This window comes from Pseudomonas sp. JZ134 (genome assembly GCF_051027695.1).
GTDB lineage: Bacteria > Pseudomonadota > Gammaproteobacteria > Pseudomonadales > Pseudomonadaceae > Chryseomonas > Chryseomonas luteola.
The window spans coordinates 2,699,741-2,757,411 of sequence record NZ_CP069250.1; the positions used below are offsets into that span (position 1 = coordinate 2,699,741).

The following is a 57,671-nucleotide window of genomic DNA, read 5'->3' on the forward strand; positions in this document are numbered from 1 at the left end:
AGCTCAGTATGGCTCAGCAGCCTCTTCTCTTCATCAAGCGTAACCGACTCAATCAGCGGCAGACCAGGATCAACCTTAGCTTGCTTGATAGGCTGCGGTGGTTTTTGCAATGCGGAGAACCCATCCAGCAATTGAGCCAGCCATGTTTGCTGATGACTTGCCAACTCAAACAATTCAGCCAACTCAGGACTTGGCGAATCTTTCAAAGCTTGTGGATTTAAAAACTGATCGATTGAGGCAGCCTGGGCGTTAGGCAGGCGGTAATAACCTGCCACTTCATGACACAACCCCAAAACAGCACCATACAAATGAAACAACGTCGCCTCTCGCTCGGCCTGAATCTGCCCCTGGGCATTCATGCTCTGCTCGTGCTCCGCCCTGCGCCACGATTCAAGGCTTAAACCGGCGAAGTACAACTTCTGGTTGGTACGAGTATAGATCTCATGAGACATGCCTGAATCCTCCCAAGGCAAAGCGGTGCCAACTGCCCCGCTACACAGACACCAATTGCCAGGCTTGCAGACCTGGCAACCAGATACAGCGCATCAACTACGCTTGTCTTCTACCTTCCACTTCCCATTATCGAAATAGGCTTTCCAACCGGTCGGCTTACCATTCTCTTCTGTCTGTACATATTGCTCCTTCGTCTTGCGACTGAAGCGAATAACAGCAGAACGGCCGTCCGGGTCTTTGGCCGGTGCACTTAATAGATAATGGTATTTCGGATCGATTTCATCCTTGTGCGGCAACAGCTCGCTGACCAACGGTGCGCGAGTTTCGCGATTCTTTGGAAACTGGCTGGCCGCCAGGAATAAACCTGAAGCTCCATCTCGCAATACATACGTATCGTTGACTTTCTCGCACTTGAGCTCAGGCATTGCAATGGCATCCATCTTGGGCGGAGCCGGCTCGCCGTTCTTCAGCAGCTTGCGCGTATTCTTGCACTCAGGATTGGTACATCCAAAGAATTTGCCGAAACGACCCGTCTTGAGCTGCATTTCACTGCCGCACTTGTCACACTCCAGTGAAGGCCCTTCATAGCCCTTGATGCGATAGTTACCGGTTTCAACTTCATAACCCGAGCAATCGGGGTTATTGCCACAGATGTGGAGCTTGCGATGCTCGTCAATCAGGTAAGCATCCATCGCAGTTCCGCAAATATCGCAGCGGTGCTTGCCACGCAGCACACGCGATTCCGACTCGCCTTCGTCGTCCTCAGCAATTTCATCACCCGGAACAAGGTTGATCGTTCCTTTGCAACGCTCTTTGGGCGGCAGGCTATAACCCGAGCATCCAAGGAATACACCCGTTGAAGCGGTACGGATCATCATCGGCCGGCTACATGTCGGACAAGGGATGTCCGTGAGAGTCGGCACATTCGCACGCATTCCTCCTTCAGCGCTCTCAGCGGCTTCTAGCTTTTTCTTGAAATCGCTATAGAACTCATCCAGCAGGTTTTTCCAGTCAAGCTCGCCCTGCGCTACGGTATCAAGATCACCTTCCATGCTGGCGGTAAAACCATAATCCATGAGGTCAGAGAAGCTCTCGCCCAGCCGGTCAGTAACAATGTCACCCATCTTTTCTGCGTAGAAACGGCGATTATGCACAGTGGCATAGCCGCGATCCTGAATCGTGGAAATAATGGCTGCATAGGTAGACGGACGACCAATACCGCGCTTTTCCAGCTCCTTGACCAAACTGGCCTCAGAGAAACGTGCCGGCGGCTTGGTGAAGTGCTGAGTGGGATCCAGCTTCAGCAGCTTCATGGCATCGCCCTGGTTCATTTCGGGCAGTACGTCGTCTTCGCCAGGCTTGCTCTGTTGCGACAGAACTCGGGTAAAGCCATCGAACTTGAGGATTCGCCCTTTGGCGCGCAACTCAAACTCACCGGCCTTTGCCGTAACGGTCGTAGAAAGATATTCCGCAGGAGGCATCTGACAGGCAATGAACTGACGCCAGATCAAATCGTACAAGCGTTCGGCGTCTCGCTCCATGCCAGACAGCTGGTCAGGACGCGTGTTTACGTCAGACGGACGAATTGCTTCGTGAGCCTCCTGCGCACCTTCCTTGCTGCTGTAGAAATTAGGCTTGGCCGGCAAGTATTTGTCGCCAAATTCATTTTCGATAAACGCCCGAGCCATGGTAATGGCATCGTTGGATAGGTTCGTCGAATCGGTACGCATGTAAGTGATATAACCCGCCTCGTAAAGACGCTGGGCCATCATCATGGTTTTCTTTACACCAAAGCCCAGCCGATTGCTGGCAGCCTGTTGTAAAGTCGATGTAATGAACGGAGCGGAAGGTCGGCTGCTGGTAGGCTTGTCTTCACGCTTGCTAATGCTGTAGCTGGAAGCCTTTAACTTCTCGACGGCAGCACTTGCCTGCGCCTCGTTCAACGGCTTGAATGCTTCGCCGTTTTGCCGGACGACCTCAAAACGCGCCTTGGCATTCTTGGGGTTCGCCAAATCGGCGTGAACTTCCCAGTACTCTTCAGGGACGAAGGCACGAATTTCCCGCTCACGCTCCACAAGCAGCTTGACCGCAACGGACTGAACACGTCCAGCCGAAAGCCCTCGGGCGATCTTCTGCCATAGCAGAGGCGAGACCATGTAGCCTACTACACGGTCCAGAAAGCGCCTGGCCTGCTGAGCATTGACTCGATTGATATCCAGCTCGCCCGGCTTGGAGAACGCATCCTGAATCGCTTTTTTAGTGATTTCGTTGAAGACGACCCGCTTGAATCGGCTTTCGTCTCCTCCGATGGCCTCACGAAGATGCCAGGCAATGGCTTCCCCTTCGCGGTCCAAGTCGGTTGCGAGATAAACAGTGTCAGCTTCCTTAGCCAGACGCTTGAGCTCTTCGATCACCTTTTCCTTTCCAGGCAGGATCTCGTAGTGCGCCTTCCAGCCATGCTCAGGGTCGACCCCCATGCGAGCGATAAGCTGGCGCTTGGCCTTTTCCTTTGGAGAAAGGGCTGGAGCTTCGGCAGCAGACTTGCGTCCTTTCGTGGCGGACTCTTTTGACGCGCCTGCCGACCCACTGGTAGGCAGGTCACGGATATGGCCGATACTCGACTTCACCACGTACTGGTTGCCCAAATACTTGTTGATGGTCTTGGCCTTGGCCGGGGATTCCACGATGACCAGCGATTTGCCCATGTATCGGTTGATTCCTGCGTTATTAAAAGATGTAAAGAGAAAGGCGAGACAGTCTGACAGACATTTGGCAGTGAGGCAGTGACTGACGAACCATGACAGCGTGGCTGTACGGCCCCGCTATATATAGTGGCTGTTGGAGCAAGGTCAAGGCTGCGCGTTATCGGCAAGCCCTAACGGATTCTCCTCAACCTTTACTAAAGCAAAGCGGGGAACACGCTCGCTGTCCACCTCGACGCTTTCCAGAAACATGCTGAGCGGACGCGCCCAAAGGCCGTATTCACCATACAACGCCTGGTAAAAAACAAGCTCCTCTTCCGTTTCAGAATGTTTGGCTACGCCCAGGACACGGTACTCCTGCCCCTTGTAATGCCGATAGAGCCCAGGTTGTAAGGACATGTTCCCTCCAGAAAGAAAAACCGGGGCCAGGCCCCGGTTTCGGTAGCATAAACGCCATTCTCAGACGCGTTCGAACACCGTCGTAATGCCTTGACCCAGGCCGATACACATGGTTGCTACGCCCAGTGCACCACCCTTTTGTTTCATGACATTTAATAGCGTGCCGGAAATACGGGCTCCAGAGCAACCAAAGGGATGACCTAACGCGATGGCCCCACCATGAAGATTGACCTTTTCGTCCATCTTGTCGAGGAGCTTGAGGTCTTTCAGCACCGGTAATGCTTGGGCTGCGAAAGCCTCATTGAGTTCGACATAGTCAACGTCGCCCATCGACAGCCCTGCACGCTTGAGGGCCTTCTGGGTAGCCGGAACAGGACCATAACCCATGATCGCAGGGTCTACACCAGCAACCGCCATGGCCCGAATACGCGCCAGTGGCTGCAGGCCAAGGTCCATTGCCCGCTGACCGGACATCACAATCATGCAGGAGGCGCCGTCGGTGATCTGGGATGACGTACCTGCAGTTACTGTACCATCCTTTGGATTAAACGCAGGTCTGAGTTCGGCCAGGCCGTCCACCGTTGTATCAGGACGGATGGTCTCGTCATAGTCAAACATCTTCAGGAAGCCATTTTCATCATGTCCTTCCATGGGGATGATTTCGTCCTTGAACGCACCCTCCTGAGTGGCCTTCCAAGCCAACTGGTGCGAACGGTAGCCGAATTTATCCTGTGCTTCCCGGGTAATGCCGTGCATCTTGCCCAGCAGCTCTGCTGTGAGCCCCATCATGCCAGAGGCCTTTGCAGCATAAAGCGACAGATGCGGGTTAGGGTCAACGCCATGCATCATGCTGACGTGTCCCATATGCTCGACGCCACCTACCACGAACACATCCCCGTTTCCAGTCATGATGGCCTGCGCCGCTGTATGCAGTGCGCTCATCGAAGACCCGCAGAGCCGGCTTACGGTCTGCCCGGCACTGGTATGAGGGATGGGCGTCATCAAGGACGCCATTCGCGCAATGTTCCAGCCTTGTTCGAGCGTCTGGTTTACGCACCCCCAGATCACATCTTCCACTTCTGCCGGATTGATTTGCGGATTACGTGCCAGAAGCTGGGTAATCAGATGGGCAGACATGTTTTCTGCCCGGGTATTACGGTGCATGCCACCCTTGGAGCGACCCATCGGTGTGCGGCCAAAGTCGACGATAACAACGTCTCTTGGATTCAGGCTCATAAGAATTCTCGCTCTGTACTGTCTGCGTTAACCAAAGAAGGACTGGCCGTTACGGGCCATTTCGCGCAGCTTTTCAGTCGGGTGATACAGCGGTCCCAGGTCAGCGTACTGGTCGGCCAGTGCCACGAACTCGGCAACGCCCAGGGAATCGATATAACGCAGCGCACCGCCTCGGAAGGGAGGGAAGCCAATGCCATAGATCAATCCCATGTCCGCTTCTGCAGCCGACTCGACAATGCCATCTTCCAGGCAACGAACCGTTTCCAGGCACAGCGGAATCATCATGCGCTGAACGATTTCATCATCCGTGAAATCGCGCTGCTCATACACGACAGGTTTGAGCAAGGTGTAGGTTTCTGCATCAGCGACTTTCTTTGGCTTGCCCTTTTTATCGGTCTCGTACACATAGAACCCTTTGCCGTTCTTCTGTCCAAGACGTTTAGCCTCGTACAGCGCATCAACAGCGGTCTTGCGGGACTCTTTCATCCGGTCAGGGAAGCCTTCCGCCATCACATCACGGGCGTGATGCGCCGTATCCATCCCTACAACATCCATCAAGTAAGCCGGCCCCATAGGCCAGCCAAACTTTTCCATGAGCTTGTCGATACGCTGGAAATCAGCGCCCTGCCCGATCAGGCCGGCAAAACCACCGAAATAAGGGAACAGCACGCGATTGACCAGAAAGCCCGGACAATCATTGACCACGATAGGGTTCTTACCCATTTTTTTGGCATAGGCCACAGTGGTCGCAATCGTTTTTTCGCTGGTCTTTTCGCCGCGGATTACTTCAACCAGAGGCATCATGTGCACCGGATTGAAGAAGTGCATACCGCAGAAATTTTCAGGACGCTTCAGGGCTTGTGCAAGCAAGCTGATCGAGATGGTCGAGGTATTGGACGCCAGAATGGCTTCTTCACCAACCTGATCTTCGACCTCTGCCAGCACAGCCTGCTTGATCTTGGGATTCTCAACGACAGCCTCAACCACGATATCCACCGACTTGAAGTCGCCATAGGACAAAGTGGGGCGAATACGATTGAGCGCTTCAGCCATTTTCACCGGCTCGAGACGGCCCTTCTCGACGCGCTTGTTGAGAAGCTTGCTCGCTTCATCAAGACCGAGCTGAATGGCTTCCTCACGGATATCCTTCATGAGAATCGGCGTGCCTTTGAGCGCAGACTGATAGGCGATACCACCGCCCATGATACCTGCCCCCAAGACGCTGGCCTGTTTGATCTCACCCGCCTGCTGATCGTAAACCTTAGCCTTTTTCTTGAGCAGCTGATCATTCAGGAACAGACCGATCAGGCTTTGCGAAACAGTTGTCTTAGCGAGCTTCACGAAGCCTTTGGCTTCGACTTCAAGCGCCTTCTCTCGTCCGAAATTAGCGGCCTTCTGGATGGTCTTGATCGCTTCTACTGGCGCGGGATAATTCGGACCCGCCTGACCTGCAACGTAGCCTTTGGCCGACTCGAATGCCATCATGGCTTCAATAGGGTTTAGCTTGAGCTTTTCAAGCTTGGGCTGACGACGGGCCTTGTGGTCAAGCTCGCCAGAAATGGCTCGACGTGCCAGATCCAACGCCGCGGCCTGCAACTTGTCGGGTGCAACAACTGCATCTACGACACCGACCTTGAGCGCCTCGGCAGCAGAGTTCTCCTTGCCCGAAGCAATCCACTCGATAGCATTGTCGCTACCGATCAGGCGAGGCAACCGAACAGTCCCGCCAAAACCGGGATAAATGCCCAGTTTTACTTCTGGCAGACCAACCTTTGCGGTCTCGCTCATGACCCGGAAGTCGGCGGCCATGGCGATTTCAAGGCCACCACCAAGCGCGATGCCGTTAATTGCCGCTACAGTAGGGACGTTGAGGTCTTCAAAGTCATTGAAGATCTGATTGATCTCGAGGTTTCCTGCCAGCAGATCCTCGTCTGGCATACGGAAACTTTCGACAAACTCGGTGATGTCTGCCCCTACGAGGAAAACATCCTTTCCGCTACTGAGAATGACGGCCTTGACCGAAGCGTCGGCCTTGAGGGCATCGACAGCCTGGCGCAGCTCGTTCAAGGTCAGGCGATTAAATTTATTGACCGACTCGCCAGTAAGATCAAGCTTTAACTCGGCGATACCGTTTTCTAGAGCCTTAACCGTGATGGCTTTACCTTCGTAAATCATCAACTGATCTCCATACGTGGAAGCGGAACACTCACATCCAAGCCTTGTTGCCCATTCAGGCAGGCAGCCAACTGCATGGCGTGATACTAGGATTCGTCAAGCCCGGGCGGAACGCGAAAGCTATACCTTGCGGCAACCTTCTCTTCTCTGCCCGAGCACTACAGGGCCCGCAAGACAAACATCTGATTCATACAAGTGTTTGACAGCCCCTACACGATCATTCAAAACCTGCGTTATGTCAATTCGACCCATGCGTTAACGTGGCATAACAACCCATTGAGCCCGGACGGCATGGGACTGAAAAATCGTCAATCTCTACAAAGGATAGGTGCAATTGGCGCAGCGATCTGTTAACAACAGCGAGGCGCAACACCCGCAGCAAGGAGCAAGTACCGCGAAATGCGGTCCAAACGGTATCTGGATAGCAGGTGCGAGCCGCACCAGACAGGCCATACTTGAAATGTTCGCCATCCTTAAGGAGGAGAAATAAAATGTCTTATAAACACATTCTGGTAGCCATCGACCTGACTGATGAATGCCATGCCGTAATCCGTCGTGCTGTCGATCTGGCTACCGGCCTCCAAAGCAAGGTTTCCCTGGTCCATGTGGTCGAACCAATGGCTATGGCGTTCGGCGGTGACGTGCCCATGGACCTTTCCTCCCTTCAACAACAGCAGATCGAACAGTCCCGTGAACGCCTGGACAGCTTTGTTGCGCAATACAGCCTTCTGAAGGGCCAGTGCCAGTTGGCCTATGGGCAGCCTCGCCAGGAAATCCACCGCTTTGCTCGCGAAAATGCCTGTGATCTGATCGTTGTAGGCAGCCACGGCCGCCATGGCCTTGCCCTTCTTCTGGGCTCGACCGCCAATGACCTGTTACATGGTGCCCCGTGTGACACCTTAGCGGTCTCCCTGACCCGGAAGTAATACTAAAAAGGGCTCCCTCAGGAGCCCTTTTTTCATTCTTCCAGTTCAGCCCATCGCTCTAGCAGCTGATCGAGCTCACGCTGTAAAGCCTCGAAGCGCTCAACAACGACACGCGTCGTTTCAAGCGGCTGCTGGTAGAACGCCGGATCGGAAATCTGGCTTTGCAGTCTCGCCAGCTCGTTTTCCGTCGCCTCGATTTGTGCCGGCAAGGCATCCAGCTCGCGTTGATCCTTATAACTGAGCTTTTTACGGGCCGGCGCCTGCTGCGCTGCTGCCTTGGATGCTTCTACGGGTGTCGCTTGAGTGGCCGCCGCATCCGACTTGGCCTCCATTTTCGACCCTGTCGCACCTAACAAGCGAGGCGATCCACCTTGACGTAGCCAATCCTGATAGCCTCCGACGTACTCGCGCACGAGGCCTTCGCCTTCAAATACCAGGGTGCTGGTCACGACGTTATCGAGAAACGCCCGATCGTGACTGACCATCAGCACGGTGCCCTCAAAGCTCAGAAGCACTTCTTCCAACAGTTCCAGCGTCTCCACATCCAGATCGTTGGTAGGTTCGTCGAGCACCAGCAGATTGGCCGGCTTGCTGAACAGCTTCGCCAGCAACAACCGGGCACGCTCGCCCCCCGACAGCGCTTTCACTGGCGTACGGGCACGCTGTGGACTAAACAGGAAGTCCCCCAGATAACTGAGGACATGACGATCCTGGCCGTTGATTGTGATGATTTCACGTCCTTCAGCCATATTATCGATGACGGTTTTTTCAGGCTCAAGCGCATGTCGCAACTGATCGAAATAGGCCACTTCGAGCTTGGTGCCATGCACGATTTTTCCTGCCGTCGGCTCAAGGTCACCCAGCAGCAGTTTAAGCAGGGTTGTCTTTCCAGAGCCGTTGGGGCCTAACAAGCCCATCCGGTCGCCTCGCTGCACCACCAGGGAAAAATCACGGATAATGGGTTCGCTGCCTGGATGGGCGTAATCCACGTGCTCGACAACAATGACCTGTTTTCCAGACTTGTCGGCGGTTTCCAGCTGCAGATTTGCCTTACCCTGGCGTTCGCGTCGTTCGCTGCGTTCAAAGCGCATGGCCTTCAATGCACGTACTCGCCCTTCGTTGCGGGTACGTCGAGCCTTGATGCCTTGACGAATCCAGACCTCTTCCTGAGCCAGGCGCTTGTCGAACAGTGCGTTGGCGGTCTCTTCCGCTGCAAGCTGCTGCTCTTTATGCACCAGAAAACTGGCGTAATCGCCCTGCCAATCGATCAGATGGCCTCGATCCAACTCAAGAATGCGTGTCGCCAGGGCTTGCAAGAAGGCTCGGTCGTGAGTGATGAACAGAATCGCACCCGGATATTGACTCAAGGCCTCTTCCAACCAGGCAATAGCCCCGATATCCAGATGGTTGGTTGGCTCATCGAGCAATAGTAAGTCAGGTTCGGCCACTAGGGCCTGCGCCAATAGCACACGTCGACGCCAGCCACCGGAAAGCTCTGCAAGGGTCTTTTCTGCAGGCAACTGAAGGCGACTCAGCGTGCTCTCGACCAGCTGCTGCAGTCGCCAGCCATCCTTGGCTTCCAAATCCTGCTGAACGCGCATCAGACGCGTCAGGTCTTCGTCAGTGTGAATGTTCTGGGACAGTCGATGATACTCCGCCAGCAACTCCCCTACGCCAGTCAATCCCTCGGCCACAACATCGAATACGGTACGATCATCTGCCCGAGGCAGCTCCTGGGGCAACTCTCCGATCTTCAGCGCCGGAGCACGCCAGATCTCGCCATCGTCTGGCATCTGCTCGCCCTTGACCAGGCGCAGCATGCTGGACTTGCCAGTACCGTTGCGCCCGATCACGCAGACTCTCTCACCCCGAGCGATCTGCCAGGACACTCCGTCCAGCAATGGCATGGCACCGAAAGCCAGGGATACGCCGGTGAATTTGAGCAAGGTCATAGGCATCTCCAAGAAAAAGGACGTGCATTCTAGTGCCCATCCGCACGAACTGCATGTTTTCCTACCGACGGCACTCAATGTTTTCGTACATATGACGACAAGATTATTAGCCTGACCGTTGGTAGCTCATACGCTTTCGTCGTAATGGCCGACAAGCTAAAGTAATCGCCTTTGTGCGGCCGAGCCGCATGTACCAGCAGTCTTCTCCGGGAATCTCATGCGCGGCCGTCTGTTCAAGCTGTTGACCTGTGTCTTTGCTTCTCTCATTGGATTGGAAACCGCTCACGCGGCCCCCATTGAGCAACAACGTCTCCTATACGACCAAGCCAAGGCAGCGCTGGCCAAGGGAGATGCCAGTCTCTATTTGCAGTCACGCAATGCGTTGCAAGGGTATCCCCTGGAGCCCTACTTGCAATATGACGAGCTGACCGCACGCCTCAAGAACGCCAGCAATACAGAAATAGAAGCCTTTCTTGCCGAGCATGGCGATCTCCCGCAGGCAAACTGGATGAAGCTGCGCTGGCTGCGCTGGCTCTCCGAGCGCGGCGATTGGAGTACCTTTGACCGCTACTATGACTCCAAGCTCAACTTTACCGAGCTGGATTGCCTAAATGCCCAGCACCAGATTCAGGAAGGCCAGACAACACAACCCTTCAAAACAGCGGAAAAGCTCTGGCTGGTAGGCAAGTCACAGCCAGCCGCCTGTGATGACCTTTTCAGTGCCTGGGCTGCTCGCGGCCAGATGCCTGAAAGCATGGTTTGGAAACGTGCCAAACTGGCGGCCGAAGCGCGTAATTACGGGCTGGTCACCCATTTGGGACAGCAGATGCCCACCCTGGGCTCACTTGCCAACCTGATGAGCGATATCGCTCAGAAACCCCAACAGCTAGCCGATGTGCAGCGCTTCACACCTGCCAGCGAGCCCATGGCCGATGTGGTTGGTCTGGGTTTGCGACGCCTTGCCAAACAGGATCCCGAGAAAGCATTGGGCCTACTCGATACCTATAGTCAGCGCCTGCCCTTTTCGCGCGACGAAAAAGTATCCATTGCGCGTGAGATCGGGCTGACCCTGGCCAAGAACTTTGACCCACGAGCCCTTCCGCTCATGGAGCGTTACGATCCAGAACTCCGTGATGACACGGTCAGCGAATGGCGTGCGCGCCTTCTACTGCGCCTGGCCCGCTGGAAAGAGGCTTACCAGTTAATCCAGCGGTTTCCCCCATCGCTTCTGGAAACCAACCGCTGGCAGTACTGGCGCGCCCGTACCCTGGAGCTGTCTCAGCCGCAAAGCTCAAGCGTACTGGCCGATTACCAGCCTGTCTCGCGTGAGCGCGATTTCTACGGCTTTCTAGCAGCCGACCGCATCAAGGCGCCTTATCAGCTTAACAATCGCCCCCTCGTACTGAGCAATAGCCTTCGCAACCGAGTACGCACCACGCCTGGTATTCAGCGCGCGCTCGAGTTCTATGCACGTGGTGAATTTGTAAATGCGCGGCGCGAGTGGTTTCATGTCAGCCGCAGCTTTAACCGGGACGAATTGGTTGCCCAGGCTCGCATGGCCTACGACATGCAATGGTATTTCCCGGCTATTCGCTCAATTAGCCAGGCCAAGTACTGGGACGATCTGGACATCCGCTTCCCTATCGCCTACCGCGACAGTTTCGTTCGTGAAGCGCGCCAGCGAGGCTTGCATAGCAGCTGGGTCTTCGCTATTACCCGGCAAGAGAGCGGCTTCATGGCCGATGCCCGTTCAGGCGTGGGAGCCATGGGCTTGATGCAGTTGATGCCTGCGACGGCAAAACATACTGCCAGCAAGTTTTCTATTCCATTGGCCAGCCCTCAATCAGCTCTGCAACCGGACACGAATATCCAGCTGGGCACCGCTTACCTGAGCATGGTTCATGCGCAATTCAACGGTAACCGTGTTCTAGCCTCAGCGGCTTATAACGCCGGTCCCGGACGTGTAAAAAGATGGCTGAAGGACGCCCGGCACTTGGCGTTCGATGTCTGGGTAGAAACCATTCCGTTTGACGAAACCCGCCAATATGTCCAAAACGTGCTGGCGTATGCTGTCATCTACGGCCAAAAACTTAATACGCCTCAGCCACTGGTAGAGTGGCACGAACGCTTCTTTGACGAAACTTGATGGCTTGAGCAGGAGCTGCAATAGCTTTGTAGCTCCTGCCTCGTTACATGTCACCACACCAGGGTGCCATTAACCGGCTGTGAAATTTCGTCAATCTCCGTATACTTCGCGGCTCTATTTTTTCCGCTATTGAACCGGAGAAACTCATGTTGAAGCGTTCCCTGGCCCTCGTGGCCGGTCTTACCCTGTGCGCCACTTCCCTTCTTACCCAGGCAGCAGATGCACTACGCGTCTCGGCTATCCCGGATGAAGCACCCACCGAATTGCTTCGCAAGTTCAAACCGCTGGGAGAGTACCTGGAAAAGCAGATTGGCATGCCTGTTACCTTCGTGCCGGTCTCCGATTATGCAGGCGTGGTCGAAGCGCTGGCTTCTGACAGACTGGACATGGCATGGTTGGGTGGCTTTACCTTTGTCCAGGCCCAACTCAAAGCGCCTATGAGTCCGCTGGTACAACGGGAAGAAGATCAGAAGTTCACCAGCAAATTCATTACAGCTGATCCAAACGTCAAATCGGTTCAAGATCTGAAAGGCAAAACGTTCGCCTTTGGCTCGATCTCTTCGACCTCCGGCAGCCTGATGCCCCGTTACTTCATGCAACAGGAAGGGGTAGTACCGGAGCAGTTTTTCTCACGTGTAGCCTATTCTGGAGCCCATGATGCAACTGCCGCCTGGGTACAGGCTGGAAAAGTGGATGGAGGCGTTTTGAACGCTTCGGTCTGGCAGAAGCTGGTTGATGCCAAGAAAGTAGACACAAGCAAGGTCAAGGTCTTCGCGACCACTCCGCCCTATTACGATTACAACTGGACCGTCAGAGGCAATCTGGATCCGCAACTGACGGCCAAAATCAAGGCGGCCTTTCTTGCACTGGATCCTTCGAAGCCTGAAGACAAAGCCATTCTGGATCTACAGGCAGCCAGTCGTTTTGTAGAAACTTCTCCTGAAAACTATAAGGGCATCGAAGGCTCTGCACGTGCGGCCGGTCTGTTGAAGTGAGCGTCCAGTTAGCTGGCGTGGAGCTTCTTCATGCCAATGGGCATCGCGCGCTTTCAAAGCTTGACCTGAAGATCACCAAAGGTGAACGCGTCGCACTGATTGGCCCTTCTGGAGCAGGCAAGACCAGCTTGCTCCGCCTGATGGCGACAAGCCACAAGCCAACGGCAGGACAACTCACCGTATTGCAGACCGATCCGTGGTCATTGAGCGTGTCCCGATTGAAGTCGCTTCGTGCACATATCGGTCTGATTCACCAGGCACCTCCCCTCCCGGCGCGGCAACGCGTCGTAACGGCGGTACTGGCTGGGCGCCTGGGCCAATGGCCTTTATGGAAGAGCCTGGTCAGCCTTGTCTATCCACTGGATCGTCCGGGCGCCCAACAGGCTCTGGCAAAGCTGGACCTGTCAGAAAAGCTGTATCAGCGTTGCGATCAGCTCTCGGGGGGCCAACTCCAGCGCGTCGGCATTGCCCGCGTGTTATACCAGGCGCCTGAGCTGATACTGGCGGATGAGCCTGTCTCCGCCATGGATCCGGTACTTGCCAGCCATACACTAACCATTCTCGCTCGTGAGGCCGAAACACGAAGCGCAACGCTGATCGCCAGCCTGCACAGCGTAGAGCTGGCGCTCAAACACTTTCCGCGAATCATTGGACTACGCCAAGGCGTTATTGTATTCGACAAAGCAACGCAAGCCGTTACCTCCGATGATCTGGAGCAGTTGTATGCCAATGAGCAATTGGCACCAGAGAACTCATCCAGTGTTTATTTCATGCCTGCCACACCACCGCGATGCTGACTGCCCCCTCGCATGATCCTGCCACCCTGCCTCGTCTAGGCATCAGCCTGCTGGCAATCATACTGCTCTGGCCTGGGCTTCACCTGTCTGAGCTGGATATTCCTGGTTTGCTCACCGGTGAGAACGCCAGAATCATGGGTAGCTTTCTGGCAGGATTCTGGCCGCTAGCCTACGATTCGGAGTTTCTCTCGATAGTTGGCAAAGCCACGCTGGAAACCCTAGCCATTGCCACGGCCGGCATGACACTCGCCTGGGTGATCGCCTTTCCAGCAGCCCTGCTGGCAACACGCTCGCTTTCCATCTCCGCGCTTCATCGGCAAGGACGCCCTTCGTGGCTGGGTCAGACGATTCGCAATACGGTACGTATCGTTCTTGTAATTCTGCGCAGCATTCCCGAAATTGTCTGGGCCTTGTTATTTGTACGAGCGGTAGGCCTGGGTCCAACCGCGGGCGTCCTGGCCATTGCCATCACGTATGGTGGCATGCTGGGTAAGGTGTACGCCGAGATTTTCGAATCCGTACCTGCTGACGCGACGCGAGCATTGCTCTTGGGTGGCAGCTCTCGACTTCAGGCATTCGCATATGGACTGCTACCGGCCGCCAGCGGCGAAATGATCTCCTATACGATCTACCGCTGGGAGTGTGCTATCCGTGCATCGGTCGTCATGGGATTTGTCGGCGCTGGCGGGCTGGGGCAACAGGTCGATCTGTCTCTGCGAATGTTTGCTGGCGGAGAAGTTGCCAGCCTGATGCTGACCTTTCTGATACTGGTCATGCTGGCCGACCTGATCAGCCGCTTGCTGCGAGAGCCGTAACGATGAAAATCAAGGGTCTTGCCGCCGTTATCGTAGTACTAGCCGCCATTGCCTCGTCCTTTGCTTACCTTGAGACGAATTTTATCGAGCTGTTTTCGCGGACCTCTCTTGCGCAAATGGCGAAGTTTGCCAACGGATTTCTTACCCCGGACTTCTCCCGCAGTCACCTATACGCCATCGCTTGGGCCTGCCTGGAAACACTGGCCATGTCAGCCATGGGAACCCTATTGGCAGCCCTGTTTGGCATAATACTGGCCCTGCCTGCGGCAGGCCGACTCGGTACTCTATTCAAAGCAGTTGCGCGGTTCTTGCTCAATGCCCTCCGCGCCGTCCCGGAACTGGTGTGGGCGGCACTGATGGTACTGGCTGCAGGGCTAGGGCCCAACGCCGGCACGCTTGCATTGGCACTGCATACGGCGGGTGTACTGGGTCGCCTGTTTGCCGAGGCGCTGGAAAACACTCCGTCCGCCCCCAGCGATGCGATCAGACTGGCTGGCGGCGGACGCCTTGCCGCCTTCGCCTATGGCATTCTGCCAAGCGTCTGGCCTCAGCTGCTTGCCTATATTCTCTATCGCTGGGAAAACAATATCCGCATGGCGACGATATTGGGATTCGTGGGCGCTGGCGGCCTAGGACAAATGCTTCAAATCAGCCTCAGCCTGTTTCAACTCGCTCAGGCTGCAACCATTATCCTGGCCATGCTGACCCTGGTACTGCTGGTGGACGCTTTTAGTGCCTGGATCCGTCAGCGGTGGATCAATCATTGATCCACCCTGGCGGTCTCATGCCTCGCCGCTGTTACCGTTTCTAGCCTGTATAAGCACCCAGGGCGCAACGACCACTGCCCAAAAGACTGGATCGCTTACCAAAAACCCCCGTGCCTCATCCTCGGTCACCTTGGCCATTTGCCCGGACGTCAGCCAGGCAGAAACCTTGCCTGTATTGTCCTGAACAATGGCTTCTGCCGCCTCTATCAAGTCTATCTCGGCATCCACCCGAAGCAACGAACCCTTGGCAAAGTGCGGCTGTAACTCTTGCCATGAGATTTCAGCGGTCTGGCCCAACAGCGTAGCGTACAGAGTGCTGGTTTCGGACATCACGTCACCCCTAAAAATAAAGCGACATGATAGCGGCTGTCGCTTATTGTCGACAGGATTGACATGTCTTCAGCCCAGTTTCGGCTCGTATCCGATACATGATGCGACAAAGTGTATCGATACAGTCGATGTGCCACTTTTCAATTCCGTGATCGGCACTCTACACTCCGCACGTTGCGATGCCGATTTATCGTCATAACAAGAAAGCCAGCAATAAGAATAAATACTGCAATAAACGTTTGTGATCTGCCAAAACCAATAAGCATTTCGAGTGGAGCACTATGAATAAGGCAACTCAGCGTCTTTCCCGACTATTCGCCGCTATGGCCCTGGCTGGACTCACCAGCTACAGCGTCGCTGCCGATACAATAAAAATCGCTCTGGCCGGCCCGGTTACCGGCCCTGTAGCGCAATATGGGGAAATGGAATTTGTCGGCGCCAAAATGGCTATCGAGCAAATCAATAAGGCTGGCGGCGTCAATGGCCAGCAGCTCGAAGGCGTAGTCTACGACGATGCGTGTGACCCAAAGCAAGCGGTTGCCGTTGCCAACAAGATCGTCAATGACGAAGTGAAATTCGTGGTTGGCCACCTGTGCTCCAGCTCCACCCAGCCGGCGTCCGATATCTACGAGGACGAAGGCATCCTGATGATCACCCCAGCATCAACCAGCCCTGATCTCACGGCACGCGGACATAAACTAATCTTCCGCACCATTGGTCTTGACAACATGCAAGGCCCTACTGCCGGCAAATATATAGCCGAGCATATCAAGCCCAAGACAGTCGCCATCATCCACGACAAGCAGCAGTACGGTGAAGGCATTGCCACGGCCGTCAAGCAGACACTTGAAGGCGCCAATGTCAAAGTTGCCGTATTCGAAGGTATCAATGCCGGCGACAAGGACTTTTCTTCTCTGATCTCCAAGCTGAAGCAGGCGGGTGTGGATTTCGTCTATTACGGCGGCTATCACCCGGAGCTCGGCCTTCTGATGCGCCAGTCACAGGAAAAAGGCTTGAAAGTTCGCTTCATGGGGCCGGAAGGTGTGGGTAACTCTGAAATTTCCGCCATTGCAGGCAAATCCTCAGAGGGCATGCTTGTAACCCTTCCCCGCTCTTTCGATCAGGATCCGAAAAACAAAGCCCTGGTTGAAGCATTCAAAGCCAAGAAGCAGGATCCGAGCGGCCCGTTCGTCTTCCCCTCCTACGCAGCCGTGCAAGTTATTGCTGATGGCATCAAGAAGGCAGGCAACACTGAAACCGATGCTGTAGCAGAGGCCCTGCGCAGCAATACGTTCAGCACACCTACAGGCGACCTGGCGTTTGACGAAAAAGGCGACCTGAAGAACTTCGAATTTGTCGTCTATGAGTGGCACGCCGACGGCACCAAGACCGAAGCCAAGTAACCGTTAAGCAGGAACTTGCCAGCACGTTGTCTGGCAAACGTCCTCAAAAGCCCACGGTATCCTCCGTGGGCTTTGTTCATTCCAAATGAGTAGGCGTGCCAAGACGCCAAAAGCACTGTGGCCGCTATTCAGGAGAAAGTAATGCCTGAGCTCTACCACTATCTTCAACAGCTGGTAAACGGTTTGACCGTTGGCAGCACCTACGCCTTGATAGCCATTGGTTACACCATGGTCTACGGCATTATTGGCATGATCAACTTCGCCCATGGCGAGGTATACATGATTGGCTCCTATGTAGCCTTCATTGTCATCGCCGGATTAGCACTCATGGGCATTCATAGTTTGCCGATCATCATGATTGCGGCCTTTGCTGCCAGCATTATTGTTGCCAGTGCCTATGGCTACAGTATTGAGCGTATTGCCTACCGTCCGCTACGTGGCAGTAATCGCCTGATTCCGCTGATCTCAGCCATCGGCATGTCCATCTTCCTGCAAAACGAAGTGCTATTGGCACAGGACTCCAAGGACAAGGCCATTCCCAGCCTGCTGCCTGGCAACATCATATTTGGCAATGATGCCATGAGTGGAGTCGTCATTTCGTACATGCAGATTCTGATCTTCGTGGTCACGTTTCTGGCCATGCTCGGATTGACACTGTTCATCTCACGTTCGCGTCTCGGCCGCGCCTGCCGAGCCTGCGCCGAAGACATCAAGATGGCCAACCTGCTTGGCATCAACACCAACAATATTATCGCCCTGACCTTTGTTATCGGCGCATCCCTGGCAGCCATCGCGGCTGTTTTGCTCGGCATGCAATACGGCGTCATTAATCCGAGTCTGGGCTTTCTGGCAGGTATCAAGGCGTTTACTGCCGCAGTACTGGGCGGGATCGGCAGTATTCCAGGCGCCATGCTGGGCGGACTGGTGCTAGGGGTAGCCGAAGCGTTCGGAGCCGATATTTTTGGTGATCAGTACAAGGATGTCGTGGCGTTCACACTTCTTGTCCTCGTTTTGTTGTTCCGGCCGACCGGCATTCTGGGCCGTCCGGAGGTAGAAAAAGTATGAGCAGTACCCCTTTCAACAAACAGCTTAAAACGGCTTTTTTCAGTGCGCTTCTCGTACTCGCAGTGGCCTACCCTGTTTTGGGGCTAAAACTGACCACAGTGGGTATCGGGCTCGAAGTCCATGGCGCCAGCCCAACCACCCTGACGATCATTTTTGGGGCGGCCGCCCTTATGTTCGTATGGCAGTTGGTACGTGATCGCATTCCCATGCCGCGCCGAACCAGGGGCACCCACACCTCACCACTGACCAAACTAGGCACCCAGCTCACCGAGCCATCTGTTCAACGCTGGGTCATCCTCGGGCTGGTTCTTGTCGCGCTAGTCTGGCCATTCTTCGGCTCACGGGGAGCCGTGGATATCGCTACGCTGATTCTCATCTATGTAATGCTGGGGCTTGGTCTGAATATTGTGGTCGGCCTGGCGGGTCTTCTTGATCTGGGCTACGTCGGCTTTTACGCCGTAGGGGCATACAGTTACGCCCTGCTCTCCCACTATTACGGCCTTGGATTCTGGATCTGCCTGCCCATTGCCGGTTTGATGGCTGCGCTATTCGGCTTTTTGCTGGGCTTTCCCGTGCTGCGCCTGCGAGGTGACTATCTCGCCATCGTAACGCTCGGCTTCGGCGAAATCATCCGCATTCTGCTACGCAACCTTACCAGTATCACCGGCGGCCCCAACGGCATTAGCGGAATCGACAAGCCTACGCTATTCAACCTGACGTTTGAGCGGCGTGCCCCTGAAGGCATGCAGACATTCCATGAGTTTTTTGGCATCGCCTACAACTCGAACTACAAGGTGATCTTTCTTTACCTGGTTGCGTTACTGCTCGTCCTGCTTACGCTTTTCGTGATCAATCGATTACTGCGCATGCCCATCGGTCGCGCTTGGGAAGCCTTACGTGAAGATGAGATCGCCTGCCGTGCATTAGGCTTGAATCCGACCCTTATCAAACTCTCCGCTTTTACGCTGGGTGCCTGCTTTGCAGGTTTCGCGGGCAGCTTCTTTGCGGCTCGCCAAGGGCTGGTGTCGCCGGAATCGTTCACCTTCATTGAGTCAGCCATCATCTTGGCGATCGTTGTTCTGGGTGGAATGGGCTCACAATTGGGCGTCATTCTGGCAGCCATTGTCATGATTCTGCTTCCAGAGCTGATGCGTGAGTTCAGTGAATATCGCATGTTGATGTTTGGCGCCATGATGGTCCTGATGATGATCTGGCGGCCGCAAGGCCTGCTCCCGATGCAGCGCCCCCATTTGGAGCTGCGCAAATGAGCCAACCTATTCTTCAAGCTAAAGACCTGACCATGCGTTTTGGCGGCCTCTTGGCAGTCAATGGCGTCAATATCAGCGTCGAGGAAAAGCAGGTCGTTTCCCTGATAGGACCGAACGGCGCCGGCAAGACGACCGTGTTCAACTGCCTGACCGGTTTCTATCAACCAACAGGAGGCGAAATTCTACTTAGAGGTACGCCCATTCATGGCTTGCCGGGTCACCAGATCGCTCGACGCGGCATCGTACGCACCTTCCAGAATGTTCGGTTGTTCAAGGAAATGACGGCGGTTGAAAACCTGCTGGTTGCTCAACACCGCCATCTGAATACGAATTTTCTAGCCGGCCTTTTCAAAACTCCCGACTTTCGCCGCGCAGAATCTGAAGCCATGGACTTTGCCCGCCACTGGCTTGAGCAGGTCAACCTCACCGAGGTTGCCAACCGACCTGCCGGCAATCTGGCCTATGGCCAACAGCGCCGTCTTGAGATTGCTCGCTGCATGATGACACGCCCTCAACTCCTCATGCTTGATGAACCTGCCGCCGGCCTTAATCCTCGCGAGACGGAAGACCTGAAAGCGCTGATTTCCCTACTGCGAGACGAGCACGGCGTAACTGTTCTGCTCATTGAGCACGACATGCACCTGGTCATGAGCATCTCGGATCATATTGTCGTTATCAATCAGGGCACCCCCCTGGCTGATGGTAAGCCGGAGCAAATCCGTAATAACCCTGACGTGATCAAAGCCTATTTGGGAGAAGCGTGATGCTGCAGTTCGAAAACGTTTCGACTTTCTATGGCAAGATCCAGGCGCTGCATGGGGTCAGCCTGTCCGTCAACAAAGGGGAGATCGTGACACTCATCGGCGCCAATGGCGCTGGCAAGTCTACCCTCCTGATGACGCTATGCGGTTCTCCTAAGGCAGCTGGCGGTAGTATTCGTTACGAAGGTGAAGAGCTGGTCGGAAAAGACTCCTCCGAAATCATGCGCAAGGGTATCGCCGTGGTTCCTGAGGGTCGCCGCGTCTTTGCTCGCCTGACTGTCGAGGAAAACCTCGCCATGGGCGGTTTTTTTACCGACAAGCATGACTATGATCGTCAGCTTGAAAAGGTTCTTGGCCTGTTTCCTCGCTTGAAGGAGCGCTATCACCAGCGCGGAGGCACGATGTCCGGTGGGGAGCAACAGATGCTGGCCATCGGTCGTGCGATGATGAGTCATCCGCGTCTCCTGCTGCTTGACGAGCCCTCATTGGGTTTAGCCCCCATCATCATTCAGCAGATTTTCGATATCATCGAACAACTGCGCGAGGATGGCGTAACGGTATTTCTGGTCGAGCAGAACGCCAACCAGGCGCTCAGACTGGCAGACCGCGGCTACGTTCTAGAAAATGGTCATATCGTCATGCAGGATACCGGCGAAGCCCTATTGGCCAACCCTGACGTACGCAAGGCCTACCTGGGAGGCTAAAGGATCGCTTGTGCGCTCCGTTCAAAAAGAGCGCACAAGTTCATTTCAGCCTTGTCCTAACGGATATAGCTCAGTAACGTTGCCACCCTTGTTTCAATGGAGAGCTCTAGATGTTAGCGCCACGCTTGCTGCTGCCCCTGACCTTGCTGGCCACGTTGCTGGCAGGCTGCCATAGCACCCCGAGCGATAGCATCGCTTCGTCCAAGGCGTCTCAAGGCGTACGCCTGCAAGGTGATTTGCGGTTAGCGAATGACCAGTTACTCTTTCGCCCCTGTCAGGAGCATCGCTACTTTCAAATAGACGATGCGGCCAACACGTCTATTATCAACGATGCTCATGAGTTGACGGCCGATAGCGGTGCCAGCAGTCTATTCGCAGATTTACGCGGAAAGATGAAATCTGGAGGGCCGGCTGGAAGCGATGGCGTATTTGCCGTTTCCGAAGTGTATCGCATGCAGTACACCGGGCCCGGCTGTTCAGACTCTAATTTCAAGCGCCTGACGCTTCGCGCAGCCGGTCATACTCCAGAATGGAATGTGGTAGTAAGTGGCCAGGGCATGGTTATAGCCTCGACCGATCGCAGCCAGCAGGCTCTTCCATATTTGCAGGAGCAACTACCCGACGGTAGTCGTAGCCTGTCTACCGAAGCCAACGGCGAGCGTGTCGAGCTATGGGTCAGTCCGCAGCGCTGTGTTGATGAAAGCACTGGTACGGTTCAATCCCTTCAGGCGGAGCTGCGTGTCAATGGCAAGAGCATGTCAGGCTGCGCGCACTATGGCGGTGCTACTGATACCCATTAAAGAAATCCAGTCCTGCGTGCTGTTGCCAAGCCTCAACAGCACGCATTGGCAATGAAAGCCTCTTTCCGAGGCTCTTCGTTTACTGCCTCATGGAAGCCCGCCTTACATCAGACAAATATCTATTTCGTCAAGCTCACTAGGCCTGCTAGTTTAATATCTGTTTTAGCTGAATTATTTCACACATCAGTCGACATCTTATAGGATGCCTCCCCTCCCCAAGAGTGGCCATCTGCCATCAATGCCTATATTTCAAGACCACTCTGCGCCGCCTTTGCCTACTATGCTCAGTACTACTTTTACCCGCCGCGTATTCCCTCTGGTTACAGTATTGCTGTTCCTGATGTTTTCGCTCGCATGTGGGCTGTTGATCCACAACGCTCGTAGCCAGGATCAACAGGCTCAGGCAGACACCTTATACGCTGCTCAAAAAGCCCTTGAAGACCTGAATACAAGCATAAAAAAGGACATATCTGACTATTCCAAATGGGGTGAGCTTTACAAGAACATGCACCTTAAGCTCAATATCAGCTGGGCGTATGACGGAGAAAACCTGGGCGAATCGATTTATGAGCTCTATGGCTTTCAGGGGTTACTTGTTCTAAATGCGCAGGACCAAACCGTCTATTCACTGTTTGAAGGTGAGCAAACACCTCTTGATGCCCGACAATGGCTACAAGGCGATTTTGACGCTCTGCTGAAAAAGGCACGCGCGCCTGAAAATAAGGAAGAGGTAGTCAGTGAGCTCCTGAAAGTCGACTCAGTACCTGCCATCGTTGCGGCTGGATCCATCACGCCAGGAAAAGACCCAACCGTTAAGGAGCGGCCCGGCACCCGCTCAGTACTTCTCTTCGTCGATATCCTTACACCAGACAAGCTCAAGGCGCTGGGTACGCAATATGGATTAATCAATCTTCGGACTACACAGACGCCTCAGATTGAAGGCTCGTCCACGCTTCGTCTAGCACCTGGCGCTGATAGCCACTTGGCCTGGGACCCGCCACGTCATGGCCAGGCGCTGCTTGACTCGATTCTTCCCTACTTCGGTATCGCGGGCCTCATGCTGATCGCGTCAACCTGGCTAGTCCTGCGTAATGCACTTTCTACCGCACGACTCATGGAGGCTCATTACGTTGAATTGACTCAGAGCAAGGAAGCTTTAGCGGTTAGCGAGGAGCGCTTTAGAGACGTAGCAGAAGCCGCGTCGGACTGGCTGTGGGAAATCGATGCTCAGTACTGCCTGACCTATCTTTCAGGGCGCTTCGAGGAAGTTACAGGCACTACACCTGAGCAGTGGCTTGGTAAAAACCTTGATGAACTGCTGACAGCAGACCATGAGTCATTAACAACATGGCTGAACCATCGAAGGAACGCCTCTACATCTACTCCACTCGTCTGTCATTATCATGACCGACAAGGTAAGCAGCGGACCTGCCGCGTCTCGGCGCGACCGATAAAAGACGGCACGCAAGGGTTTCGCGGCACGGCCAGCGATATTACCGACGAGGTCAAGGCGCTAGCTCAGGTAAGGCACCTGTCTCTGCATGATCCCTTAACCGATCTGCCCAATCGCAACCGTTTGAACGAGTTTCTAAAAAAGCATGTAGGCCCATCAACACGCGTTGCCCCTGTGGCCTTGTTAAGTGTGGATCTGGATCGCTTCAAACCGGTCAACGATGCGCTGGGTCATGCAGCGGGCGACAGAGTGCTCAGGGAAGTAGCCAAGCGCCTGCGTAATTGCATTCGAGAAGCCGATCTAGTCGCGCGGGTCGGTGGTGATGAGTTTATTGTCGTGATGACCCGCCTTCAGAACCATGAAGAAATTTCTGCGCTGAGCTCACGAATCATTGATCAGCTCCATCAGCCTATCAAAGTGGATGACCAGACCGTGTTTATTGGAGGAAGCATAGGCGTTGCACTAGCGCCCTCTGATACAAATAACGCAGAGGAGCTTCTGCGGCTCGCCGATATTGCGCTTTATCAGTCCAAGGCTGCGGGCCGTAATACATGGCGCTTCTACTCCCACGAAATGAACGAGCTGATTACCAGCCGTCGACGCTTGGAGAACGATCTCCGTCAGGCGTTGGAAAGAGAAGAATTGAGCCTCCATTTTCAGCCACGTTATTCGCTTACGGGAAATCGGCTGACCGGGTTCGAAGCGCTATTACGCTGGCAGCATCCTGAGCATGGCATGCTGCTACCCGATAGTTTCATTGCACTGGCAGAAGACACCGGCCTTATCGTTCCCATCGGAAACTGGGTACTGAAACGCGCCTGCCACGTAGCTGTCAAATGGCCACAACCGGTAGGTATTTCTGTGAATCTCTCGCCCCGACAGTTTGGTCGCCATGACCTGATCAGTCAGGTACAAAATGCGCTGACCGAGAGTAGGCTGGACCCTTCCAGACTTGAACTGGAAATTACCGAGCGCGTCATGCTGGACGATGCTGACGGAGCGCTGGAGACACTCAACAGCCTGAAGGCGCTCGGGATACGTCTCCACATGGACGATTTTGGTACAGGCTTTTCTTCTCTGGGATACCTGCGCAGCTACCCCTTTGATGGCATCAAGATAGACCGCAGCTTTGTCGCTGGTATCGGTACAAACCCAGACGATCGCGCTATCGTCCAGGCCATCATTACGCTGGGCCAATCCCTTGGCATGACGGTTACGGCTGAAGGCGTAGAAACAGCAGAGCAACTTGAGCACCTACGTGGCGATGCCTGCGACGAGGTACAGGGCTTTCATTTCAGCAAGGCATTACCTGCGCATGAACTATCTCTACTATTTGGCTGAGCAAGCCCAAGCCGCGGCTCAACGTTCGGTAACAACCGCGACATCCGGTCCTGCCCCACGCCGCTGATTACGATCATCACGCGGCGTTACACCAAAGAAATTTCGGTAGGCGCTGGAGAAGTGAGGCCCCGACGAAAAACCGCACGACAACCCAATTTGAATAATGGATTTGCTGGTCTGCATCAGCATCTTGCGTGCCCGATTCAGCCGAAGCTCCAGATAGTATTGGCTTGGCACACGTGACAGGTACTGCTTGAAAATACGCTCGAGCTGACGACGTGACACGCAGACATGCTGTGCGATTTCATCAGTGGTAAGCGGCTCTTCAATATTGGCCTCCATGAGCATGACTGCCTGGGTCAGCTTTGGATGACTGGAGCCCAGCCGGTTTTTCAGCGGGATTCGCTGGCGTTCATTACCCTCACGGATTCGCTCGACAACCAGCTCTTCCGAAACAACACCAGCCAGGTCCGCCCCATGGTCATGGCTCAGCATGGCCAAGACCATGTCCAGGATAGCCAGACCGCCACAGGCAGAGAGCCGGTCACGGTCCCACTCAAACAGATGATTGGTTGCGATAACCCTGGGATACTGCTCTGTGAAATCATCCAGCCAGCGCCAGTGCACCGCAGCGCGGTAACCGTCAAGCAGACCTGACTGCGCCAGCGGAAATACGCCTGCTGAAATGGCCCCTACCTGCACTCCGGATCGAGCGCACTGCTTTAGCGCCGTACTCAGCGGGACCGAGAGTGACTGCGGAATCTCATCCGCCAACAAAAACACTCTTTGGAAGTGCTCCAGTTGAGCGGGCCAGGAGATATGCGTCAAGCGCTGTTCGGCCTGATCGATGCGTATCAATTCAAGCACGTATTCAGCGCTGGCCTGCTGCCGTCTAGCCACTCGAAAGGCTTCTTCGGCCAGGGCTACCGTCAAAGGGCGGGTTTCGGGCCAAATCAAAAAGCCTATACGAATGGCCATATGTTATTTCAAGCTGCCAGACAGGAATTGTTGTAGTCGCACACTGCTCGGATTAGCCAGGACTTCACGAGGATTGCCAGACTCCTCGACGCGCCCCTGATGCAGAAAGATAACCTGATTGGAGACCTCTCTGGCAAAGCCCATCTCATGGGTAACCACCACCATGGTACGCCCTTCAAGCGCCAGATCACGCATCACCTTGAGCACCTCTCCTACCAGCTCAGGATCCAGCGCAGAGGTAGGTTCATCAAACAGCATGACTTCAGGCTCCATGGCCAGCGCGCGAGCTATTGCTACGCGTTGCTGCTCGCCTCCCGACATATGGGCAGGGTATGCATCCTTACGATGAGATACCCCGACCTTAGCCAGATAACGCTCAGCTCGCTCGATGGCTTTAGCCTTGGGAACACCCAATACATGAATTGGCGCCTCGATCACGTTCTGCATCACCGTCATATGTGACCATAGATTGAAATGCTGAAACACCATCGCCAAGCGCGAGCGCATCTTCTGCAGCTGCTTGGGATCTGCCGCCTTGAGCGCACCCTGCTTGGTAGACTGCAGCTTGAGCTCTTCACCATTAAGCAGGATTTTGCCCGCATGGGGCTGTTCCAGCATATTGATGCAACGTAGCAACGTCGATTTACCCGAACCGCTGGAGCCGATGATACTGATGACATCGCCGGCCTTGGCCGCAAGCGAAACCCCCTTGATCACCTCATGATCACCGTAACGCTTGTGTAGATCCTGTATTTCAAGTTTGAACATGGTTTCAAAGCCTTGATTAGTCTAGCCAGTGCACAGGCCCCGGCTTGTACTCGATATTTAATGTTTACGAGGCGCCAGATAGGCGAGCCAGTGCCGCTCGGCCAGTTTGAATAGCCGGACCAGAATAAACGTCAGCGCAAGGTAGAACACGCCGGCGGTGACATAGGCCTCGAAAGGCAGATAAAACTGGGAATTGACTGTACGGGCTGCGCCGGTAATGTCGACCAGGGTTACGATCGAGGCCAGACTAGTCGTCTGCAGCATCATGATGACCTCATTGCTGTACTGAGGCAGTGCGCGACGCAATGCAGAAGGTAATACGATCCGCCGATACATGAGCGAACGGGACATTCCCATCGCCTGAGCCGCCTCGATCTCACCGTGCGGCGTTGCCTTCAAGCTACCCGCAATGATCTCGGCGGTATAAGCGCTCGTGTTGATGGCAAAGGCCAGGCATGCACAAAACGTGGCGTTCGAGAGCCAAGGCCAGAGCCAGCTTTCCCTTATCACCTCGAATTGAGCCAAGCCGTAATAGATCAGGAAAAGCTGCACCAAGCCTGGTGTTCCTCGAATTACATACGTGTAAAGCCAGGCAGGGAAATTGATCAGAATACGCTTGGATACCCGCATAAACGCCAGCGGGATGGCAGCGGCCAGCCCAATGACCAGAGAAACAGCCAGCAACTTCAAGGTAACCAGAAGCCCGTTAAAATAAAGCGGCAAATTTTCCCAGATGACGTTGTAGTCAAAGATCATAGGTCAGCCACCTTAACGCCTGCGGAATAACGTCTTTCAACCAGCCTCAACAACAGAAGCGACACGCTGGTGATAATCAGATAAAGCGCCGCAACAGCCACGTAAAACGTGAAGGGCTCGCGGGTAGCATCGGCCGCCTGCTTGGCTTTGAACATCATGTCCTGCAGTCCCACCAGAGAGATCAGCGCGGTTGCCTTGGTCAGTACCAACCAATTATTGGTAAATCCAGGGATGGCCAGTCGAATCATTTGCGGGACAAGAATTCGGAAAAATACCTGGATGCCGCTCATGCCATAGGCAACACCCGCTTCAGCCTGCCCTTTTGGAATACCCAAAAAAGCGCCTCGAAAGGTTTCGGACAAATATGCGCCGAAGATGAAACCCAGGGTAAAAACACCTGCTGCAAACGGATTGATATCTATGTAATCGTCATACCCCACCATAGGAGCCAGACGATTGATCAAATCCTGACCACCGTAGAAGATCAGCAGAATCAATACCAGGTCGGGAATTCCCCGAATGACTGTCGAATACAGATCGCCCAGCCAAGCCAGCCAGCGTACCGGTGAAAGGCGAAAGGCAGCGCCAGCCAGACCCAGCCCGCAGGCCAACACCATGGATATCAGGGCCAGCTGTATGGTAAGCCAGGCACCATCGACAATATTCGCCCCGTAGCCGTTGAGCATAGTGGACAACTCCTCAGCGCAACAAAATCAAGCGCCCAGATACAAAACAGGCGCGATGGCAGTGAAGCCACCACGCCTCATCAGGATTCGTTAATTTCCGTAAATATTGAAATTAAAGTATTTGTCCTGAATTTTCTTATACGTACCGTTCTCGCGAATGGTGCTGATTGCAGTGTTCAGCTTTTCTTTCAGCTCACCGTCGTTCTTGCGTACAGCGATACCGATACCTTCGCCAAAATACTTGGGATCATTGAAGTCAGGCCCGGTAAAGGCAAACCCTTTGCCTGCATCAGTTTTCAGGAAGCCGTCGTCCAGCAAGGTAGCATCGGCCAATGTGCCGTCGAGACGGCCCGCAGTCAGATCAAGATAGATTTCATTCTGAGAGCTATAGCGGGTGATGCTAACGCCGGCAGGCTCCAGTACCTCAGTAGCAAAGCGGTCATGAATACTGCCACGCTGTACACCCAGCTTCTTACCCTTCAGGTCAGTCTTGATATCGTTGACCTGAGCACCTTCCTTCATCACCAGCTTGGCTGGCGAATTGTAGTACTTATTAGTGAAGTCAACGGAACGCTTACGTTCATCGGTGATGGACATCGATGACAGGATCATGTCGATCTTGCGTACCTTGAGTGCAGGGATAAGACCATCAAATTCCTGCTCAACCCACTGGCACTTGACCTTCATTTCAGCACACAGCGCGTTACCGATGTCATAGTCAAAACCCACGATGCTACCGTCGGCTGCTTTCGAGGCAAAGGGCGGATACGCTGCTTCAATTCCGATGCGAACCGGCTTGCCATCGGCCGCTACGGATACGTTGGTGAGGACAGACAGCGCGAGAGCGCCAAGCAATGCCAGCTTTTTCATGCAAGCTCCTACGAAGGAATGGGCTGCGGACGTTAGTTAATAGCCCAGGCTACCAATACGCATGGCAATACTCTATGCACATGCATGGCACCAGCAATGCAGCAGCGTGGGTAGCGGCATTCTAGCGGCAGCCTAGTAAGGGTTATTTCGTCTATGCGACAAGTAATTACAGAAGGGTTTTAGACAGACCTAAACAGTCTTGACAGGCTATACGATAGCATGCTTGAAAAAAATTAAAAATAGATATACGAAGCAATAAGCGCGCCCAAGGACAATATTTCCTTATGAAACCGCTGCTTAGCTCAATTCGTGTAGAGCCAGGGAAGAGAGAATGCGCCGAAATGAAGCCCAGATGTTACTCATAGCCTCATTTCGGCGCATCCATTGTTACGTACTCATGCTACAGCCTGAGTCATGCCACGATGGGTATCAACAAGCTGCTGAACAACACCCGGATCGGCTAAGGTTGAAATGTCGCCCAACGTGTCATATTCACCTACAGCAATCTTGCGCAGGATCCGACGCATGATTTTTCCGGAGCGTGTTTTGGGCAGCCCCGGCGCCCACTGAATGATGTCAGGCGTTGCAATAGGCCCTATATCCTTACGCACCCACTGCTTGAGCTCTTGACGTAACGCTTCCGAAGGCTCTTCACCTGAGTTGAGGGTAACGTAAACATAGATCCCCTGCCCTTTGAGATCGTGAGGCATTCCTACCACAGCAGCTTCGGCCACCTTGGGATGTGCAACCATTGAGCTTTCAATCTCTGCCGTACCCATGCGGTGTCCCGAAACATTAAGGACATCATCAACGCGACCAGTAATCCAGTAATAACCATCCTCGTCACGACGGGCGCCGTCCCCGGTGAAATACATACCCTTGAATGTCTTAAAATAGGTATCCACGAAACGATCGTGGTCACCGTAGATCGTGCGCGCCTGTCCCGGCCAGGAATCTAGAATAACCAGATTGCCCTCCGCAGCCCCTTCAATAATATTGCCTTCATTATCAACAAGCGCTGGCTGAACACCAAAGAAAGGCCGTGTAGCGGAGCCAGGCTTCAAGGCCGTAGCGCCAGGCAATGGACTGATCAGAATTCCGCCCGTCTCGGTCTGCCACCAGGTATCAACAACCGGGCAACGCTCTTGTCCTACGGTTTTGTAGTACCAGTGCCACGCCTCAGGGTTGATCGGCTCACCTACTGACCCCAGCAGGCGCAGACTTTTACCATCGGCCCCTCGAACAGCCGCATCCCCCTGGGCCATCATCGCCCGGATAGCCGTCGGAGCGGTATACAGAATATTTACCTGATGCTTGTCGATAATCTGGGCGACACGGGTTACGTCCGGGTAGTTGGGGACCCCTTCGAACAATAATGTGGTAGCCCCATTGGCTAAAGGCCCGTAGACAATGTAGCTATGACCGGTAATCCAGCCTACATCAGCCGTACACCAATAAACCTCGCCTGGCTTATAGTCGAACACCCGCTCATGCGTGAGTGACGCATAAACCATATAGCCGCCAGTAGTATGCATGACGCCCTTGGGTTTACCGGTAGAGCCTGAGGTATACAGGATGAACAGTGGCGCCTCGGCATCCATCTCCTTGGGCTCGCAGTGCGCGGAGGCAACCTGAGTTACGTCGTGATACCAGACGTCGCGGTGCGCATGCCAGGCAATGGGGGCACCCGTGCGCTTGCATACAATGACCTTACGGACACAGCATGTATCCGGATTGGTCAAGGCCTCGTCAACGTTGGCTTTCAGAGGTGTTTTCTTGCCGCCTCGGACACCCTCGTCCGCAGTGATGATGACTTTAGAGCGACAGTCACTGATACGACCCGCTAATGACTCGGGAGAAAAGCCGCCAAAGACGACAGAGTGCACCGCACCGATGCGAGCGCACGCCAACATGGCCACCACTGCTTCTGGAATCATCGGCATATAGATGGTGACTACGTCACCACGGTGTACATCCTGGCCACGCAGTGCATTAGCAAACTTGCAGACCTCTTCGTGCAATTCACGATAGGTAATGTGACGATGCTCGGAAGGATCATCGCCCTCCCAGATAATAGCCACTTGATCACCCCGCGTTTCGAGATGACGATCAAGGCAATTGTAAGACGCGTTCAACGTTCCATCGGCAAACCACTTGATATCGACATGGTGATCGTCAAATGAAGTTTGTTTGACGCGAGTAAATGGCTTTGTCCAGCTGATCCGCTGGGCCTGCTCCCGCCAGAATCCGTCTGGATTAATCACGGACTTCTGATATAGAGCCTTATAGCTAGCGTCATCAGTCAGCGTCAGGGCGGCTACTTCAGGACGTACGGGATAGAGGGATGCGGCACTCATGGCGGTTACCTCAACGGAGAAGTTTGTTGTTTTTGTAGTTCCGTTTTACTGGCTGAGCGCCTTGGTAACTATTCGACAAAGGTCTTAACGGCTATCTCAGTACTGATGCCGCTTGATCATGGACAGGAACGTAAATCGCTGATGTCCCGGTGAAAGACAGCCGAGGCGCCAGATAATCTGATTACCATCAAAAAGACAGACTTACATCAAAAGAAGGGAGTCATGCTCAGGAAACACTGCAGACAAATCAAATGCCCGTACAAGCTCCTCTATGAAAAATCAACCCGGCCACGCCCTGCCTTGACTGCACTGCGCTTGGTCTTTCCTTCGAGTCGTCTCTTTTTGGACGCCAGCGTTGGCTTGGTTGGGCGGCGTGTTTTTTGAACGCGGGTAACACTCTGAATAAGCTCAGCAAGACGCGTTAATGCATCTTCACGGTTCTGCTCCTGCGTTCTGTATTGCTGCGCCTTGAGTACCACAACACCTTCACGCGTAATACGCGTGTCCTGCAGAGCCAGCAGCCTTTCCTTATAAAAATCCGGGAGCGACGAAGCCCGAATATCGAAACGCAAATGAATGGCGCTGGACACCTTGTTTACATTTTGGCCGCCTGCCCCCTGAGCACGCACCGCCGTCAATTCCACTTCAGTATCTGGCAGGGAAACAGTATTAGATATACTAATCATTGATATGCAGCCATAGGCAAGGACGTACCTTGATAGACCTCAAGGGATCATGAGGGTTTAAAGACAATAGGCGGACTAGAACTCAGTACCGCGCACCAACCACATGCCCAAAAGCTCGGAGAGGTTATCGAGGGGCTGATAACCATTGGTGACAAGTGCTAGTTGACCCTCACGCTCCGCCAGCAAGGTTGGGAAGCCTGCAATGCCTAAATTGAGAGCCCAGTCAAAGTCCGCCTGGGTTGCGGCTCTTGTTTCTGGGGCATCGAAAGCCGGAGCAAACTCAATGCGAGGCAGCCCTGCCTTCTCCGCCAGCTCAACAAGAACAGCCGGCTGGGTAACATCGCGGTTTTCTACATAAAAAGCACGCTGGATAAGCTTTGCCAGCGGCCATACCGCCTGCTCATCCAATCCTCTTGCTGCAACCAGTGCTCGACAGGCCGGTTCTGTATCGTAGACAAACCCTTCAGGCAGCGCATTGTCAACCGTGAAGGGTTGGCCTGTAGTTTCCTCGACTGCTTGCCAATAAGACAGAGTACGCACCCGCGCTGCGGCATCCATGGCGACTCGCTCTCTACGCAGCCCACCTACGACAAGATGCATGGGCACGCCATAGAGACGTGCCTGCTCAGCCAGTGCTTCCATGACAGGCGCGAACCCCCAGCACCAGGAACACATAGGATCCATTACATAGAGCAATCGCGCCTTCATAGGTCAAGCCTCCTGCGATAGCTTGGAAACCTGTCGGGGATCCCGGCCAATGGGATGCGGCTGATTCCGCTGCCTGGCCAGCTCAATCTGCTTCTGACGCTCACGTGCGCTGATACGTGTTTTTTCTGGCAATGAGTCCCAGCAATGAGGGCAGCTAATGCCAGGCACGTAGTGCTCAGATTCCCGATCTGCAGCTGATATGGGCGTCCGGCAAGCATGACACTGATCATACTCCCCTTCACTCAGATCGTGCCTGACCGTTACACGGTTATCGAACACAAAACAGTCGCCCTGCCAAAGACTGTCTTCCTGCGGCACCTCTTCCAGATATTTCAGAATACCACCCTTAAGATGATAGACCTCTTCGAAGCCCTCATTGAGCATGAAGCTCGACGCTTTCTCGCAGCGGATACCACCAGTGCAGAACATGGCCACTTTTTTATGACGGGAAGGATCAAAATTCTGTCTGACATACTGAGGAAACTCGCGGAAGGATTTGGTCTTGGGATCCACCGCATTGGTAAAGGTCCCGATACCGACCTCGTAATCATTGCGCGTATCAATCAATACAACATCAGGGTCTGAAATAAGCGCATTCCAGTCTTTCGGATCTACGTAGGTTCCAACCTTCTTGTTGGGATCGACGCCCGGCACGCCCAAGGTAACAATTTCCTTCTTGAGCTTGACCTTGGTCCGATAGAACGGCTGCTCATCGCAATAGGATTCCTTGTGCTCAAGATCAACCAGACGCGAGTCTGCCTTCAAAAAAGCCAGAACCGCATCAATTCCGGCCCGAGAGCCAGCAATGGTGCCATTGATGCCCTCTTGCGCCAGTAGCAGGGTGCCCTTTACCTCATTGTCCAACATGACAGTAAGCAAGGGCTCACGGCGCTCGACGTAATCTTCAAGGGTGACAAATTTATACAGTGCAGCTACAACAATAGAACCAGACATGTCGACTTCTCCAGTGGTCGTCCTCGTAAGGGACGGACCGGTTAATGCACAACGCCGGCAAAGGCCGGCGCTGGAGCGACAAGTCTAAGGAAGCGCGACGGGCTTGAACAGAGCCCTCAAGCGGATCACAGCCACTTCTAGTCGTGCAGTCCGTCATGCTTGCTGCCACCGCGACATGTCGGCGACTCAGGTGCCATTCCTTGTCTGGCCCACTCTTCGGGTGTGTAGGTATGAAGCGCCAGGGCATGAAACTCACCCATCAGCCCACCCAGCGCCCCGTAGACCTTCTGATGCCGCTTAACGGCATTCAACCCTTCAAATTGTTCACTGACCACTACAGCCTTGTAATGGGTTTCCTGACCACGGCTGTGCATGTGGCTTTCGTCAACAACATCAAGATGCTGCGGCTGCAGCATGCTTAACGTTGAAAGAATACGGTCGCGCATACTCATGGATAGGTCTCGCTTATTTCTTAGAACCGCTACCTTCAGGAGCAGCCTGTGGCTTAACACCCAGCTCCTTATCCATATCACTCAGCAGCTTGTTGACCTGGGGAACTGCCTGCTCGAGCTTGCCCTGGGTCAGCTGGGCAGACTGCATGGAGATCTGCGGTAGCGTGTTCATCATTTTCTTACCCAGTGGAGACTGGTAGAAGTCGATCAAGTCTTTCAGCTCGGCTTCACTGAAGTTCTGAGTATAGAGCTTGACCAGATCAGGCTTAACCTTGTCCCAACCAATCGACTTGTCCAGTGTTGCATTAGCACGCGCAACGTAGCTTTCAAGAACAGCCTTCTTGCCCGGAGCCTTGGCTTGGGCGAAATGCTGATCAAACAATTCATGCACTTGGGCATAAACCGGTGTAGTGAGCTTGTCGGCGTTGGCCAGCTTTAGAAACCGCTCGGCTTGGGCAGCATGGCTAGCCGCATCAGCCAGGGCCAGGCCACTGACACCAGAGAGCATCACAGCGGTGCAGACAGCACGAAAAGTCTTCATCGGACATCCTTTAAACATGAATAGCGATAGCTAAAAGATCCGTATTCTGCCCATGTGTTTCCCGATGACTCAAGTCGTATTCCGGCTCTGTTCAGGCAAGCTTCAGCATCTTCAATGGTAAATCCAGCTGAAATCTGACCCGCCTGATGTTTTCGGAACCCACCCCACATCTGAATAGACTAATCACCGATAAGCGCTAGCCTTGGCTCTATTGGTTTCCCATCACTACTTGAAAGCCTTTCATTGGCCAGCGCGCCGACCACCCAAATCTGCATGCAGGAGAGCATCATGAGCCGTACCGAAACCGACAGCCTAGGTCCTGTAGAAGTCGACGAAAATGCCTATTGGGGAGCTCAGACACAGCGCTCCATGGAAAACTTCGCCATTGGTGGCCAGAAAATGCCGCTGGCGATCGTGCATGCACTTACGCTGATCAAGAAAGCAGCGGCTCGGGTGAATGCAGGGCTAGGCGAATTGCCGCAAGAGATAGCGGACCTTATCGAGCAATCAAGCAATGAGGTGCTTGAAGGGCGTCATGATGATCAGTTTCCCTTGGTTGTCTGGCAAACCGGCAGCGGCACCCAAAGCAATATGAACGTCAATGAAGTGATTGCGGGGCGCGCCAATGAACTTGCAGGCCAGGGCAAGGGCGGCAAGAAGCCTGTGCACCCTAACGACCATGTCAACCGCGGCCAAAGCTCCAACGACTGCTTCCCGACTGCCATGCACATCGCAACTGCACAAGCCGTACTGGGAGATCTGCTGCCTGCTATCGATGAGCTTTCCGGAGGTCTGGCCCAGCAGGCCGCACGCCATATGAGTCTGGTCAAAACTGGCCGTACCCATATGATGGACGCAACACCTATTACTTTCGGTCAGGAAGTGTCGGCCTACGTCGCTCAGCTCGACATCGCTCAGAGCGCCATTCGTGCAGCCCTTCCAGCCATTTATGAACTTGCTCAGGGCGGAACGGCAGTAGGAACTGGCCTCAACTCTCCCAAAGGCTTCGACGAGGCGATTGCAAAAGAAATTGCATCACTTACCGGCCTACCCTTTGTCACTGCACCCAACAAGTTTGCTGCCCTGGCAGGTCACGAACCACTTACCGCACTGTCAGGCGCACTGAAAACGCTGGCCGTAGCCCTCATGAAGATTGGTAACGACCTGCGCTTGCTAGGCTCCGGCCCCAGGGCAGGCTTTGCCGAGGTCAAACTACCAGCCAATGAACCTGGCAGCTCCATTATGCCCGGCAAGGTCAATCCAACCCAGGCGGAAGCCTTAACCATGCTGGCCTGCCAGGTAATGGGAAACGATACCACCATCACTTTCGCTGCCAGCCAGGGGCATCTGCAGCTGAACGTCTTCAAGCCTGTCATTGCTTATAACATTCTTGAATCCATTCGCTTACTGGCCGACGGCTGCCGCAATTTCAACAAACACTGCGTAGCCGGCATGGAGCCTGACGCCGAGAAAATGGCAGCTCACCTTGAGCAAGGTCTGATGCTTGTAACAGCCTTGAACCCCCACATTGGTTATGACAAGGCCGCTGAAATTGCGAAGAAGGCTTATGCCGAAAATAAGACCCTCAGAACAGCAGCCCTTGAGCTTGGTCATCTGAGCGAGGCGCAGTTCGATGAGTGGGTAAGGCCTGAAACCATGCTGGAAGCAGGCAGCCATGGCTGAGCCAAGAACGGGCGCAACACCTCTAGAGGGCGATGGCAAACGAGTCCTGGTTATCCAGGGCTCGCCCAAGAGCGAAAGCTTCTGTCATGCGCTGAGCGCAGCCTATATACAAGGGGCTCGCCAACATAATCATGTGGTACGTGAACTACGACTGGGAGAGCTTAGTTTCGACCCGGTACTTCGAGAAGGCTACGATAAGAGCCAGATTCTTGAAGAAGATTTGCTGGAAGCTCAACGACTGATTCATTGGGCAGAACATCTTCTATTTGTTTACCCCATCTGGTGGGGTGGTCTACCTGCCCTTTTAAGCGGCTTTATCGAGCGTGTTTTCTTGCCAGGCTTTGCATTCGCTTATCGCGATCAGATCTGGGGAGGTGAACAACTTCTATCAGGCCGAAGCGCTGACCTTATCGTCACTGCTGACAGCCTGCCTACTCCCTGGAAGCGCCTGAGAGGACTTGCTCCGCATCGCCTCATGATGCGAGAGGCCTTGGATGTGTGTGGCATACAGATTCGTGAACATCTGGAATTCGCACCAATAAGAGCAAGTAGCGAGGAACAACGATTGAGATGGCTTCAAGATGTGCAAAGAATGGGGTCGCACTTGAACTAGAAACCTTTATTAAAAGGTATGCTGCTAAATTAATTACCTGAACTTAATAAATAGTCTTTTAAATAAGAAAGCCCAATATGCATAACAGAGCTGACTTCGTAGAAACCAAACCTTATTTGAGTTGCGCTGGCGTATGCTTGTCAGCGCACTTTCATGACAAAACATAATTTCATAATATGTAACAATCTTTATTTTTAGCACTCTCGCTTCGACTCCTTTTCCGCTTCTTTTTGTAGTACTTGCCTACTGTCAATTCCCTACAATCAACAATCTCTCAACCAAGGTGCGACATATTGAAGCAGGTATTGAAAAATCAAGGACTTAGCTAGCTCCTTGTATCGCCTAAAAGCGACTCAATGATAGACGTGAACCCTAGATGAACTTAAACTGCGCACGGCCCAATAAGGCGTGCCTTGAAGCGCTCTTGAGAGAGAGAAAAAACACCTGATTGATAGCAATATGCCTACATAAGGCAGGGTGAATTTTCAACTTGCAACAATATGCTCGCTCGCAAGCAGATGGCTTCAAGTCCACCGGGTTGGTAAGCAAGCGAGATTGGTCCGGATGCTGCCCATTAGCGCGTCCGCATAGGCCTCGTGCTTATTGGTACAGCTTACGCTACCCAAGTTGCAGCGTTATTTTTTGGTACACGGCACTGACGTGAATAAGATTCATGGCACGGCCAAGCCTTAAATGTATCCCCTGCTATGCTTGGTAATACCACGAGCGCGTAGCCTGTCTGGGAGAGTCCTGTTTTCCAGTTGCGATCGATTTCAACATTAAGGCCCGAACAAGCCCGCACTCTACGCAGGCTAGGTAAGGAGGACTGGTGAAACGTGCAATCCAGACGTAGGCCCAAGACTGGCTCAGCTTGGCTCAAATGGATTTCGGTCGTAACATATCCTTACATGTGACTCAATGACGCACGACGTCATCGACACGTTTGTAATGACCGCGACACCCAAAGCTTCATCAGCCTGACCTATTTCTGCGCCGCACTTAAATAAGTGATGGTACCGATTACTGGCTATCCCCCTGAAACGAAGAGTGCCCCTCAACCGAGGTCGTGAGATGAGAAAAAAGAAACATAGTATTTTTTCTAGCCTATTGGCTTTAGGTGCCACTGGTTTACTCAGTGGTTGTAACATGACGCTTTTAGACCCTAAAGGCCCAGTAGGTTTAGAATCAAAACACCTTATATTGACTGCCACTGGCCTGATGTTGATTGTCGTTATCCCAGTCATCGTCATGGCGATCCTTTTCTCAATCAAATATCGCGCCTCCAATAAGGATGCCGATTACGCACCCAACTGGGCGCACTCGACCAAGGTCGAAGTGGTTGTATGGGGTGTTCCGCTGGTGATCGTGGCTATTCTGGCCGTGCTCATCTGGAAGACCAGCCACTCTCTTGACCCTTTCAGGCCACTCGACTCTGACGTTAAGCCGATTACCATCGAGGCTATCGCTACTGATTGGAAATGGGTTTTCGTTTATCCGGAACAGGGTATCGCTACGGTCAACGAGATTGCATTCCCGGCCAACACGCCGGTTAACTTTCGCATCACCTCCGATACCGTCATGAACACTCTGTTTATTCCGGCCTTGGGCAGCATGGTCTACGCCATGGGTGGCATGCAGACCCAACTGCATTTGATGGCTCATGAAACTGGCCAGTATGGCGGTGGCTCGGCCAACTACAGCGGCGCTGGCTTCTCGGATATGAAGTTCATCGCACACGCTACGACACCTGAAGAGTTCAACGCGTGGGTCGACAAGGTCAAGGCTTCTCCTAAGACACTGAGCTCTGAGGTCTATGCAGACCTGGCCATGCCCAGCGAGAAGCACCCGATCGAGTATTACTCATCCGTGGCTCCTCACCTTTTCCAGGACATCATCGATAAATACTTGAAAGGCGATTACAGCAAGCGTGTAGATCAGGTAATGGATCAGGCAATGAATAAGAGTGCGCACGAAGGTGCGGCGGAGTAAATCATGTTCGGAAAATTAAGTCTCGCAGACATTCCTTATCATGAACCGATCATCGTAGGTGCGGTCGGTGCCATGATTCTGGGTGTGATAGCCGTATTTATCGGCCTCACCTATTTCAAGAAATGGGGTTACCTGTGGTCCGAATGGATCACGACGGTTGACCACAAGAAAATTGGGGTGATGTACATCCTGGTTGCGCTCATCATGCTGCTCCGCGGCTTCTCCGACGCCATCATGATGCGTGCACAGCAGGCTATCGCAGCCGGCGGTGCAGAAGGCTATCTGCCTCCACATCACTACGACCAGATCTTTACCGCACACGGCACGATCATGATCTTCTTCGTGGCCATGCCGATGGTGACTGGCCTGATGAACCTTGTCGTGCCGCTGCAAATTGGCGCGCGGGACGTTGCCTTCCCCTTCCTGAACTCCTTCAGCTTCTGGGTGTTCGCGGTAGGTGCGATCCTCATCAACCTGTCTCTAGCCATAGGTGAATTCGCAGCAACCGGCTGGGTAGCCTATCCACCACTATCGGGTATTCAATATAGCCCGGGCGTAGGGGTAGATTACTACATCTGGGCATTGCAGCTTTCGGGCCTGGGTACGTTGTTAACAGGTGTGAACTTTGTGGTAACCATTTTAAAAATGCGTACCACTGGCATGACTCTGATGAGAATGCCGATCTTCACCTGGAACGCCCTGTGCACCAGTATTCTGATCGTTGCAGCTTTCCCGATTCTGACCGCCACATTGGCTATGCTCTCGCTTGACCGTTATCTGGGCATGCACTTCTTCACCAACGAGCTTGGTGGCAACCCCATGATGTACGTCAACTTGATTTGGGCGTGGGGTCACCCGGAAGTATATATCCTCATTCTGCCCGCCTTTGGCGTGTTCTCTGAGGTAGCGTCTACATTCAGCGGCAAGCGCATGTTCGGCTACGTATCCATGGTATGGGCTACGCTGGCTATTACCGTGCTGTCCTTTATCGTATGGCTGCACCACTTCTTTACCATGGGCTCCGGCGCTAACGTCAATGCGTTCTTCGGTATCGCTACGACTATTATTGCCATCCCGACTGGTGTGAAGATCTTTACCTGGCTCTTCACCATGTATAAAGGCCGTATCCGCTTCACTACTCCCATGTTGTGGACGATTGGCTTTATTGTCACCTTCAGTATCGGTGGTATGACCGGCGTTCTACTGGCTGTTCCAGGTGCCGACTTCGTTCTGCACAACAGCCTGTTCCTGATCGCTCACTTCCATAACGTGATCATTGGTGGCGCTGTATTCGGTTACTTTGCAGGTGTTGCCTACTGGTTCCCGAAAGCCTTCGGTTTCACACTTAATGAAAGACTGGGTAAATACGCCTTCTGGTGCTGGTTGGTTGGCTTCTATGTAGCCTTCATGCCGCTGTATGTACTGGGCTTCATGGGTATGACTCGTCGTCTGAACCACTATGACAACCCGGACTGGCATCCTTGGCTGATCGTGGCGGCTATTGGTACAGCTATCATCCTATGTGGCGTCCTATGCCAGTTGCTTCAGTACTATGTCAGCATCCGTGACCGTAAACTGAACCAGGATGTAACCGGTGACCCATGGGGTGGCCGTACACTGGAATGGTCTACTTCTTCTCCGCCACCTTTCTATAACTTCGCAGAGCAGCCGGTTGTTGATGATATCGACGCGTACTGGGGAGCTAAGGAAAAAGGTCTGGCTGAGCGTAAAGCTGCTGACTACAAAGACATTCACATGCCGCGCAACACAGGCGTTGGATTCATCATGGGTATGTTCAGCTTAGCCCTCGGCTTTGCTCTTATCTGGCACATCTGGTGGCTAGCTGCTGTTGGATTCGTCGGCATGATCGCTACCTTTATCGTTCGCAGCTTCGACGATGACATCGACTACTACGTACCTGCCGCTGAAGTGGCCCGTATCGAGAATGAACATCTCCAGAAACTAGCAGCGAGTCAGGCTTAAACTTATGTCTAGTCAAGTTCTTCACAACCAAGTTGCCCATGCTGAGGAGCATGGGCACCACGATGCCGGATCCATGACTGTATTCGGTTTCTGGCTGTACCTGATGACGGACTGCATTCTGTTTGCGACTATCTTCGCATCCTATGCTGTCCTGAGCGGTAGCTTTGCCGGCGGTCCTACCGGTAAAGAAATTTTTGAACTGCCTTATGTTCTGGTAGAAACCTTCCTGCTGCTGTTCAGTAGTATCACGTATGGCTTTGCCATGATCGCTGCACACAAGGAGCAAAAGAGCAAGGCGCTGGGCTGGCTGGCTGTTACCTTCCTGCTCGGCCTTGGCTTCATCGTGATGGAAATCAACGAATTCCATCACCTGATTGCTGAAGGCTTTGGCCCTCAGCGTAGCGCGTTTCTATCTGCGTTCTTTACCCTGGTCGGTACTCACGGTCTGCACGTCACATCCGGTCTGATCTGGATGGCAATCCTGATGATTCAGGTTAGCCAGAAAGGTCTGACTGCGACCAACCAGACCCGCCTGATGTGCCTGAGCCTCTTCTGGCACTTCCTGGACATCGTCTGGATCTGCGTGTTTACCGTTGTATATCTGATGGGGGTTATGTAATGGCTCACGAACACGGACATATCGTCCATGCGGGCTCCAGCCACGGCACTGTGAAGTCTTACATTATCGGCTTCGTTCTGTCCGTTATCCTGACCGTGATCCCATTCGGCATTGTCATGAACCCTGTATTGTCACAGTCGGCTACGCTGATCGTGATCTGGGTGATGGCACTTGTGCAGATCTTTGTACACTTGGTGTTCTTCCTGCACATGAACACGTCGTCCGAGCAGCGCTGGAATGTGATCGCTTTTGCTTTCACTATTCTGATTACTGTTATCGTGGTCGCGGGCTCGCTGTGGATCATTCACGGCATGCATAGCAACATGCTGGCCCACTAAGAGTCGCTTCGATGATCAAGAAATACCTACTTATAACGAAGCCAGGCATTATCTTCGGCAACCTGATCTCGGTTGCCGGAGGTTTTTTCCTTGCTTCGAAAGGAAGCATCGACTTAGCACTTTTCTTAGCTACCGCAGTAGGGGTGTCTCTGGTCATCGCTTCCGGCTGCGTCTTCAATAACTATATTGACCGTGACATTGATAAGGTCATGGAACGGACGAAAAATCGTGTCCTCGTCCAAGGACTTATCTCTCCAAGTGTCACATTGTCCTACGCCACGCTCTTGGGCATTGCGGGTATCTCGCTTCTTTACTTCAAGGTAAATGCGCTATCCGCAGCCTTTGGGCTCATGGGATTCGTTGTGTATGTGGGTCTATACAGCCTGTGCCTGAAGCGTAAATCTGTGTATGGCACCCTAGTGGGTAGCCTGTCGGGTGCGGCTCCTCCTGTAATCGGCTATTGCGCAGTTAGCAATGAGTTCGATATGGGTGCCGCTATCCTTCTGCTGATTTTCTGCCTCTGGCAAATGCCGCACTCCTACGCTATTGCAATCTTCAGACTGAACGACTATCGGGCAGCTTCAATTCCGGTATTGCCAGTCATGAAGGGTATCCCTGTAACCAAGCGCCATATTACGGTCTATATCCTGGCCTTTCTGGCCGCTACGCTAGCGCTCACGATTGGGGGCTACGCCGGTTATAAGTACTTGGTGGTTGCAGCAGCCATGGGCGTTTATTGGTTGCGCATGGCTCTAATGGGCTACAAGACCAACGATGACAATGCCTGGGCAAGAAAATTGTTCGTCTTCTCCATCGTTACGATCACTGCGCTGAGCGTGATGATGTCGGTAGACTTCAATGTTCCTGCCTCTGAAGTACTGGTAGCGATGGCTCGCTAACAGTGCCTCACCTCAGGGCCTGGACAACTCGTTCAGGTCCTGAGTCCCCCTCCCCTACTACCGCCTCTTCAGCCTACGCTTTTTCCTTCAGACTTATTTCCGGTTAACGCTGTAAGGCCATCGAAAGGTCTGCGCCCTCCACCATTCAGGCAATAACCGTCTGACCTTGGACTGAGCAAAACGGTCATCAATCAGGTACAGCACACCACGATCAGAGGTTGTCCTTATAACCCGACCTGCTGCCTGAATGACCTTATGCATACCTGGATAAAAGTAAGCATAGTCATAACCGGTACCAAATTGTCGGTTGAGCTTCGTCCTGATTTGTTCATTGGCAGGATTGATCTGAGGAAGGCCAAGTGTTGCGATAAAAGCTCCTATCAGCCGCTGCCCTGGCAAATCGACACCCTCGCCAAAACTCCCCCCTAGTACTACGAAACCAACACCGCTGCTGGTGTTTGTAAACCGTTGCAGAAACTGGACCCTGTCTGCCTCATTCATCTGCCGTGCCTGGAGCCAAAGCGGAATATCCGGGAAAAGATTGGAAAATAACGATGCAGTCTTTTCGAGATAGTCGAAGCTACTAAAGAAAGCCAGATAATTTCCTGGCTCCTGTCTGTACTGCCAAGCCATTAACTCTGCAATGGGCCGCAGGGATTGCTCTCGGTGTTGATAACGCGTCGAAATGTTGTCTACGAGGCGAACCGATAACTGTTCAGCCGCAAACGGGGACTTTACGTTAACCCAAGGTGTACCCGCTGCAAGCCCAAGCGTATCCCGCAAGAAGTGAGGCGGACTTAAGGTCGCGGAAAAAAGAATAGCGGCATGGGTTGCGTTGAATCGCGGGCCGATAAAAGGTGCCGGGACTACATTCCGTATGGTTACAACGGACTGTTGCACGGCTGGTTTACGTGACAGCTCATTTTTTTTCAGTAATTCGAACAGTGAGTGCTCACCAAAGCTTTCAGCCATCCGAACGAATTGAATTGCATCAAAATAGAAACGCTGAAGCGTAGCATCCAGTGGAGCCAGCGTCTCGCTAAGCAGATCGTTTATAGCTGAAATCGCTTTTTGCAGCGCGGATAACAACTTCGCGGGAATTTCGTCGTATGCCTGATAGGTTGAAGGTTGTTCCTTGATTAAGGCATTCCAGCAACGATTGATCCGATCCAGTGGTTGCTTCAGCACTGGAGGTCTTTCTTTGCGAAGTGACGCTACCACAGCATGATCCAGAGAGGCGGTATACATCCCCCGCGCACGCTCCAATAGATTATGAGCTTCATCAACGAGGATTCCGATCCGCCATTGGCTCTGCTCCTTTAAGGCAAAAAGCATAGCGCTGCTGTCAAAGTAGTAGTTGTAATCCCCTACAATGACATCGCACCAGCGCGCCATCTCCTGACTCAGGTAATAAGGACAAACCTGCCACCCAAGCGCTATGGTGCGTAGCGAGTCATGATCCAGTACCTTTTCCTTCAAGGCGGCTTGCCGGGCTTGGGGCAAACGGTCATAGAACCCCTTGGCCAGAGGACAGGATTCACCATGGCATGCTTTATCCGTGTGTTCACATGCCTTGTCGCGTGCCCTCAGCTCCAGAATACGCAGCGAAAGCTCTGGTGCGGCCTGGGTGATAGCGCCCATCGCATTGAAAGCCAACTGCCGACCAGAATTCTTTGCGGTAAGAAAAAAGACCTTGTCCAGATTTTGCCGTGGCATAGCCTTGAGCAATGGAAACAAGGTGCCAATGGTTTTGCCTATCCCCGTGGGCGCCTGGATCATGAGGCTACAGCCTACATGGGCCGCTTTATAGACAGCCTCGGCAAGATCACGCTGCCCCGTACGAAAGGAGGCATGTGGGAAGGGTAACGCCTCCAGGTAACGCTGGCGGTGCTCGCGATGAGTCAGTTCCTGCTCAGCCCAGTCCAGAAACAGGCTGCACTGCCGTTCGAAGTACTCTTTAAGCACTCCAGATGTAAACCGCTCAAGCAGAGTAGTTTCCTTCTGACTGCCTACATCAAAATACACCAACGCCAGCTCGAGCTCATGAAGCGACAATTTTTGGCATAACAGCCATCCATATATCTTCGCTTGCGCCCAATGCAGGTGACGATGATTGGGCGGCATGTGAGTCAGGTCACCCCGGTAAGTTTTTATTTCCTCGAGCCGGTTCAGCTCCGGGTCGTATCCATCGGCCCGCCCTTTGATGCGAAGATGCCTGTACTCACCCTCCAGCGCGACCTCCCGCTGGTAAGACTGCTTTCGACGCGAGGTAACGATGCCATGTCCTTGAATGCCCTCAAGGGCTGTCGGTGATGGCGTGAAACGCAGATCAAGGTCTCCCTGCTTAGCAACAAACTCACACAGAGCCCTTACAGCAACGCTGTACTGCACGCAACAGACTCCTCCCATTGCACATAACACACACATACCGGCATTTCATGAGCCATAGAGTAATCCAACCAGCGAACCTGATTATCTTGGAGACGATCACCCGGTCCCTTCACTTCGATCATGCGGTACCGTCGCTCGTGGGGCCAGAATTGGATCAAGTCTGGAAATCCTGTCCGGTTGACCTTTACATCTTGAAGTATTCGCTCGAACCACACGCGTAAATGCTGGGGAGGCAAGCACTGCAATGCTAGCTCCAACACTTCTGCCGTTACGGCTCCCCATGCAATAAAAGGGGCCTGGATACCCTGCTTTTCCAGGAAGTTGCGTTTGATGGTTTCCTTATAACAGCCACTTTCGAGCTGAGACAGGCATGCTTCAAATTGCTGTGCACGCCTGGTTGCGAATTGCGGCATATGAATGTCGGCAGGAGCGCGATGAAAAGGATGAAAGAAGGCTCCAGGCAAAGGAACAAAAATTGCGTCCCAGCATAAAAGACCAAGTAGCGCATTGATCAGGATATTTTCAACATAAAAGACCGGCGCATCAGGTTCCGACAGATGCTCTTGAACACATAACTCAACGGGACGACAAGCATCCAGACGATGTAACGTCAGGTCGATACGCTCAACGCAGCGTTCGATGCGCTTGGGCAACTTGGGCATACTCAGCTTACGCCGCAGCCGGGGTAACATACGGGCCAATAGCTGGGCTTCACTATCACTTTCTGGAGCTCGCTCTGCCTGGCAGGCCAGTTCGAAAGCGGCTTTATACTGCTCGGTTTTTTCGAGTACACGGATAGCGCGAATTCTTGCGCCAGGATGCCGGCAACTCTGATAGAGATCCAGGGCGGCAGTAAAGTTACCCTGCTGTTCACAGCAGTAGGCAACCTCATAAGTCAGTTTACCTCTGCGTGCCTCCAGCCAATCATTATCTAACGGTAATCTGGGGAGCACATTTAGAATGTCGTCCAATGCAGTTCCGTCACGAAAGCGCTCACGACAGTCATACAGTGCTACGTAATCATCGATGTCTTTGCGGACACGGAAGCCTCGTGATGAATCAGAAAATTCCACCTTTTCATAACGGAAAATTCCGAGATCCGATAAGACGAACTCGCTCCAGTCCTGATGTAAATTACCGAAAAACATAAGCCTTAATCGGTCACATATGTTTGTAACGGTAATTTCATAGACGCGGTCATCCAGCGAACTGCACCATTCCGTCAGCAGCCTCGGATCATCAAAGTCAGCCTTGAGCGCCTCAAGCTGCTCTGACTTCTTTAAAGATGAGCGAGATAACTGCTCAGGAAAGACCTGAGCCAATTCTGCCTTTTTCAGTAACCCGAACAGTTGCTCTAGAGAAAGTACTGGCCTATCCGATACCCAGCCCAGCTCAATCAGTGGCAACACTGCTTGATGGGGGCAGCCAATCTCCTGGTAGCACAGCTTGCTGCCTCGGAACAGCGCCCCTTTGCGCATGACCATTCTAACCAACAGGGCCTGCGAGGCTTTAGGAAGCGAAGGAAAAACCTGGAGAAACACCTTCTCCGTCTCATTCAGAAGATCACTGTAACGCTCGCCGGTCCAGGCCAGTACCGTGTGGAAATTATTCAGGTAATAAAACGGATCTTCCAGAATTCGAGTAGCGTGCATGGAGGGTCACAGTACCGCTACGGGCCTTAACAAAAGAAACCCGTTTTTGCGTAGTTGAATGAAGGAGGTCTTTCGAGCACAGGGTGGATGTATATACAGATAACAGCGAGGCGACTACCAATCAACCATGTCTGGATGAATGGATGCAACAGATACCTAAAAACTGAACTCTAATGTTCAGGGGTTATATCTCAAGCTTTTCAGGTAGCGAATTATCACCTACACCTTTAGTGATACGACTCGCGCTGTAACCCTGCCATTCTGGAAACGCTTGGCAATATATCCATAGCCAAAATAGTTGACGGTAAAGCAAACCAACGCTGTTTTGCGCGGTCAGAAAGTAAATCGGTTCGGAGATCAGTCATGTTTGGTAAGCGCACTGAAGATAGTACTTCAGCCACTCATTTTCGCAGCGAGCGCATTAGCTGGGTTAATGGCAATTATTTCTTCACAACGCGAGAAGGTACGCTCGAAGGACCTTTTTTTACTCGTGAAGAGGCCGAGCACCAGATCGGACGGTATATCTCCAGAATGACCCAGGCCGCTGAAATTCAAAAGCGAGCTGGTTAATTCCTATAAAATCTCGCGTTCGGATCGGCTAGACTTGCGCTTTGCTTGGCCCAAATAAGCAGTGCAGTCGATGTCAGATACCTTTCACGCTGAGTTGGACTGGGACGATCAGGGTCAACCGATCTCCCGCTCCTTTGGCGATGTCTATTTTTCCAAGGCGAGTGGCCTTGAAGAAACCCGTTACGTTTTTCTGGCTCAAAATGAGCTCCCACGTCGTTTCGCCGCGCTTCATGCAGGTGAGGTCTTTACGATTGGTGAGACAGGGTTTGGAACGGGACTCAATTTTCTTTGTGCCTGGCAGCTCTTTATACAGACAGCACCCGCTGAGGCCCGGCTGCACTTCGTTAGCGTTGAAAAATTCCCGCTGAGTGCTTCGGACCTGAAAAAAGCTCTGGCCCTTTGGCCTGAATTAGTGGATTACGCCGACGCTCTGTTGGCTCAATACATTGCCGTACATGCTGGCTTTCAGCGTTTTTCCCTAGATGATGGCCGAGTTACGCTAACGCTTTTGGTAGGTGATGCACTCGATTGTCTGCCGGAGCTGGATGCTCGTTGTAATGCCTGGTTTCTTGACGGATTTGCTCCAGCCAAGAATCCGGACATGTGGACAAGCGCTCTGTTTGGGCAACTAGCCCGGCTGTCGGCTGATGATGCAACACTCGCTACATTTACTTGTGCCGGATTTGTTCGCCGCGGTCTGCTAGAGGCGGGCTTTGCAATGAAGAAAGTACAAGGCTTTGGACATAAGCGGGAAATGCTCAAAGGCAGTCTTGTGGCGCCGGTACCTGGCTCTGTCAAACCATGGTTTGAGCGGCCGCCGCTCCATATTGGCCCTAGAACAGCCATAGTAATAGGTGCAGGGCTGGCAGGCGCTTCGACAGCGGCCAGTCTCGCAATGCGCGGTTGGCAGGTAACGGTTCTGGAGCGCCATGCAACTTCTGCAGCAGAGGCATCCGGCAATCTGCAAGGCGTTCTATACCTTAAACTCTCCCCTCACTTCACACCGCTTACCCGCTTAGCCTTAAGCGGTTTTGGCTATACCCGTCGTCTGCTGGAGGGTCTGGACAAAACATTGAACTGGGACGGGTGCGGTACGATACAACTGGCTACTGACCCTGCCGAGGACAAACGTCAGCAGCAACTGGCAGAACGGTTGCCATCAGCTTTACTGCGCCGAGTCAGTGCTGATGAAGCCTCAAAGCTTTCTGGGGTTGAGCTTTCCCAAGGGGGAGTTCACTTTCCGGAGTCGGGCTGGGTTCATCCACCTGCGCTCTGTCGATTTTTACTGCAGCATCCCAATATCACCCTGATGACCCATCAGGAGGCTATTCGGCTCGAGCGTCACCACGCCCAATGGAAGGTGTACGGCAACGAAGCACTTTTAGCTCAAGCGTCTGTTGTTGTGGTGGCCAGCGCGACCGAGACGGCAACACTGATAGAAAACGCCCAACTACCACTCAAACGTATTCGTGGACAGATAACTCATTTGCCAGCGACACGCGCAAGCCAGGCGCTGCAATGCGTAGTTTGCGGTGAAGGGTACATTGCTCCTTCACGGAATCATCTCCATACATTGGGAGCCAGCTTCGACTTCAAGCGTGACGATCTTGAGCTGTGCACTGAAGAACATAAAGGTAATCTTGCATTACTTAATGCCCTCTCACCCGTGCTGGCCAAGGCACTTGGCGCCGAACAACTGGATCCAGCAACACTGGAAGGACGGGCTGCGTTTCGCTGTACGACCCCTGACTATCTTCCAGTCGTGGGCCCGATAGCTGATGCTGCCGCCTTTGCGCATACTTATTCCATTCTCGGCAAAGATGCTCGGCAAGTACCGGAGAGTCCGGTACCTTGGTTGAATAATCTGTTTGTCAACGCAGGCCACGGTTCTCGCGGCCTGATTACCGCGCCACTTTCCGGCGAGCTGTTGGCGGCGTGGTTGAACAATGAGCCACTGCCATTACCTCGTGCCGTAGCAGAGGCCTGTCACCCCAACCGGTTTCCTCTGAGAGCCGTTATCAGGGGCCAAGCTTGATGACATACTCATACCATCGCTAACCGCTGCTTTCGCTGGGGCGGAGGAAACGCCGCGTCAAGTAATGCCAGATCGTGCTCCGATAGTTGAAGCGTCGCAGATTTGGCATTTTGTTCGATATGATCAAGCCCGACGGCCTTGGGTATGGCAATCACCCCAGGCTGTCGAAGCACCCAAGCCAACGCTACCTGAGCCGGTGTAACCTCAAGTCGCTCCGCGACGGCCAGAAGAGCTGGATGCTGGAGTATGCCGCCACCCTGCCCTACCGGACAATAAGCCATAAGAGGCATTTGCTGCCGTTGGCACCAAGGCAGGAGGTCAAATTCAATGCCTCGCTCCTCCAGGTTATACAGGACCTGATTCGCGGCACAGCGATCGTCCGCGAGGTCAAGCATATCGTCCACGTCAAAATTCGACACGCCCCAATGCAGAATCTTGCCTTGTTCTCGCAGCGTCTCGAATGCTTCTACCGTTTCGCTCAGCGGTGTTCTTCCCCGCCAATGCAAAAGATACAAGTCGATACGATCTGTACGCAGACGACTGAGGCTGCGATCGCATGCCTGCAAAACACCCTCGCGATTCGCATTGTGGGGATAGACTTTGCTGACTAGGAAAATACTGTTACGCTGACCTTGAATGGCTTCGCCAACGACATGTTCAGCACCTCCTTCGGCATACATTTCAGCCGTGTCGATCAAGGTCATACCCAGCTCGATCCCACGGCGTAGAGCGCGTATCTCTCTTTCGCGCGCTAATGCCTGTTCACCCATATGCCAAGTACCCTGGCCAAGCGCAGGGACAGTTGTGCCGTCAGGTAAACGAACCGTTTTCATGACGTATACCCTTCGGTGGCATACCCGTTACCCGATGTTTTGGCAGGCTTATCCCTCCACGGATTAAAACTGCCAAAGCTCCAGAGATGCCCTTCACGGTCCCGGCAAGTAAAGGAACGGCCTCCATAAGGCGCCTCACGGATATCAATGATCACATCGGCACCCGATGCCTTGGCACGCTCGCATAAGACATCAGGTTCATCGGTTACCAGATACACTCCTTGAGTCACGCCTCTGGCCTGTTCCGGCTGGACCATATAAGCATCCACATCGTTATGCAGCACGGACGTTACGATGAGCATTCCCTGTCCATAAACAAGCTGTGCATATTCGATACTGCCGTCTTCATTCGAGATCAGGCTTTTTACCTCGAACCCAAACGTCAGGCGCAACCAGTCAATGGCAGCGGGAGCGTCGTGGTAGCGAAGGTAGGGAATGGCAAAGCCATGTGCCGCCGAAGGGGTAGAAGTCATGAACGATCCTCCTGAAGTCTATTGAACTTAGACGCCGTGTTTGTCTTGCGTTCTGTCAAAAGGTCGGAATGACCATACGTCGCCTGCCTGTCGGCACTCGATTGAGACGGATCTCACTGATAAAGTGGCGCCCCCGCCAAACCTGGAACTGGCAATTACTTGATGCGCCTCAAGGACTTCTACATGTACCGCTCTCTTTCCAAACTCCTGGTATGCACGCTCACCATGCTTTCTCCTGTAATAAGCATGGCAGCCGACCCTATCGTTATCCGTTTCTCGCATGTTGCCGCGCCAGATACGCCTAAAGGCCAGGGTGCGCTACTGTTTCAGAAGAAGGTAGAGGAACAGCTGGGAGGGACCGTCAAGGTAGAGGTATACCCCAACTCATCCTTGTATGGCGATAAGGAAGAAATTCAGGCGCTTCAAGATGGCAAGGTAGAAATGCTGGCAGTGGCATTGGCCAAACTGGGTACTTATTCACCCAAACTGAAGCTGTTTGACCTACCCTTCCTGTTTGACAGCCAGGCCGCACTGGATCGGTTCCAAAGCAAGCCAACCGGACAACAGCTGCTCCTGTCCATGGAAAAGCAGAACATCGCAGGGCTGGCTTACTGGCATAACGGAATGAAGCAGCTTTCCGCTCAGAAGCCGCTGCGTGAGCCGGAAGACATGCGAGGCCTAAAGGTTCGCATTCAGGATTCGGACGTCCTTGAGTCTCAATTCCAGTCGTTGGGTGCTACGCCCGTCAAGCTGTCGTTCAGCAAGGTAAACCAGGCACTTGCTGACGGGACCATCAACGCGGCAGAAAACCCTTGGACCAACCTTTATAGCAAGCATCTTTACGAGCAGCAGCGCTATATCACTGAGAGCAACCATGGCTCTCTGGATTACATGCTCATTACCAACGCCAGCTTCTGGCGCCAGATTTCTTTTAACGTTCGCATCAAGCTAGAAACTATTCTTGGCGAAGTGACCTATGAGGTGAATCGACAGGCAGACGCACTCAATCAGAAAGACAAGGCCAAGATCGTGAGTGCTGGTAACAATGAAGTCATCACGTTAACCAATGATCAGCGTCAGCGCTGGAGAGCAGCCATGCAACCTGTATGGCAGCACTTCGAGAAACAGATCGGGCAGGACTTGATCAAGGCCGCCCTGTACACCAACGAGACGCCTTGACCTGATAAATACTGCTTCCTCAGGACCGTGGGGAAGCAGTTACCCTGTCCCATCGCTGTAACGGCTTCTCTCCAGACTGCTGACAGCCGATATCTCGAAACGGCCCTGCCAGTCGTTCCCATCCATCGCCGGGCGATGTCCTCTGACATACCACCTGCCCGTTGAACTTGCTACGCCATTTGAAGAAAGGTGCAGGCGCTGCGGCTACGCTTAGGCTCACAATCAGCAACAAGCCTGTTGTCCAGCGGCTATGTCGAAAAAGCCATGGCATGATTATTCTCCGAACACTATTGGATAAATACTTGACCGATAACCATCGGTTGAGCAAATGACGTACCAGGTTTGACGCTACAAAGCAGCGATAAAAAAGCCGGAGCAATTGCTCCGGCTTTTTTACGGACGGCCATGCCCTTGTTCAAATCCTGGCCCTGGCCCACCGGAACCTCTATGGTGACCTCCATGAGGCCCCCACCATCCACAGCAGCCGCTCAGCAGCAAACTGACCGCTAAAGTAGTCGCTAGCAAAACACGATGACGCATGGTTTACCTCGTAGGTCGATCAGCTTATTTAAAGGCTCCTCCTCAAAGGAGCCTTTAAAGCTAACACTACCCGGCACATCGTTCTTTCTCGAACGACTTTACCCCCTGCTCACCATTCTTTACCGCTTAGCTGACATTTCTCTCAGCTATTGCGGTATTCCTGCTCCGCGACCTCGAAGCGCTGCCTCATTGATGCGCTCGGAGCGCTACCCAGTCGGCTGAATACAACAATAGCTAGGCTCGCAAGAATAAAGCCAGGCACAATTTCATACAGGCCAAGCCATCCCAGCTGCTTCCAGACCACCACAGTCACAGCACCAACGATCATGCCGGCCAATGCACCGTTACGTGTCATTCCCTTCCATAGGAGCGAGAAGAGGACAACCGGACCAAAGGCTGCACCAAAACCTGCCCAGGCGTAGGAGACCAGTCCCAATACGCGGTTTTCAGGATTGGAAGCGATTGCGATCGCAATGACTGCAATCAGAAGAACCATGAGACGTCCCACCCACACCAACTCTTTCTGGGATGCGTGCTTGCGAAGGAAAGCCTTATAGAAGTCTTCAGTCAGCGCACTTGAGCAGACCAACAGCTGGCAGCTTAGTGTACTCATGACAGCTGCCAGAATGGCTGACAGCAGAACACCGGCCACCCATGGATTGAACAGCAGCTTCGCCAGCTCGATGAAAACCCGCTCAGGGTTTTCTGTCACTGCGCCAGCCTGCTCAGGATGCGCGGCAAAATAAGCAATTCCAAAGAAGCCTACACCCACCGCACCCGCCAGACACAGAATCATCCAGGTCATACCGATTCGACGTGCTGAGCGCATTGACTTGACCGAATCTGCAGCCATGAAGCGTGCCAGGATATGAGGCTGGCCAAAATAACCCAGTCCCCAGGCCAGTAATGAAATAACGCCAACGAAGGTAGCCCCTTTGAAAAGGTCGAAATGGGCGGGGTTTACGCTTTCGATGGCAGCAAATGCTGGCTCAAGACCACCTGTGGCATTGAGTATCATGACTGGCGCCAGAATCAAGGCGAAGATCATGAGCGTAGCCTGCACAGTATCCGTCCAGCTTACTGCCAGAAAGCCACCTACAAAGGTATAGAGAATGGTCGCCAGTGCACCCGCCCACAAGGCTGTCCCATACGAGAGGCCAAAGGTGCTTTCAAACAGACGAGCCCCAGCCACAATACCGGAAGCACAGTAGATGGTGAAAAAAACCAGGATGATGATTGCCGAGAAAATACGCAGGACACGACTGTGATCCTCAAAGCGATGCGTAAAATAGTCTGGCAGTGTCAGAGCATTATTGTTGTGCTCGGTATGGACACGTAGCCGACCTGCAACCAGAAGCCAATTCAGCCAGGCACCTGCTATCAGGCCAATGGCAATCCAGCTTTCAGAAATACCGGCGAGAAAAATAGCGCCTGGCAGGCCCATCAACAGCCAGCCGCTCATGTCCGAAGCACCGGCGGACAACGCTGTCACTACACTACCGAGGCTTCTTCCCCCCAAGATGTAATCGTCGAAGTTTTTTGTAGATCGCCATGCCAGAAAGCCGATCAGGACCATGGCAGCGATATAGATCAGGAAAGTGATCAACGTTGGAGTATTGACGCTCATTATTCCCTCATTATTTGTTGTTGTGGGATCAATTACTCATCGCTCCCACGTTGGCAGAGGGCGACGCACATGCCGTCACCGTTGGGCAACCCATCAGGTATGCACCAGACAGAGTTCCATTCTGTCTTCTGGAACTACCAGTTTCCTGGCGTGTTTGGATCAAACTAGGTATTACCTTGGGCTACCAGACGACAAAAGCGTCATCAGACGAAGTGCAACCGTAGCCGGATGAACATTCTACGGAATTGGCAAACAAGTTGGGATAGCCACTGACAATCAAAAACACTTCCTGAAACAAGGTCTTAACCTTCTATGTCAGCAGGATTGATTGAGCGACGAAAGAGACAGGTGCAACCGATTGGTTGCGCCTCACACGCTTATCATTGATGAATAATGTCTTTGCGCATAGGCGAAAGACGCGCAAGTAATCTGTTTTACGTCGGAACAGGGTAGCCAGCAGACACCCATCATTCGTCCAAGCGGGTCGGAAGCTCATGACAAGCAGTATCGCGACCACGGCGATCCATGAGCGCGTCACAGTGCTAGCGCCTCAACAGGGGTCTGAACACGGCGGTCATTCATCCAATGTTCAAACGCCTGCGCCGGCAGCGGACGACTGATCAGGTAGCCCTGCACCATGTCGCAGCCCCATAGCGTCAACAACTCCAGCGCCTGAGCATATTCCACACCTTCGGCAACAACCTTCATATCAAGGTTATGCCCCATATCGATAGTGGAGCGAACAATCACAGCGTCCTCGCTGTTATCACTCAGGTCGCGAATAAACGACTGATCGATCTTTAACTCGCTTACCGGCAAACGTTTCAAGTGAGCCAATGAGGCATAGCCGGTGCCATAGTCATCTACGGACAGACTGATACCCTGATCCCGGAGACGTTGCAGAATGCTTACTGCTCGCTCAGGATCCTGCATGATGGCACTTTCCGTTACCTCCAGAACAAGCTGGTCTGCTCGTACAGTCGAACCTTTAAGTAGTCGCTCCAAACGATTGGGGAGATCGCCATCAACCAAGTCGGCAGCGGATATATTGAGAGACACTCGTGCAGTAAGGCCTTGCTCGTTCCACTCTTCCAACTGCCGAAACACCTCCTCGACTACCCAAATCGTCAATAGGGTGATGCTGCCGGTACGCTCAGCCAACGGGATAAATTCCCCAGGCGATACCATACCGAACTGAGTATGCTGCCAACGTAGAAGCGCCTCAGCCATGAAAGGTCCCCGTCCATCCAGACTCAGCTTGGGCTGATAATGCAAGAGCAGCTCACCCCTTGAGCCTGCATGCTGAAGATCCCTGATAAGACTGATCTGACGATAATAAGCATCATCCCGACCATTCTCGTAAAGCTGCAGACGCCCGGCCTGGCTGCCTGCGTCCCGCATTGCAATACTGGCCCGCAGGAGCAACTCATGGGCCTCATGACCATCCTGCGGGTAGCAAGCCACCCCTACGCGGCAGCTCATCTTGAATTCGTTCAGCCCTACAGCAATAGGCAAAGCAATTGCCTGCTGAATTTCTTCAGCGGCTGCCAGAGCAGTATCAGGAGTACCTGGATTGAGCAGGAGCAGGAACTCATCGCCAACCAGACGAGAAACACAATCTCCATTTCCTACAAGACGTTTAAGTCGATCTGCAATGGTTTGCAGAACCACATCTCCACCTGCAGTACCACTGCTCTGATTGACCTCCCGAAAACGCTCAAGCCCCAGATACATGACCGCAACAGACTGTTCTCCCGCAATGGCGTGAGACAGTCGCTCCATGGCCAACGCCCGATTGGGAAGCCCTGTAAGCGCATCATGGAGTGCGTTATGACTCAATTGCCGTTCTCGTTCGGCGATTCCGATCCGCATGGTGTCAAGTGTGCTGGCTAACCGGCCAAACTCATCACTTCGCGCCAGGGCAATTGGCGTGGTGTAATCGCCATTACCGATCCGCTGGGTAGCAGCTGCCAATCGTCGAACAGGTTCGGCAACCCCTCTTGCAATAAGTAAAGCCAGACCCAGCGCCAGGACAAGCGTCAGTACGGCTATCCAGAACAACTGATGCATCAGAGGAGAAAACGCTTTCATGGCTTCGTCGAGCGGGCGATGCAGAAAAGCGGATACCTTGAAGGTATCGGCATCAGTTAACGTCAGCCGCTCCGTCAGATAGTTACGACCATCCAATCTGAGCGGCAACGGTTTGCCTAGCCTGAGTTCATTGGCCGGATGGCTTAGCAGTTCGTCAGCGGCTTGATCCGAAAGGGTACTGATCGGCTCACCTGGAACGCCCCCCTCTTGCGCAATAAAAGACACATCCAGGCCGCTTAGCGAGCGCAATTCGCCCGCCAGGCTCTGATCCATGGCAAAGCCCATTACCACGCGCGCAACTGGTAGAGGAGCAAGTACAGGAGCCTCTACCATCAGATGCGGAACACGTTGCAGAGAAACGATACGCATCGTTTGATCAGTCGCACCGTCTACCTGGACCTTGTTACCCTCGTGAAATATCGACCCAACTGTATAGAGCGAAACGGTACTACTGATTACCCTTCCCGTCAGGTCAAGCAGCAACACCTCATCCGCCTTGATCCGAGCGCCATAATTAGCTAGCGCTGAAGTTATCGTTAACCCATCTCCAGAAGCGACAGCTCCTTTGAAAGCAAAATCGGATGTCAGAACCTGTACCGTGTCATGCAGTTGCCGTCCGCGCATTTCCACAAGACGCTCGAATACCCGAGCGCCGGTATTGAGCTGTGAAAGCGACTCAGCCCGTACAGATGATTGGGTAGCAGCCTTTACGGCAAAATAAACCGTTCCGATGGTTAGCAACGCCAGGATGAACATGGCGCTAGCGATGCGCGCCTGAAAGCTATTTCGCAGCGTCATCGACAGCGCTCCGAAAGGCTTGCTCCAACGCACTCGGCGCCGGCTCTGAGGGTCCATTATCTGGCGTTATCTCAATAGCGTATCGAGCTGTGCCCGCAGTGGCCGATACAATCAGATCCCCTCCATGAGGCAGCTGTCTGGCCTTTGCAAAGGGGTGCCATAAAGAGACATGGTACTTGCCGGGTGGCAAATCGAACGTTATTTCACCTTTTTCGTTACTGACAGCAAACCATGGGTCATCGGTAATAACGATATAACCCACCATCCAATCATGAATATTGCAACCCAACACAACAACGCCTGGTCTGTCGAAAGTTACTGGATCAGCTGGAATGCCGTGATAAAGAGGCAAGTCGAATCGCTTGGCAGGTGAAAAGGAATACACCTGATGACGAACATTATCACTAATAGGGAAACTGACCTGCGTTCCGGTATGAACCGCCAGTACATGCGGTACATAACGACGTTCCCGTTGATACATGACCGAAGGCTGGAGCACAGCAGGATTAGTGCCTCCGCTTAACGTAACAACCGCATCCGTTGACGGATTATCCTGTCCATCGATAACTGCGATATGCACTTGAGTGGCCCATGCCGGAACAGAGAGCGCCATAAGCCCACCGGTTAGCCACCGCGCTATACGCATCATAGATGAAGACATGAGGTTATCCTTCGAACACGGCTTGGCAATTACCTACTCGTCCTTATCGGCACAGTGTCGGGATAGTTGAGGCGCTATGATGTTTGTAAAGGAATCTAGCGCTCTCTAGCCAAGGCGAAGCCCAATAGGCAGGAAACGCCGCATCTGGCCGCTACTCGCCTGAAGGGTATCTCCGTCTCGCTCAGCAGATGGAGCGTCTAACCCAGGCGAGCCTTCAACAGCTATCAATACGGCGTCATGCCTGTAACGTCCTAAACTGGATATGGAAATAACCAAGGCCTGGCGGGACTTGCCAAGTTAATTCCGCCACCGTGATTCGGCGATCAAGGTGAGCACTCACACAGTATTCAATAGCCTCAAGATCCAACGCCCCGGCTAATGGAAATGATCACTTATCGATCTGAAGGGCATAAATCGCCTGAAGCAGGCCCGTCAACAGAGCTTTGGACAGAG

The 57,671-nt window shown here is 53.3% G+C and carries 49 protein-coding genes (1 of these 49 cut by a window edge); 23 read left to right on the forward strand and 26 right to left on the reverse strand.

All coding sequences use genetic code 11. From position 1 onward, the window contains the following. The 5 genes from JQR86_RS12595 to fadB form a co-directional block, all read right to left on the reverse strand. A protein-coding gene (locus JQR86_RS12595) for a DUF6586 family protein (RefSeq protein WP_125888970.1) crosses the window boundary here: on the reverse strand, nt 1-452 show its 5' portion. Its footprint begins 67 nt before the window's first position; the window shows 452 of its 519 coding nt (coding positions 1-452); its start codon is at nt 450-452; the stop codon falls past the left edge of the window. 93 nt (nt 453-545) lie between these two features. Beyond that, the gene (gene topA, locus JQR86_RS12600; RefSeq protein WP_219652987.1) at nt 546-3,158 is read right to left on the reverse strand and encodes a type I DNA topoisomerase; all 2,613 of its coding nucleotides are present in this window, start codon (nt 3,156-3,158) and stop codon (nt 546-548) included. 144 nt (nt 3,159-3,302) lie between these two features. Further along, nucleotides 3,303-3,554, reverse strand: coding sequence for a DUF1653 domain-containing protein (locus JQR86_RS12605; RefSeq protein WP_010797696.1), 252 nt, complete (start codon nt 3,552-3,554; stop codon nt 3,303-3,305). Nucleotides 3,555-3,614: 60 nt separating this feature from the next. Then, on the reverse strand, nt 3,615-4,790 hold the full coding sequence (fadA, locus tag JQR86_RS12610; RefSeq protein ID WP_434153654.1) for an acetyl-CoA C-acyltransferase FadA: 1,176 nt from the start codon (nt 4,788-4,790) through the stop codon (nt 3,615-3,617). Between the two features lie 27 nt (nt 4,791-4,817). Continuing rightward, nucleotides 4,818-6,965 (reverse strand): fatty acid oxidation complex subunit alpha FadB, encoded by a 2,148-nt coding sequence (fadB, locus tag JQR86_RS12615; RefSeq protein ID WP_434153655.1) that lies wholly within the window; start codon nt 6,963-6,965, stop codon nt 4,818-4,820. Nucleotides 6,966-7,456: 491 nt separating this feature from the next. Between fadB and JQR86_RS12620 the strand changes: the two genes are divergently transcribed. Further along, nucleotides 7,457-7,891: a universal stress protein gene (locus JQR86_RS12620; RefSeq protein WP_434153656.1), complete on the forward strand. Its 435-nt coding sequence runs from the start codon at nt 7,457-7,459 to the stop codon at nt 7,889-7,891. A 32-nt stretch (nt 7,892-7,923) separates the two neighbouring features. Here JQR86_RS12620 and JQR86_RS12625 read toward each other — a convergent pair whose 3' ends face one another. After that, entirely contained in the window at nt 7,924-9,843 is a 1,920-nt protein-coding gene (locus JQR86_RS12625) for an ATP-binding cassette domain-containing protein (RefSeq protein WP_407363090.1), read from the reverse strand. Nucleotides 9,844-10,060: 217 nt separating this feature from the next. On the opposite strand from JQR86_RS12625, the gene JQR86_RS12630 reads away from it, so the two are divergent. From JQR86_RS12630 to phnE, 5 genes are all read left to right on the forward strand, one after another. Then, complete coding sequence (locus JQR86_RS12630) at nt 10,061-11,989, forward strand: transglycosylase SLT domain-containing protein (RefSeq protein ID WP_434153658.1); 1,929 nt, start codon at nt 10,061-10,063, stop codon at nt 11,987-11,989. Between the two features lie 146 nt (nt 11,990-12,135). Next, nucleotides 12,136-12,984 carry a putative selenate ABC transporter substrate-binding protein gene (locus JQR86_RS12635; protein ID WP_407363088.1) on the forward strand — a complete coding sequence of 283 codons (849 nt, stop codon included), beginning with the start codon at nt 12,136-12,138 and terminating at the stop codon, nt 12,982-12,984. Beyond that, a complete protein-coding gene (locus JQR86_RS12640; protein WP_019365897.1) occupies nt 12,981-13,781 on the forward strand; it encodes a phosphonate ABC transporter ATP-binding protein in 801 nt (266 codons plus the stop codon). The genes JQR86_RS12635 and JQR86_RS12640 overlap by 4 nt, the downstream gene beginning before the upstream one ends. Then, entirely contained in the window at nt 13,775-14,596 is an 822-nt protein-coding gene (locus JQR86_RS12645) for a PhnE/PtxC family ABC transporter permease (protein ID WP_286789182.1), read from the forward strand. The genes JQR86_RS12640 and JQR86_RS12645 overlap by 7 nt, the downstream gene beginning before the upstream one ends. A 2-nt stretch (nt 14,597-14,598) precedes the next feature. Then, nucleotides 14,599-15,363, forward strand: coding sequence for a phosphonate ABC transporter, permease protein PhnE (gene phnE / locus JQR86_RS12650; RefSeq protein WP_074827505.1), 765 nt, complete (start codon nt 14,599-14,601; stop codon nt 15,361-15,363). Between the two features lie 15 nt (nt 15,364-15,378). Here phnE and JQR86_RS12655 read toward each other — a convergent pair whose 3' ends face one another. Next, a complete protein-coding gene (locus JQR86_RS12655) occupies nt 15,379-15,693 on the reverse strand; it encodes a DUF2288 domain-containing protein (protein ID WP_125888977.1) in 315 nt (104 codons plus the stop codon). Between the two features lie 281 nt (nt 15,694-15,974). On the opposite strand from JQR86_RS12655, the gene JQR86_RS12660 reads away from it, so the two are divergent. The 7 genes from JQR86_RS12660 to JQR86_RS12690 all read left to right on the forward strand — a co-directional run bounded on the left by JQR86_RS12660 (nt 15,975) and on the right by JQR86_RS12690 (nt 24,488). Then, nucleotides 15,975-17,096 (forward strand): branched-chain amino acid ABC transporter substrate-binding protein, encoded by a 1,122-nt coding sequence (locus tag JQR86_RS12660; protein ID WP_074827508.1) that lies wholly within the window; start codon nt 15,975-15,977, stop codon nt 17,094-17,096. Nucleotides 17,097-17,237: 141 nt separating this feature from the next. Then, nucleotides 17,238-18,161 (forward strand): high-affinity branched-chain amino acid ABC transporter permease LivH, encoded by a 924-nt coding sequence (gene livH, locus JQR86_RS12665; RefSeq protein ID WP_010797684.1) that lies wholly within the window; start codon nt 17,238-17,240, stop codon nt 18,159-18,161. Next, nucleotides 18,158-19,429, forward strand: coding sequence for a high-affinity branched-chain amino acid ABC transporter permease LivM (locus JQR86_RS12670; RefSeq protein ID WP_219652983.1), 1,272 nt, complete (start codon nt 18,158-18,160; stop codon nt 19,427-19,429). Before livH ends, JQR86_RS12670 begins: the two co-directional genes overlap by 4 nt. Continuing rightward, nucleotides 19,426-20,193 carry a high-affinity branched-chain amino acid ABC transporter ATP-binding protein LivG gene (gene livG / locus JQR86_RS12675; RefSeq protein WP_074827509.1) on the forward strand — a complete coding sequence of 256 codons (768 nt, stop codon included), beginning with the start codon at nt 19,426-19,428 and terminating at the stop codon, nt 20,191-20,193. The genes JQR86_RS12670 and livG overlap by 4 nt, the downstream gene beginning before the upstream one ends. Next, nucleotides 20,193-20,894 carry an ABC transporter ATP-binding protein gene (locus JQR86_RS12680; RefSeq protein ID WP_010797681.1) on the forward strand — a complete coding sequence of 234 codons (702 nt, stop codon included), beginning with the start codon at nt 20,193-20,195 and terminating at the stop codon, nt 20,892-20,894. Before livG ends, JQR86_RS12680 begins: the two co-directional genes overlap by 1 nt. 110 nt (nt 20,895-21,004) lie before the next feature. Continuing rightward, complete coding sequence (locus tag JQR86_RS12685) at nt 21,005-21,694, forward strand: hypothetical protein (protein WP_434153660.1); 690 nt, start codon at nt 21,005-21,007, stop codon at nt 21,692-21,694. 280 nt (nt 21,695-21,974) lie between these two features. Beyond that, nucleotides 21,975-24,488 (forward strand): bifunctional diguanylate cyclase/phosphodiesterase, encoded by a 2,514-nt coding sequence (locus JQR86_RS12690; protein WP_434153661.1) that lies wholly within the window; start codon nt 21,975-21,977, stop codon nt 24,486-24,488. An 18-nt stretch (nt 24,489-24,506) separates the two neighbouring features. Here the strand turns inward: JQR86_RS12690 and JQR86_RS12695 are convergent, their stop codons facing one another. From JQR86_RS12695 to JQR86_RS12745, 11 genes are all read right to left on the reverse strand, one after another. Then, complete coding sequence (locus tag JQR86_RS12695; protein ID WP_407363079.1) at nt 24,507-25,466, reverse strand: GlxA family transcriptional regulator; 960 nt, start codon at nt 25,464-25,466, stop codon at nt 24,507-24,509. Between the two features lie 3 nt (nt 25,467-25,469). After that, the gene (locus tag JQR86_RS12700) at nt 25,470-26,234 is read right to left on the reverse strand and encodes an ABC transporter ATP-binding protein (protein ID WP_010797676.1); all 765 of its coding nucleotides are present in this window, start codon (nt 26,232-26,234) and stop codon (nt 25,470-25,472) included. A gap of 57 nt (nt 26,235-26,291) precedes the next feature. After that, nucleotides 26,292-26,990, reverse strand: coding sequence for an ABC transporter permease (locus JQR86_RS12705; RefSeq protein WP_010797675.1), 699 nt, complete (start codon nt 26,988-26,990; stop codon nt 26,292-26,294). Beyond that, a complete protein-coding gene (locus tag JQR86_RS12710) occupies nt 26,987-27,676 on the reverse strand; it encodes an ABC transporter permease (RefSeq protein ID WP_010797674.1) in 690 nt (229 codons plus the stop codon). Before JQR86_RS12710 ends, JQR86_RS12705 begins: the two co-directional genes overlap by 4 nt. A 90-nt stretch (nt 27,677-27,766) precedes the next feature. Next, entirely contained in the window at nt 27,767-28,546 is a 780-nt protein-coding gene (locus JQR86_RS12715; protein ID WP_010797673.1) for an ABC transporter substrate-binding protein, read from the reverse strand. Between the two features lie 395 nt (nt 28,547-28,941). Then, a complete protein-coding gene (acs, locus tag JQR86_RS12720) occupies nt 28,942-30,903 on the reverse strand; it encodes an acetate--CoA ligase (protein WP_407363076.1) in 1,962 nt (653 codons plus the stop codon). Between the two features lie 269 nt (nt 30,904-31,172). After that, nucleotides 31,173-31,589 carry an alternative ribosome rescue aminoacyl-tRNA hydrolase ArfB gene (gene arfB / locus JQR86_RS12725; protein ID WP_074827520.1) on the reverse strand — a complete coding sequence of 139 codons (417 nt, stop codon included), beginning with the start codon at nt 31,587-31,589 and terminating at the stop codon, nt 31,173-31,175. 75 nt (nt 31,590-31,664) lie between these two features. Then, nucleotides 31,665-32,297, reverse strand: coding sequence for a DsbA family protein (locus tag JQR86_RS12730; RefSeq protein ID WP_312271376.1), 633 nt, complete (start codon nt 32,295-32,297; stop codon nt 31,665-31,667). Between the two features lie 3 nt (nt 32,298-32,300). Further along, entirely contained in the window at nt 32,301-33,251 is a 951-nt protein-coding gene (locus tag JQR86_RS12735) for a rhodanese-related sulfurtransferase (RefSeq protein WP_019365884.1), read from the reverse strand. A 137-nt stretch (nt 33,252-33,388) separates the two neighbouring features. Beyond that, nucleotides 33,389-33,703: a BolA family protein gene (locus JQR86_RS12740; protein ID WP_010797668.1), complete on the reverse strand. Its 315-nt coding sequence runs from the start codon at nt 33,701-33,703 to the stop codon at nt 33,389-33,391. A 13-nt stretch (nt 33,704-33,716) separates the two neighbouring features. Next, nucleotides 33,717-34,244 carry a DUF2059 domain-containing protein gene (locus tag JQR86_RS12745; protein ID WP_239383634.1) on the reverse strand — a complete coding sequence of 176 codons (528 nt, stop codon included), beginning with the start codon at nt 34,242-34,244 and terminating at the stop codon, nt 33,717-33,719. A 288-nt stretch (nt 34,245-34,532) separates the two neighbouring features. Between JQR86_RS12745 and JQR86_RS12750 the strand changes: the two genes are divergently transcribed. From JQR86_RS12750 to cyoE, 7 genes are all read left to right on the forward strand, one after another. Next, on the forward strand, nt 34,533-35,927 hold the full coding sequence (locus JQR86_RS12750) for a class II fumarate hydratase (protein ID WP_010797666.1): 1,395 nt from the start codon (nt 34,533-34,535) through the stop codon (nt 35,925-35,927). Further along, on the forward strand, nt 35,920-36,540 hold the full coding sequence (locus tag JQR86_RS12755; protein ID WP_434135962.1) for an NAD(P)H-dependent oxidoreductase: 621 nt from the start codon (nt 35,920-35,922) through the stop codon (nt 36,538-36,540). Before JQR86_RS12750 ends, JQR86_RS12755 begins: the two co-directional genes overlap by 8 nt. 1,071 nt (nt 36,541-37,611) lie before the next feature. Further along, entirely contained in the window at nt 37,612-38,529 is a 918-nt protein-coding gene (gene cyoA / locus JQR86_RS12760; RefSeq protein ID WP_010797664.1) for a ubiquinol oxidase subunit II, read from the forward strand. Between the two features lie 3 nt (nt 38,530-38,532). Beyond that, nucleotides 38,533-40,512 carry a cytochrome o ubiquinol oxidase subunit I gene (gene cyoB, locus JQR86_RS12765; protein WP_010797663.1) on the forward strand — a complete coding sequence of 660 codons (1,980 nt, stop codon included), beginning with the start codon at nt 38,533-38,535 and terminating at the stop codon, nt 40,510-40,512. 4 nt (nt 40,513-40,516) lie between these two features. Further along, nucleotides 40,517-41,131 carry a cytochrome o ubiquinol oxidase subunit III gene (locus JQR86_RS12770; RefSeq protein ID WP_010797662.1) on the forward strand — a complete coding sequence of 205 codons (615 nt, stop codon included), beginning with the start codon at nt 40,517-40,519 and terminating at the stop codon, nt 41,129-41,131. Continuing rightward, nucleotides 41,131-41,469, forward strand: a complete 339-nt coding sequence (gene cyoD, locus JQR86_RS12775) for a cytochrome o ubiquinol oxidase subunit IV (protein ID WP_010797661.1) — start codon at nt 41,131-41,133, stop codon at nt 41,467-41,469. Before JQR86_RS12770 ends, cyoD begins: the two co-directional genes overlap by 1 nt. Before the next feature lie 11 nt (nt 41,470-41,480). Continuing rightward, a complete protein-coding gene (gene cyoE, locus JQR86_RS12780) occupies nt 41,481-42,368 on the forward strand; it encodes a heme o synthase (protein WP_434153663.1) in 888 nt (295 codons plus the stop codon). A 93-nt stretch (nt 42,369-42,461) separates the two neighbouring features. On the opposite strand, the gene JQR86_RS12785 is transcribed toward cyoE, so the two are convergent. Continuing rightward, the gene (locus JQR86_RS12785; protein ID WP_434153665.1) at nt 42,462-44,759 is read right to left on the reverse strand and encodes a helicase C-terminal domain-containing protein; all 2,298 of its coding nucleotides are present in this window, start codon (nt 44,757-44,759) and stop codon (nt 42,462-42,464) included. After that, nucleotides 44,738-46,411, reverse strand: a complete 1,674-nt coding sequence (locus tag JQR86_RS12790) for a VRR-NUC domain-containing protein (protein WP_434153666.1) — start codon at nt 46,409-46,411, stop codon at nt 44,738-44,740. Before JQR86_RS12790 ends, JQR86_RS12785 begins: the two co-directional genes overlap by 22 nt. Before the next feature lie 363 nt (nt 46,412-46,774). Between JQR86_RS12790 and JQR86_RS12795 the strand changes: the two genes are divergently transcribed. Both JQR86_RS12795 and mnmC read left to right on the forward strand, forming a co-directional pair. Then, the gene (locus JQR86_RS12795) at nt 46,775-46,981 is read left to right on the forward strand and encodes a DUF6316 family protein (RefSeq protein WP_010797657.1); all 207 of its coding nucleotides are present in this window, start codon (nt 46,775-46,777) and stop codon (nt 46,979-46,981) included. 70 nt (nt 46,982-47,051) lie between these two features. Continuing rightward, nucleotides 47,052-49,016 carry a bifunctional tRNA (5-methylaminomethyl-2-thiouridine)(34)-methyltransferase MnmD/FAD-dependent 5-carboxymethylaminomethyl-2-thiouridine(34) oxidoreductase MnmC gene (gene mnmC, locus JQR86_RS12800; RefSeq protein WP_404627950.1) on the forward strand — a complete coding sequence of 655 codons (1,965 nt, stop codon included), beginning with the start codon at nt 47,052-47,054 and terminating at the stop codon, nt 49,014-49,016. Between the two features lie 8 nt (nt 49,017-49,024). Here the strand turns inward: mnmC and JQR86_RS12805 are convergent, their stop codons facing one another. Together JQR86_RS12805 and JQR86_RS12810 are read right to left on the reverse strand one after the other, a co-directional pair. Further along, nucleotides 49,025-49,849, reverse strand: a complete 825-nt coding sequence (locus JQR86_RS12805; protein ID WP_434153667.1) for an aldo/keto reductase — start codon at nt 49,847-49,849, stop codon at nt 49,025-49,027. Continuing rightward, nucleotides 49,846-50,322, reverse strand: a complete 477-nt coding sequence (locus JQR86_RS12810) for a VOC family protein (protein WP_074827544.1) — start codon at nt 50,320-50,322, stop codon at nt 49,846-49,848. The genes JQR86_RS12805 and JQR86_RS12810 overlap by 4 nt, the downstream gene beginning before the upstream one ends. Nucleotides 50,323-50,505: 183 nt before the next feature. Here JQR86_RS12810 and JQR86_RS12815 point away from each other — a divergent pair, with 183 nt between their 5' ends. Beyond that, nucleotides 50,506-51,501, forward strand: a complete 996-nt coding sequence (locus tag JQR86_RS12815) for a DctP family TRAP transporter solute-binding subunit (RefSeq protein ID WP_434153668.1) — start codon at nt 50,506-50,508, stop codon at nt 51,499-51,501. Nucleotides 51,502-51,788: 287 nt separating this feature from the next. On the opposite strand, the gene JQR86_RS12820 is transcribed toward JQR86_RS12815, so the two are convergent. The 4 genes from JQR86_RS12820 to JQR86_RS12835 form a co-directional block, all read right to left on the reverse strand. Next, the gene (locus JQR86_RS12820) at nt 51,789-51,962 is read right to left on the reverse strand and encodes a hypothetical protein (RefSeq protein ID WP_167517249.1); all 174 of its coding nucleotides are present in this window, start codon (nt 51,960-51,962) and stop codon (nt 51,789-51,791) included. Between the two features lie 221 nt (nt 51,963-52,183). Continuing rightward, nucleotides 52,184-53,668, reverse strand: coding sequence for a sodium/proline symporter PutP (gene putP / locus JQR86_RS12825; protein WP_434153670.1), 1,485 nt, complete (start codon nt 53,666-53,668; stop codon nt 52,184-52,186). Between the two features lie 534 nt (nt 53,669-54,202). Then, entirely contained in the window at nt 54,203-56,557 is a 2,355-nt protein-coding gene (locus JQR86_RS12830) for a putative bifunctional diguanylate cyclase/phosphodiesterase (protein WP_434153671.1), read from the reverse strand. After that, nucleotides 56,541-57,218 carry a methylamine utilization protein gene (locus JQR86_RS12835; RefSeq protein WP_434153672.1) on the reverse strand — a complete coding sequence of 226 codons (678 nt, stop codon included), beginning with the start codon at nt 57,216-57,218 and terminating at the stop codon, nt 56,541-56,543. Before JQR86_RS12835 ends, JQR86_RS12830 begins: the two co-directional genes overlap by 17 nt. Nucleotides 57,219-57,671 lie beyond the last annotated feature (453 nt).

Coding starts and splice junctions, on each gene's coding strand:
- JQR86_RS12680 (WP_010797681.1), top strand. CDS start 20,193: ATGCTGCAGTTCGAAAACGTTTCGACTTTCTATGGCAAGATCCAGGCG.
- fadB (WP_434153655.1), bottom strand. CDS start 6,965: ATGATTTACGAAGGTAAAGCCATCACGGTTAAGGCTCTAGAAAACGGT.
- JQR86_RS12830 (WP_434153671.1), bottom strand. CDS start 56,557: ATGACGCTGCGAAATAGCTTTCAGGCGCGCATCGCTAGCGCCATGTTC.
- cyoE (WP_434153663.1), top strand. CDS start 41,481: ATGATCAAGAAATACCTACTTATAACGAAGCCAGGCATTATCTTCGGC.
- cyoD (WP_010797661.1), top strand. CDS start 41,131: ATGGCTCACGAACACGGACATATCGTCCATGCGGGCTCCAGCCACGGC.
- JQR86_RS12740 (WP_010797668.1), bottom strand. CDS start 33,703: ATGAGTATGCGCGACCGTATTCTTTCAACGTTAAGCATGCTGCAGCCG.
- JQR86_RS12820 (WP_167517249.1), bottom strand. CDS start 51,962: ATGGAGGTCACCATAGAGGTTCCGGTGGGCCAGGGCCAGGATTTGAAC.
- JQR86_RS12635 (WP_407363088.1), top strand. CDS start 12,136: ATGTTGAAGCGTTCCCTGGCCCTCGTGGCCGGTCTTACCCTGTGCGCC.
- fadA (WP_434153654.1), bottom strand. CDS start 4,790: ATGAGCCTGAATCCAAGAGACGTTGTTATCGTCGACTTTGGCCGCACA.
- JQR86_RS12790 (WP_434153666.1), bottom strand. CDS start 46,411: ATGCACGCTACTCGAATTCTGGAAGATCCGTTTTATTACCTGAATAAT.
- topA (WP_219652987.1), bottom strand. CDS start 3,158: ATGGGCAAATCGCTGGTCATCGTGGAATCCCCGGCCAAGGCCAAGACC.
- JQR86_RS12605 (WP_010797696.1), bottom strand. CDS start 3,554: ATGTCCTTACAACCTGGGCTCTATCGGCATTACAAGGGGCAGGAGTAC.
- JQR86_RS12700 (WP_010797676.1), bottom strand. CDS start 26,234: ATGTTCAAACTTGAAATACAGGATCTACACAAGCGTTACGGTGATCAT.
- JQR86_RS12710 (WP_010797674.1), bottom strand. CDS start 27,676: ATGCTCAACGGCTACGGGGCGAATATTGTCGATGGTGCCTGGCTTACC.
- JQR86_RS12735 (WP_019365884.1), bottom strand. CDS start 33,251: ATGTCTGGTTCTATTGTTGTAGCTGCACTGTATAAATTTGTCACCCTT.
- JQR86_RS12685 (WP_434153660.1), top strand. CDS start 21,005: ATGTTAGCGCCACGCTTGCTGCTGCCCCTGACCTTGCTGGCCACGTTG.
- JQR86_RS12815 (WP_434153668.1), top strand. CDS start 50,506: ATGTACCGCTCTCTTTCCAAACTCCTGGTATGCACGCTCACCATGCTT.
- acs (WP_407363076.1), bottom strand. CDS start 30,903: ATGAGTGCCGCATCCCTCTATCCCGTACGTCCTGAAGTAGCCGCCCTG.
- JQR86_RS12755 (WP_434135962.1), top strand. CDS start 35,920: ATGGCTGAGCCAAGAACGGGCGCAACACCTCTAGAGGGCGATGGCAAA.
- JQR86_RS12750 (WP_010797666.1), top strand. CDS start 34,533: ATGAGCCGTACCGAAACCGACAGCCTAGGTCCTGTAGAAGTCGACGAA.
- JQR86_RS12795 (WP_010797657.1), top strand. CDS start 46,775: ATGTTTGGTAAGCGCACTGAAGATAGTACTTCAGCCACTCATTTTCGC.
- putP (WP_434153670.1), bottom strand. CDS start 53,668: ATGAGCGTCAATACTCCAACGTTGATCACTTTCCTGATCTATATCGCT.
- JQR86_RS12770 (WP_010797662.1), top strand. CDS start 40,517: ATGTCTAGTCAAGTTCTTCACAACCAAGTTGCCCATGCTGAGGAGCAT.
- JQR86_RS12835 (WP_434153672.1), bottom strand. CDS start 57,218: ATGTCTTCATCTATGATGCGTATAGCGCGGTGGCTAACCGGTGGGCTT.
- JQR86_RS12810 (WP_074827544.1), bottom strand. CDS start 50,322: ATGACTTCTACCCCTTCGGCGGCACATGGCTTTGCCATTCCCTACCTT.
- JQR86_RS12695 (WP_407363079.1), bottom strand. CDS start 25,466: ATGGCCATTCGTATAGGCTTTTTGATTTGGCCCGAAACCCGCCCTTTG.
- JQR86_RS12705 (WP_010797675.1), bottom strand. CDS start 26,990: ATGATCTTTGACTACAACGTCATCTGGGAAAATTTGCCGCTTTATTTT.
- phnE (WP_074827505.1), top strand. CDS start 14,599: ATGAAAATCAAGGGTCTTGCCGCCGTTATCGTAGTACTAGCCGCCATT.
- JQR86_RS12625 (WP_407363090.1), bottom strand. CDS start 9,843: ATGACCTTGCTCAAATTCACCGGCGTATCCCTGGCTTTCGGTGCCATG.
- arfB (WP_074827520.1), bottom strand. CDS start 31,589: ATGATTAGTATATCTAATACTGTTTCCCTGCCAGATACTGAAGTGGAA.
- JQR86_RS12630 (WP_434153658.1), top strand. CDS start 10,061: ATGCGCGGCCGTCTGTTCAAGCTGTTGACCTGTGTCTTTGCTTCTCTC.
- mnmC (WP_404627950.1), top strand. CDS start 47,052: ATGTCAGATACCTTTCACGCTGAGTTGGACTGGGACGATCAGGGTCAA.
- livH (WP_010797684.1), top strand. CDS start 17,238: ATGCCTGAGCTCTACCACTATCTTCAACAGCTGGTAAACGGTTTGACC.
- JQR86_RS12805 (WP_434153667.1), bottom strand. CDS start 49,849: ATGAAAACGGTTCGTTTACCTGACGGCACAACTGTCCCTGCGCTTGGC.
- JQR86_RS12645 (WP_286789182.1), top strand. CDS start 13,775: ATGCTGACTGCCCCCTCGCATGATCCTGCCACCCTGCCTCGTCTAGGC.
- JQR86_RS12660 (WP_074827508.1), top strand. CDS start 15,975: ATGAATAAGGCAACTCAGCGTCTTTCCCGACTATTCGCCGCTATGGCC.
- JQR86_RS12730 (WP_312271376.1), bottom strand. CDS start 32,297: ATGAAGGCGCGATTGCTCTATGTAATGGATCCTATGTGTTCCTGGTGC.
- JQR86_RS12715 (WP_010797673.1), bottom strand. CDS start 28,546: ATGAAAAAGCTGGCATTGCTTGGCGCTCTCGCGCTGTCTGTCCTCACC.
- JQR86_RS12690 (WP_434153661.1), top strand. CDS start 21,975: ATGCTCAGTACTACTTTTACCCGCCGCGTATTCCCTCTGGTTACAGTA.
- JQR86_RS12745 (WP_239383634.1), bottom strand. CDS start 34,244: ATGAAGACTTTTCGTGCTGTCTGCACCGCTGTGATGCTCTCTGGTGTC.
- JQR86_RS12655 (WP_125888977.1), bottom strand. CDS start 15,693: ATGTCCGAAACCAGCACTCTGTACGCTACGCTGTTGGGCCAGACCGCT.
- JQR86_RS12670 (WP_219652983.1), top strand. CDS start 18,158: ATGAGCAGTACCCCTTTCAACAAACAGCTTAAAACGGCTTTTTTCAGT.
- cyoA (WP_010797664.1), top strand. CDS start 37,612: ATGAGAAAAAAGAAACATAGTATTTTTTCTAGCCTATTGGCTTTAGGT.
- JQR86_RS12620 (WP_434153656.1), top strand. CDS start 7,457: ATGTCTTATAAACACATTCTGGTAGCCATCGACCTGACTGATGAATGC.
- livG (WP_074827509.1), top strand. CDS start 19,426: ATGAGCCAACCTATTCTTCAAGCTAAAGACCTGACCATGCGTTTTGGC.
- cyoB (WP_010797663.1), top strand. CDS start 38,533: ATGTTCGGAAAATTAAGTCTCGCAGACATTCCTTATCATGAACCGATC.